Origin of the sequence: [Flexibacter] sp. ATCC 35208, from assembly GCF_001975825.1 — a bacterium.
GTDB lineage: Bacteria > Bacteroidota > Bacteroidia > Chitinophagales > Chitinophagaceae > Chitinophaga.
In genome coordinates this window covers 1-51422 of the sequence record NZ_MTKN01000058.1, presented here as the reverse complement: position 1 = coordinate 51422, position 51422 = coordinate 1, and the positions used below count along the sequence as shown (strand labels likewise).

The 51422-nt window shown below is 42.8% G+C and carries 48 protein-coding genes; 34 read left to right on the top strand and 14 right to left on the bottom strand.

Features of this window, described 5'->3' with window-relative positions; all coding sequences use genetic code 11:
• Positions 1-621: 621 nt before the first annotated feature.
• The 4 genes from BW716_RS27455 to BW716_RS36325 form a co-directional block, all read right to left on the bottom strand.
• The gene (locus tag BW716_RS27455; protein WP_083729023.1) at positions 622-1221 is read right to left on the bottom strand and encodes a hypothetical protein; all 600 of its coding nucleotides are present in this window, start codon (positions 1219-1221) and stop codon (positions 622-624) included.
• An 86-nt stretch (positions 1222-1307) separates the two neighbouring features.
• On the bottom strand, positions 1308-1769 hold the full coding sequence (locus tag BW716_RS27450; RefSeq protein ID WP_083729021.1) for a hypothetical protein: 462 nt from the start codon (positions 1767-1769) through the stop codon (positions 1308-1310).
• Between the two features lie 8 nt (positions 1770-1777).
• Positions 1778-2020 (bottom strand): hypothetical protein, encoded by a 243-nt coding sequence (locus tag BW716_RS27445; RefSeq protein WP_083729019.1) that lies wholly within the window; start codon positions 2018-2020, stop codon positions 1778-1780.
• A 340-nt stretch (positions 2021-2360) separates the two neighbouring features.
• A complete protein-coding gene (locus BW716_RS36325; RefSeq protein WP_143709066.1) occupies positions 2361-2684 on the bottom strand; it encodes a hypothetical protein in 324 nt (107 codons plus the stop codon).
• A gap of 311 nt (positions 2685-2995) precedes the next feature.
• On the opposite strand from BW716_RS36325, the gene BW716_RS27435 reads away from it, so the two are divergent.
• The 6 genes from BW716_RS27435 (at position 2996) to BW716_RS27405 (ending at position 6441) form a co-directional block, all read left to right on the top strand.
• On the top strand, positions 2996-3217 hold the full coding sequence (locus BW716_RS27435; protein ID WP_083729015.1) for a hypothetical protein: 222 nt from the start codon (positions 2996-2998) through the stop codon (positions 3215-3217).
• A 2-nt stretch (positions 3218-3219) separates the two neighbouring features.
• Complete coding sequence (locus BW716_RS27430; protein ID WP_143709065.1) at positions 3220-3714, top strand: hypothetical protein; 495 nt, start codon at positions 3220-3222, stop codon at positions 3712-3714.
• A 413-nt stretch (positions 3715-4127) separates the two neighbouring features.
• Positions 4128-4325, top strand: coding sequence for a hypothetical protein (locus BW716_RS36320; RefSeq protein ID WP_143709064.1), 198 nt, complete (start codon positions 4128-4130; stop codon positions 4323-4325).
• A gap of 256 nt (positions 4326-4581) precedes the next feature.
• A complete protein-coding gene (locus BW716_RS27415) occupies positions 4582-4971 on the top strand; it encodes a hypothetical protein (RefSeq protein WP_083729007.1) in 390 nt (129 codons plus the stop codon).
• Positions 4972-5156: 185 nt separating this feature from the next.
• On the top strand, positions 5157-5435 hold the full coding sequence (locus BW716_RS27410; protein WP_083729005.1) for a hypothetical protein: 279 nt from the start codon (positions 5157-5159) through the stop codon (positions 5433-5435).
• A gap of 451 nt (positions 5436-5886) precedes the next feature.
• Entirely contained in the window at positions 5887-6441 is a 555-nt protein-coding gene (locus BW716_RS27405) for a fasciclin domain-containing protein (protein ID WP_083729003.1), read from the top strand.
• Between the two features lie 98 nt (positions 6442-6539).
• Here the strand turns inward: BW716_RS27405 and BW716_RS27400 are convergent, their stop codons facing one another.
• From BW716_RS27400 to BW716_RS27390, 3 genes are all read right to left on the bottom strand, one after another.
• Positions 6540-7838 (bottom strand): radical SAM protein, encoded by a 1299-nt coding sequence (locus tag BW716_RS27400; protein ID WP_083729002.1) that lies wholly within the window; start codon positions 7836-7838, stop codon positions 6540-6542.
• A gap of 12 nt (positions 7839-7850) precedes the next feature.
• The gene (locus BW716_RS27395; protein WP_083729000.1) at positions 7851-8441 is read right to left on the bottom strand and encodes a hypothetical protein; all 591 of its coding nucleotides are present in this window, start codon (positions 8439-8441) and stop codon (positions 7851-7853) included.
• Positions 8442-8699: 258 nt separating this feature from the next.
• Entirely contained in the window at positions 8700-9746 is a 1047-nt protein-coding gene (locus tag BW716_RS27390) for an agmatinase family protein (protein WP_083728998.1), read from the bottom strand.
• A 251-nt stretch (positions 9747-9997) separates the two neighbouring features.
• On the opposite strand from BW716_RS27390, the gene BW716_RS27385 reads away from it, so the two are divergent.
• The 17 genes from BW716_RS27385 (at position 9998) to BW716_RS27305 (ending at position 28729) form a co-directional block, all read left to right on the top strand.
• Complete coding sequence (locus BW716_RS27385; RefSeq protein ID WP_083728996.1) at positions 9998-10396, top strand: cytochrome c maturation protein CcmE; 399 nt, start codon at positions 9998-10000, stop codon at positions 10394-10396.
• Between the two features lie 79 nt (positions 10397-10475).
• Positions 10476-13010 (top strand): cytochrome c biogenesis protein CcsA, encoded by a 2535-nt coding sequence (gene ccsA, locus BW716_RS27380; RefSeq protein WP_083728994.1) that lies wholly within the window; start codon positions 10476-10478, stop codon positions 13008-13010.
• Positions 13011-13092: 82 nt separating this feature from the next.
• Complete coding sequence (locus BW716_RS27375; protein ID WP_083728992.1) at positions 13093-14112, top strand: carboxylesterase; 1020 nt, start codon at positions 13093-13095, stop codon at positions 14110-14112.
• Between the two features lie 206 nt (positions 14113-14318).
• Positions 14319-14936: a DUF4294 domain-containing protein gene (locus BW716_RS27370; RefSeq protein WP_083728990.1), complete on the top strand. Its 618-nt coding sequence runs from the start codon at positions 14319-14321 to the stop codon at positions 14934-14936.
• Between the two features lie 148 nt (positions 14937-15084).
• The gene (locus tag BW716_RS27365) at positions 15085-15561 is read left to right on the top strand and encodes a hypothetical protein (protein ID WP_083728988.1); all 477 of its coding nucleotides are present in this window, start codon (positions 15085-15087) and stop codon (positions 15559-15561) included.
• Between the two features lie 331 nt (positions 15562-15892).
• Positions 15893-16624 (top strand): bacillithiol biosynthesis deacetylase BshB1, encoded by a 732-nt coding sequence (gene bshB1 / locus BW716_RS27360; RefSeq protein WP_083729033.1) that lies wholly within the window; start codon positions 15893-15895, stop codon positions 16622-16624.
• A 619-nt stretch (positions 16625-17243) separates the two neighbouring features.
• The gene (locus BW716_RS27355) at positions 17244-17798 is read left to right on the top strand and encodes a peroxiredoxin (RefSeq protein ID WP_083728986.1); all 555 of its coding nucleotides are present in this window, start codon (positions 17244-17246) and stop codon (positions 17796-17798) included.
• An 87-nt stretch (positions 17799-17885) separates the two neighbouring features.
• On the top strand, positions 17886-18473 hold the full coding sequence (locus tag BW716_RS27350; RefSeq protein ID WP_083728984.1) for a carboxymuconolactone decarboxylase family protein: 588 nt from the start codon (positions 17886-17888) through the stop codon (positions 18471-18473).
• A 449-nt stretch (positions 18474-18922) separates the two neighbouring features.
• Positions 18923-19159, top strand: coding sequence for a 50S ribosomal protein L28 (gene rpmB / locus BW716_RS27345; protein WP_072357217.1), 237 nt, complete (start codon positions 18923-18925; stop codon positions 19157-19159).
• Positions 19160-19190: 31 nt separating this feature from the next.
• Positions 19191-19373, top strand: a complete 183-nt coding sequence (gene rpmG, locus BW716_RS27340) for a 50S ribosomal protein L33 (RefSeq protein ID WP_012790733.1) — start codon at positions 19191-19193, stop codon at positions 19371-19373.
• Between the two features lie 103 nt (positions 19374-19476).
• Entirely contained in the window at positions 19477-19647 is a 171-nt protein-coding gene (locus tag BW716_RS27335) for a DUF4295 family protein (RefSeq protein ID WP_072357218.1), read from the top strand.
• Positions 19648-20076: 429 nt separating this feature from the next.
• Positions 20077-21033 (top strand): signal recognition particle-docking protein FtsY, encoded by a 957-nt coding sequence (ftsY, locus tag BW716_RS27330; RefSeq protein ID WP_083728982.1) that lies wholly within the window; start codon positions 20077-20079, stop codon positions 21031-21033.
• Positions 21034-21336: 303 nt separating this feature from the next.
• Positions 21337-22644, top strand: a complete 1308-nt coding sequence (rimO, locus tag BW716_RS27325) for a 30S ribosomal protein S12 methylthiotransferase RimO (protein WP_083728980.1) — start codon at positions 21337-21339, stop codon at positions 22642-22644.
• A 129-nt stretch (positions 22645-22773) separates the two neighbouring features.
• The gene (locus tag BW716_RS27320; RefSeq protein WP_083729031.1) at positions 22774-24522 is read left to right on the top strand and encodes a DEAD/DEAH box helicase; all 1749 of its coding nucleotides are present in this window, start codon (positions 22774-22776) and stop codon (positions 24520-24522) included.
• A gap of 176 nt (positions 24523-24698) precedes the next feature.
• A complete protein-coding gene (gene glgB, locus BW716_RS27315) occupies positions 24699-26633 on the top strand; it encodes a 1,4-alpha-glucan branching protein GlgB (RefSeq protein ID WP_083728978.1) in 1935 nt (644 codons plus the stop codon).
• A gap of 322 nt (positions 26634-26955) precedes the next feature.
• Positions 26956-27882 (top strand): DUF4382 domain-containing protein, encoded by a 927-nt coding sequence (locus BW716_RS27310; RefSeq protein ID WP_083728976.1) that lies wholly within the window; start codon positions 26956-26958, stop codon positions 27880-27882.
• A 253-nt stretch (positions 27883-28135) separates the two neighbouring features.
• Positions 28136-28729 (top strand): toxin-antitoxin system YwqK family antitoxin, encoded by a 594-nt coding sequence (locus tag BW716_RS27305; RefSeq protein ID WP_083728974.1) that lies wholly within the window; start codon positions 28136-28138, stop codon positions 28727-28729.
• A 45-nt stretch (positions 28730-28774) separates the two neighbouring features.
• Here the strand turns inward: BW716_RS27305 and BW716_RS27300 are convergent, their stop codons facing one another.
• The 4 genes from BW716_RS27300 to BW716_RS27285 all read right to left on the bottom strand — a co-directional run bounded on the left by BW716_RS27300 (position 28775) and on the right by BW716_RS27285 (position 34256).
• Positions 28775-29428: a phosphatase PAP2 family protein gene (locus BW716_RS27300; protein WP_083728972.1), complete on the bottom strand. Its 654-nt coding sequence runs from the start codon at positions 29426-29428 to the stop codon at positions 28775-28777.
• 245 nt (positions 29429-29673) lie between these two features.
• Complete coding sequence (locus BW716_RS37755; RefSeq protein WP_220388847.1) at positions 29674-30084, bottom strand: KGG domain-containing protein; 411 nt, start codon at positions 30082-30084, stop codon at positions 29674-29676.
• Positions 30085-30586: 502 nt separating this feature from the next.
• Positions 30587-32980 carry a glycoside hydrolase family 31 protein gene (locus BW716_RS27290; RefSeq protein ID WP_083728970.1) on the bottom strand — a complete coding sequence of 798 codons (2394 nt, stop codon included), beginning with the start codon at positions 32978-32980 and terminating at the stop codon, positions 30587-30589.
• 247 nt (positions 32981-33227) lie between these two features.
• A complete protein-coding gene (locus BW716_RS27285) occupies positions 33228-34256 on the bottom strand; it encodes a hypothetical protein (protein ID WP_083728968.1) in 1029 nt (342 codons plus the stop codon).
• A 136-nt stretch (positions 34257-34392) separates the two neighbouring features.
• Between BW716_RS27285 and BW716_RS27280 the strand changes: the two genes are divergently transcribed.
• Together BW716_RS27280 and BW716_RS27275 are read left to right on the top strand one after the other, a co-directional pair.
• Positions 34393-37530, top strand: a complete 3138-nt coding sequence (locus BW716_RS27280; protein WP_083728966.1) for a sensor histidine kinase — start codon at positions 34393-34395, stop codon at positions 37528-37530.
• A gap of 55 nt (positions 37531-37585) precedes the next feature.
• A complete protein-coding gene (locus BW716_RS27275; protein WP_083571340.1) occupies positions 37586-38254 on the top strand; it encodes a response regulator transcription factor in 669 nt (222 codons plus the stop codon).
• Between the two features lie 213 nt (positions 38255-38467).
• Here BW716_RS27275 and BW716_RS36965 read toward each other — a convergent pair whose 3' ends face one another.
• On the bottom strand, positions 38468-38623 hold the full coding sequence (locus BW716_RS36965) for a hypothetical protein (protein ID WP_179091291.1): 156 nt from the start codon (positions 38621-38623) through the stop codon (positions 38468-38470).
• 322 nt (positions 38624-38945) lie between these two features.
• Here BW716_RS36965 and BW716_RS27270 point away from each other — a divergent pair, with 322 nt between their 5' ends.
• Genes BW716_RS27270 through BW716_RS27255 form a run of 4 tightly spaced genes read left to right on the top strand, consistent with a single transcriptional unit; the run spans position 38946 to position 44643 of the window.
• The gene (locus BW716_RS27270) at positions 38946-40847 is read left to right on the top strand and encodes a DNA topoisomerase IV subunit B (protein WP_083728963.1); all 1902 of its coding nucleotides are present in this window, start codon (positions 38946-38948) and stop codon (positions 40845-40847) included.
• A gap of 8 nt (positions 40848-40855) precedes the next feature.
• Positions 40856-41698: a DUF1835 domain-containing protein gene (locus BW716_RS27265; protein ID WP_083728961.1), complete on the top strand. Its 843-nt coding sequence runs from the start codon at positions 40856-40858 to the stop codon at positions 41696-41698.
• Between the two features lie 2 nt (positions 41699-41700).
• A complete protein-coding gene (locus tag BW716_RS27260) occupies positions 41701-42099 on the top strand; it encodes a hypothetical protein (protein WP_083728959.1) in 399 nt (132 codons plus the stop codon).
• A gap of 3 nt (positions 42100-42102) precedes the next feature.
• Positions 42103-44643, top strand: a complete 2541-nt coding sequence (locus BW716_RS27255) for a DNA gyrase/topoisomerase IV subunit A (RefSeq protein WP_083728957.1) — start codon at positions 42103-42105, stop codon at positions 44641-44643.
• Positions 44644-44775: 132 nt separating this feature from the next.
• On the opposite strand, the gene BW716_RS27250 is transcribed toward BW716_RS27255, so the two are convergent.
• Positions 44776-46029, bottom strand: coding sequence for an alpha-amylase family glycosyl hydrolase (locus BW716_RS27250; protein WP_220388846.1), 1254 nt, complete (start codon positions 46027-46029; stop codon positions 44776-44778).
• Positions 45950-46573, bottom strand: coding sequence for an alpha-amylase family glycosyl hydrolase (locus tag BW716_RS37750; protein WP_220388845.1), 624 nt, complete (start codon positions 46571-46573; stop codon positions 45950-45952). Before BW716_RS37750 ends, BW716_RS27250 begins: the two co-directional genes overlap by 80 nt.
• A gap of 97 nt (positions 46574-46670) precedes the next feature.
• On the opposite strand from BW716_RS37750, the gene BW716_RS27245 reads away from it, so the two are divergent.
• The 5 genes from BW716_RS27245 to BW716_RS27225 all read left to right on the top strand — a co-directional run bounded on the left by BW716_RS27245 (position 46671) and on the right by BW716_RS27225 (position 51244).
• The gene (locus tag BW716_RS27245; protein WP_083728955.1) at positions 46671-48272 is read left to right on the top strand and encodes an alpha-amylase family glycosyl hydrolase; all 1602 of its coding nucleotides are present in this window, start codon (positions 46671-46673) and stop codon (positions 48270-48272) included.
• Between the two features lie 394 nt (positions 48273-48666).
• Positions 48667-49224 carry a hypothetical protein gene (locus BW716_RS27240; RefSeq protein ID WP_083728953.1) on the top strand — a complete coding sequence of 186 codons (558 nt, stop codon included), beginning with the start codon at positions 48667-48669 and terminating at the stop codon, positions 49222-49224.
• Positions 49225-49327: 103 nt separating this feature from the next.
• Positions 49328-49849, top strand: a complete 522-nt coding sequence (locus tag BW716_RS27235) for a CPCC family cysteine-rich protein (RefSeq protein ID WP_220388844.1) — start codon at positions 49328-49330, stop codon at positions 49847-49849.
• 101 nt (positions 49850-49950) lie between these two features.
• Positions 49951-50481: a hypothetical protein gene (locus BW716_RS27230; protein WP_083728951.1), complete on the top strand. Its 531-nt coding sequence runs from the start codon at positions 49951-49953 to the stop codon at positions 50479-50481.
• 226 nt (positions 50482-50707) lie between these two features.
• Positions 50708-51244: a hypothetical protein gene (locus BW716_RS27225; protein ID WP_083728949.1), complete on the top strand. Its 537-nt coding sequence runs from the start codon at positions 50708-50710 to the stop codon at positions 51242-51244.
• The last annotated feature ends 178 nt before the right edge of the window (positions 51245-51422 follow it).

Genomic DNA, 51422 nt, shown 5'->3' with positions numbered 1-51422 from the left:
AATGTGGTAAAATCCAATCTCGTACCTTATCTTCGTCTATGAGTCCCAGAATTATTCGTTTTTATTTGCCAAAACAAAAATCCTTAATTCCTGGGACTTCCTTTTTGTCCTTCAAAAAGTGTAAACAACTTCAGTAATAAATCATTTATGTTTTTTTATGACCAGATTGCTATTATTAGTAAGACACTGAATGGTGTTGTTATTGGTGATTTCAATAGAGATGAACCAATAATATTTAATGACCCTAACACACGAACTTTCATAGTTACAAATTATCATGAAACTGTCCATCGAAGCCATAAATATATAATGTTGGTATTGGAACTATTTTTACATTACTATCAAATTTTTGAAGCTTGGGCTTTTGTTTTTTTAAATGAAAATTATAAGAAGATAATTAACCATCCGGAATTTTAATGGACAAGATGAATAACACCTTTATAGAGCTATGTTTGCCGTAAACGATAAACATTCCTGAAATACAGGTTGCAGACCCGCATTCTACAATAAAAAAGAGCAACTTTTTAGTAACATATTATACCCTTTGCAAACTCTATTTCCATACAAGGCATATCTATATTCTAAAGAATTCATCATTCTAATAATAAAAACATCCCCGTATCATAATTTTGCAAATGGTAGCTCATTCAACATATCATATACTTTATAAGATGTTGTATATTTTGTTAAATACTTAAAATTCCAACTTACGGAAGATATTTTAGTCCCAATATCATCATCTAGCCCCTCAAATAAAAAATCAAAATTATCAGGCCATTTGATTGATCTTAATAATTCAACATGCAACGCAGGATCAAACAAAGTGAAATTCGGCCATTCCGGGAATCTATTACTTTCTGCACTGCTATCCAAAATACGACAAGAAGCCAAATCACATTTTGAAAAATCACAATTAACAATATCACCTATTCTCTTCTCGTCATCCCGAACAAAATAGGATGGCCAATTTCCAAAATCATTGCCTGATAACTGCCCCTCAAAAGAACAGCTATCAAAGAAACAGTCAGCCCAGCAATAATTTGTGAATCTTTTTTTGAATATTAATTTTGAATTAATAAAGGAAAGATTGCGCGTGACTAAGAATTTGGAGGTTACATTAATAGTAATATTACAATTTTTAAAAATAGTTTCTCCCCAATAGGAGCTATTGTCTATAATAATCTTTTCCCCCTCAACTAAAGTATAATCAAATGGCACCATAATTTATTAAAAAAGTAATTAAACGCTCCCAATTTAAGAATAAATCCCGTGGCCTCCACTTTAAAGTAACATCAAAGATTACCTATTCAATAACAAGTAATTGTATCTCCTCTTTCAATTATAATATTAATAATGTCATTTGATAGTGTATAATTGTCAGGCAACTTAAGACCCAGCATTTTACTCGTTATGTATTCTATATATCTTTTTTCGCCTTTACTTATGATAAATATCTTTCCCGCATTTAAACCAATGTGAAATTGTAAGTCATCTGGTATTAATATTTGAGGATACTTTTTCAAATAAAAAGAGTAATAACTCGGCCATATCCAAAGCCCATCTGTATAAATAATATTAGGGCCGATTAATTCCCCATCTTCATCGTATAAATTGGATATATAACGAACTATCGAAACTCCACTTTCTAGATAATTACAAATTTCAAATAACTTTTCTTTATCAAGCAAACTATCAGAAAAAAGAGAATTTATTTTTCTAGAGCATGCAATATGCGGATCATGAATTTGCAAAAAACCGACAGCATTCATATTTCATATTAAGGTTTAAATATTTTAAAAACACCTCGTGGAACTATAGGTTTACCTAACTGAAACCAAGAACCAGGATACCCTACAAACATCGGCCTTGTAGGTGCCACAACCATTCCTTGAGACATTGTAGACAATCGTTGAGCAGCTCCCCCTTCTAATGAACCGGACCAACAGGACATCAACCGAATACGAGTACCTGGTTGATAGCCATCAGCAAGCATTTTCGAATACAACTCTTCAACACTCATTCGTTGACCATTAAAAATTAACTCTTCTCAATTCTTAGCTCCATGTACTACGACATCGAACCATCCTTTTCTAGATGGCAAATTAGCCATACTTTCCAAAACTATTTCATCATTTCCGTAACCTGCTAACAATTTACTGCTAGTAGAAAAATCGACCTCCGAAGCAACTTGAACCGATGCAGTGCCTGTCAAATCTAAATATTTTGTTGCACGATATGCTTTGAAAATTTTTAAAACCGGAGGCAAAAGGAACAAAATAAGATTTAAGAGGAAAATATTCCGCTCTACCAGAAGCCTTAAGTTCTTGAGTCTTCCCTGCTTGATCTACATAATGAGAATTTCAATAATTGGATGTTTCGTCTAAAGTATGATTGCCAATAATTGAACCTGTTTCAAGACGACCATCTGGTCTAAAAGACTGATTTGTATTATTAATTACGTATTCGCCATTTTCTCCCCGTGTAGCATAATTATAGTTAACATGTAATTTCCCAAACCACATATTTCTAACCTCTCCACCATATTCTTTAGTATAAGCTTGAGCAGGCCTTCTTTCTGCAGCAGTGGGACCCCAAAGTCCAAAAAACAACGCCCCATTTGGATCGACATTGATAAGAGGATTATATCCAACGATGCTATAATCACTAATGAATGGTCTGGACACTGGATCTGGATTTCATTGCCTACCTATCCTAGAATCATATTCCCAAAACTGTGCTGTATAACTATTACCCTCTATGTTAACTTCTTTACTTTTTTCCTGTCCATTATTAATGTTGATATGCACTATGTAGCTATGAATCCTTTAACACCATTACTTGGAAGATTTGGAGCTGGGCTTAAAATTGATTTAAAAAGTTATTTTGTTATTATTGGAGGGAAAAAGGAGATACTAAGGTCCGTTTTACCGGCGTCGTAAAAGGAGATGATTATCCTAACACCGAATTCTTTGTTAAGGATGTTAAGGGAAACCCTTTGGCATTAGGTTTTGATGTTCGCGGTGATTCACCATTTAACCTCGGAGGAGGGCCAAGTGAAACACTATTCCGTTTTGATATAGAAGTGGATCTAAATAAAGACGGCTCATTAGGGAATACTGTCAGATTTAAAGATGAGAAAGGAACATCACATTCAATGACTTTGAAAGAATGGAATGATAAATACTTAAATGCTGATGTAAATCGAAAAAAAGAATAACTATGCGACAATTGCGTACCTTAATTTTATTTTTTCTATTAAGTTCCTGCCGTACGGAAAAAGAAATGCATATCATTCCGCGTGGATATGTTGGTTGGGTTGTTATCGCTTTTAAACAAAAGGATGGCGTAAATATTGCACTAAAAAATGGATTTAGAGTGTATGAAATACCTGAGAACGGAGTTTTAAAGGTGAAAGAAGACTCAAATGATGGTGTATTTGAAGAGTCAGATATATTGTTTCTTCAATGTAAAGGAGATAATTCTTATGACACTTTGAAGTTTTTTACAGGGTGGATAACGGAAAACAGGTTTAAGAAACAACGTATTGAATTGGAGCCATCTAAAGTAATAGTTCAGGCTCCAGGTGTATTGGGGGGTGAGGCAGTAAACAACTCAGGAGGGTACTTTTATTTTGTTGGCCAAATCAAAGATTCTATGTTCGCCGAGAAAAGCTATGAAGCATTCCTGATTAAAGCAAATAATATAATCAAATAGCATGATGAAAAATTGCTGGCTGGAAGTTAGATAAAAAGAAGCCAACCAATTAATTGAAATAGATAGAAAAGTCTAAGTTTTGTGCTATTGGTTTTTGTTTTAATAAAAATACTGACACGGATGATTTCTTTAGCATTGGATTTCGTGATTCAGATTCTGTTTGTATTGATAAGATAATAGGAAAAGTGATAGTTTGTTTCTGAGGATCAACTACTTATTCTTCTGTTCCTAATACGAATTTTAGTGAGGTTACATTAAGTCTTGATTACTTGATGGCAAATAATTTGGTAGAGTGTCAGAGAACTAATAGGGAGCGCAAGCAATGTATATGGAGGGGGGTAGGCACTGAGGGAAGTATTCTTGTAGGTAATGTCGCATCTCGACCTCAAATTTTGGAAGCGGCAATTCATCACATGCAAAGAATCAAATATGTTGGAGAATATGTGCAAGATGTTTTAAGCAAAGCTCGGTTAGAAATTGAATCTCAAGACCATTTGCTTAAAATTGGAAAGAAAGAGGGGGCTGCATCAGAAATGGCTGAAATACAAAAGGTTAAGGAGACTTGGCAGGAATTTTATAATACATTAAAGGGAGCTACAAAAAGTGAATGAAATTATGGAAGTTATAGTTTCGCAGGTTTTTCAAACAAGCCTTGGTCTAATTGCAGTTTTGAACTTCCCCAATTCTGTTGTTCCGATGGTTAATATGAGATTAATAAAAGGAGATATAATTTATTTAATTAAGGGTGTACAATTTGAAAGTCCAAGACAGAATGAAGCTATGGGTGGTAGACAATTTAGTTGTTTTGGCGTTCACAAACATTAAAGACTTAATTGAGCCATAACTCCTAAAAAATAAATAAAAATCATGAAGGATGCGATTATAATAACAGATTCAACGTTTGAATTATCGGACTTTAAGGCCTATGCAAAGCGCTTATTTGAGTTTAAGGAGGCAAATGAATCTAAAATTGAATATTATATTCCCTATGAACAGGAAAGTTATTTTTCCATATCAAAAGATAACAGTATGTTCGATCTGATGGAACCCTATGAAAAAAAAATAATAGCGTCTGAATTTGAAACGTTTAATATTTTTGCAAGCCTATTTTACGACTTTCGTTATGTACAAAGTTTAGTGGCATCTATTCCATCTGAAAGAAAGATTTTTATTGATAATGACCACGGAACAATTATGCGAAAGGAAGACTTTTTGAGTCTTAATTCTTATGAGGAGTTTATTAAAGGATTTGAATGAAGGGCTTAGTTTGTATGTTTAATTATGCACAAGACGGTGAATTTGAAATTCTCTTCACAGGTTTCTATTCGTATACAGGTTGTGTAACCCAAAAATCATAAACTACTGAGTCGTAATTGTCTCTTTTTTATTTTTTAATTCTACGTTTTTCCAGAGCAACTCTGATGAAAAATTAAACTTGGAACATGACATTAAGAGATCTCATTATTAATATATCCGACATAGATGGGACTTTAACTATCTATATGTTAGATTTATTCAATCCTGAATCAGATGTAGTTCTCATTGAGCAAGATCAGGCAGATAATAATTTAAAAATAGTTAATGGACAAGAGTATCATTATTTGCTTGAAGTCTTTTTGGCTAAGGAAATTATCGAAGATTTTGTTGTTACACAAGGCCGAGAACCCTCAACGGAAGAAGCTCTTAAATGGGTATATGATTACGGTATTAAGGATGGATGATGTTGTCGTAAGGGGAAATCACGCTTGCTTTTTATATTCAAATAAATTTCATTGCATTGCTTGTAGAAGTGCCAACCTTACATAAGCCAGTTATGCAGGGAGGATTATAGCCCTCTGTTAGATACGATTATACCAAGAATGAAATACTAGGGAAGTTTAATTCAAATATTCTTACTTCTGAAAATATACAAAATCCTACGTGCAATCTCCCGTTATCCTCTCCATCGGCAAATTAAACCCCATACTGCTAATCCTTTTAATGTCCTTATGCTATACTTATAGCAGGATCGTTATAGCTTCACCGGCGTTACCAAAACTCCCTATATACGCACTAATCCGTTTTTCAGTTTTCCTTTTTACCCCTTTTAAAACAATAACATTTTCTTGAAAACCAGCCAATTATATCCCCCGTAGATAAAGGTGTTAACAATCCTAATTAAAATTTTCAATTATGAAAAAACTGGCACTGTTTGCATTGATCGCCTTTGCAACAATCATTACATCTACATCTCAGGCGCAGGAAAAAACAGTTATGGTAGGAGGTGCTGCTATGTATCCTTCTAAAAATATCATCGAAAATGCTGTTAATTCAAAAGATCATACTACACTCGTCGCCGCTGTAAAAGCTGCTGGTCTTGTAGAAACACTGCAGGGAGCAGGTCCTTTCACCGTTTTCGCACCTACTAATAAGGCTTTTGACAAATTGCCAAAAGGTACTGTCGAAACATTGCTTAAACCAGAAAACAAATCCATGCTGCAGGGTGTACTCACTTACCATGTTGTAGCCGGAAATCTGGATAGTAAAGCGATTTCAGAGCTGATTAAAAAAGGGAATGGCAAAGCGGAATTAACAACTGTGCAGGGTGGAAAATTATGGCTCTGGATGGAAGGTGGTAAACTGATGATCAAAGATGAAAAAGGTGATGTGGCAAAAGTAACGATTAAGGATGTTCATCAGAGCAATGGAGTGATTCATGTGGTTGATCAGGTATTGATGCACAAATAATCGCTTCGGATTTTTGCTTAAAACAAAAGAGTTTGCTTAAACAAAAGAGCTTGTATCTTATCCTGATACAAGCTCTTTTAATTCAAATATTCTTCCAACTAAAAATGTGCAAAATCCTGCGTGTAATCTCCCGTTATCCTCTCCATCGGCGGGTTAAAATACCCATACTTCAAATGCGGGAACTCTTCATGTATCAAATCCTGCAATTGCTTCACACCCAAACACTGACCGGGGTCTGTAATTCCTAATCTTCCGAGATACCAATCCGGATCAATATTGAAATTCCTCCACTGTATCATTTTCAGATTCGTATCCCTGATCAGCTTCCGCAGCGCCTCATATTCATCCTCACTATCCGTCATTCCTGGAAACACGAAGTAGTTAATAGATGTCCATCCATTGAACTCATTCACCACTTTCAAACTCTCCACGATATCTTCGAACTGATAATTATTCGGTCTGTAATAAGGCGTATAATACTTCTCCTGCGCAGAATTCAAACTCACACGAATACTATTCAACCCTACCTTACACAACTCTCTCACCGCATCCGGCTTACTACCATTCGTATTGATATTGATACTACCCTTCGACGTATGTTTCCTCATCTCAATGATCGACTCACGGATCGTCTCCCACATCAGCAACGGCTCTCCTTCACAACCCTGTCCGAAAGACACGATCGGGAAAGGCGCTGTTTCCAGGTGCGGTACGGTGAATTCTACAATCTCTTCCGCTGTCGGCTTAAACCGCAAACGATCCTGTGTAGAAACAATCGTTTCCTCTTCCGGCTGGAACGAAATACAGCCAATACAATTGGCATTACAAGCCGGTGATGAAGGAATCGGACATTCCCAACGACCCATAAAATAATTACGCGCCGCAGGACAATGATACGTCAGCGCACAATTATCAGCCAGGTGTTTTACCAGTCTGTTATGCGGATATGCCTGGATCAGGTCTTTTACTCCCTGCTTTACTTTCTTCTCATCAAAACCACCACATTCCTGTCTGATATCATCTTCAATTCTCACTGCCGGTACATAAAACTTCCCATCCAGCCAACCTACTGCTGTATAGCAGAACAATGGCAGGGTAGGAGCATCCGGCATGGTTTCATATGCCGCTATATAAAATCCTGTATGCGCAGGGGGAATAAAGGCAGCTACCGCCCATCCTTTATCGCACAACTGCATCTCGCCGGTTTCGGCATTCAATCCAATTCCACGGCGACCAGGCAATTCATACAATGACCCGCCTTCCGGCAGTTCTATCCATTCGTCCAGTTCTATAGGCCATGCATCCCAGCCACTACGGCCGGTGGTAAGCATGGTTGTATCTTCGAAAATATTCCCCTGACCGTCGGAATATAAAATGTACGGCGACTGTTTTAACATACTGAGTTGTGATTAAAGCCTGCTCTTAAAAAATGCATTCATTTCAGCTTCTTTATCTGCACCGGGTTCATCCAAAACTTCCAGTTGCAGTACTTTGTTGTCTTTAAAGTCTAAAGTGAGCAGGTCGTTGCGCAAAATTAAGTTATTCAGGCGGCTCCAGCTAATCACCTTTTCTGAAAAGGTGGTAGGCAGGATAGCGCCATTGATATCTACTTTAATATAGGAAGGCATGAAAATCTTGTATTCTGCATAACCAATGTACGCTGTGGCAATACCTGTGAGGAACAGGAAACCGGCTACCAGCGGCTGCATATGGGTTAGCACATACAAACACCCTGTCAGACAGGCAAATGCCTGTACAGTACGTGCAAGACTATTGGCAGACTGTATATTCTTAAACCTCCTCATCATAAAAGGGAAGACAAGGCTCCCAATGCCGAGCAGGAAAAAGAATCCTGCCACCGCCCAGTTGGGATCCGGCCTGTTGTAAATACCGATGGTAATTAATAAGAAAAGTATGCCGATGAGACCATGCATAGCTGGCTGCAACCGCAAGCGGGTCATGGCATTGGGATGTAAGATCCTTATTTTATAAGATTGCATGAGTGAAATTACTTGTTATAAAAGCCCGCTGGTATAAAAGTATGCTGGCATTCCTTGTTATGAAGGCATGCTAGTATTATTTGTTATAAAAGTATGCTGGCATTCCTTGTTATAAAGGCACGCTAACATTACTTATTATGAAGGCATGCTAACATTATTTGTTATAAAAGTATGCTAACATTCCTTGTTATGAAGGCACGCTAACATCACTTATTATGAAGCCCGCTAACATTACTTATGATGAAAACCCCGCTGGCATTACTTATTATCCGGATGCACCATCAAATTACATAATTTAAAAAGCACTCTCGCACCCACATTCGCATCCCACTCTTCATGCGCGCTGCTTACCTCACTCAAATCAAACCCAATCAGCTTACGACCACTCGCCAGGATCTTTGCAAATAAATAATAAATCTGCTCGCACTCAAAACCTCCCGGCACCGGCGTACCCGTATGCGGACACAACTTAGGATCCAGACCATCTATATCAAAACTGATATACACCTGTTGCGGCAACCTATCCACCACTTCATTCGCAATCGTCGCCCAGTTCCCCCCTTCGTACTGATGGTGTTTGATATCCCTGTCAAAGAAAGTATTGACCCTTTCTTTATTATTCTCAATGTATTGCAGTTCTTCTTCGCAGTAATCACGTATACCTAGTTGAACAAGTTTCGTCACGGCCGGTACTTCGTTCAGCACATTATACATAATAGATGCATGGGAGTACTGGAAACCCTCGTACCCATTGCGCAAATCGCAATGCGCATCGATCTGCAGAATACCGAATTCACCTTTCTCTTCCGCCAGCGCTTTAATATAGCCAAGCGGAGTTGAGTGATCTCCACCTACCAGGCCTACGAGCTTGCCTTGTTCCAATAAAGATTTGGTTTGACTATATACCCACTCGTTCATGAGCGCAGTACCTTTATTTACGTCTACGAGCGTCTTTTTCAGAAATTCATTTTCGGAAATATCGCCACCTTCTATGAGGAATTTGAGGTAGAGCTCAGCTTCTTTGCGGAGGTAATCGCTACGGAGCAACATATGCTTGTCCGGGTCGCGCATGTAAAAGCCTTTTCTCCACCCTTCTTTTACATCAGGATCCAGGAGGTCGATCTGTAACGACGCTTTACAGATTTGTTCAGGCCCTCTTGCAGTACCGTGACAGTAGGAAACCGTCACCTCCCATGGAATAGGGAGTAAGACGAGTGATGCATCCTCTTCAGTGGTTGGTAAACCAAAGATATTGTTGGATACCAGGCTGACAGAATTAGGATCAAAGTTGGATAAATCCGCCATGATTATGAAGTTCTTATACTAATTTTCGGCGCAAAGATAGTACTTTATATATAAAGCGGTATTGCACAGCGTGGCCCCGAAATGAATACACAAAGGCAGAGCCGGCTTTTATGATAAATATCATGTTCCCTTTCATGTAAAAATTCCACTTTCAAACCTCATTTTGCCGTAATTTTGCGCATCGAAGTGTGAATGATGCGCATTGATGGATAAAAAAACACATTAAGGGGAAGCTTAAGATCTATTACGATATGAAGAAGTCTAATATTGTTTTATTGGTGTTGATTGCTGTAGCAATTGGGGTGATTGTAACAGTGGCCGGTGATTTCAGCACCTATGAAACATTCGCCACAGCTCGTCAGAAAGAAGGAAAAGAGTTCCAGGTGATCGGAAAACTGGATACCACCAAAACTATGCTGTATGATCCTGCAAAGGATGCTAACCTGTTTACCTTTTATGTACAGGACAAATCCGGTGAAGTCTGCAAAGTAATTTATTTCGGTACTAAACCCACTGACTTCGAAAAAGCAGAAAGCGTCGTGCTGACTGGCAAAATGATCAAAGATGGAGAATTTCATTGTGGCAAGATCCTCATGAAATGCCCGTCTAAATATAAAAATGACCAGGTAGCGGTTGGCAACAAAGTATAAGCCATTCGCTTTATAATATTAAAATAGTAGTTAATGGCCCGCACCGTCGGGCTATTTCTTCATTCTAGCACCAATTATCTTGAAGACGACATATATAGGAGAGCATTTATTGCCAGGGCAGTTTGGACATTTTTTTGCAGTTCTGGCGTTCGTAGCCTCGATAGTGGCCACTGCCAGCTATTGGGTGAGCGTACGTACCGACGATGAGGTAAAGAAGCGTTCCTGGAAGCTGCAGGGCCGTTGGGCATTTATCATTCAGGCAGCATCCGTATTTGCCGTATTTGCTTGCCTGTATTATGCATTGTACAACCACTTTTTTGAATATAAATATGTATGGCGCAACTCAAGCCGTGATCTTCCGGTTAGTTTGCTGTTGTCCAGTTTCTGGTCTGACCAGGAAGGTAGTTTTATGCTCTGGTCTATCTGGCAAAGCATACTGGGTCTCGTACTGATCCGTACCACTAAAAAGTGGGAAGCGCCTGTGATGACCATGCTCTCATTTGCACAGGTTTGTCTGGGCAGTATGCTGATCGGTATTTTCATTTTAGATTACAAAGTGGGTAGCAACCCGTTCCTGTTGTTGCGTCATGCAGCGGAAAACCAGGGGCTGCCATGGGTAAATAGTCCCAACTACCTCAACTTTATCAAAGATGGTAATGGTCTGAACCTGTCCCTGCAGAACTACTGGATGGTGATTCACCCGCCGATATTGTTCCTGGGTTTTGCTTCTACAGTTGTACCTTTTGCTTTTGCCTTTGCAGGTCTGTGGACAAGAGAATACAAAGAATGGATCAAACCAGCCCTGCCATGGGCCTTGTTCAGCGCTGCTGCACTGGGTCTTGGTATTATGATGGGTGCTGCATGGGCGTATGAGTCGCTGACATTTGGTGGTTACTGGGCATGGGATCCGGTAGAAAATGCCTCCCTGGTGCCATGGCTCACGCTGGTAGCGGGTATTCACACCCTGCTGGCCTTTAAGTCATCCGGCCATGCGCTAAAAGCGACCTTCTTTTTCTTCTTTATTACCTTTATTTTAATACTGTACTCTACCTTCCTGACCCGTAGCGGTGTATTGGGCGATACTTCTGTACACTCCTTTACGGACCTGGGTATGAGCGGACAACTGGCCTTCTTCCTCTTTGCGTTCATTCCGGCTTTTGCCATGCTGATCGCGCGCAGGAAAGAGATCCCGACCATTCACAAGGAAGAAAGTACTTATTCCCGCGAGTTCTGGCTCTTTATCGGTTCCCTGATCCTGATGATTGCCGCTATCCAGATCACTTTTACCACTTCCATCCCGGTGTGGAACAAGCTGATTAACAACCTGGGTATCAAGAAACTCCTCCACCTTACAAATGATATTGCACCTCCTGCGGATGGTGTATTCCATTATAATAAGATCCAGATCTGGGTGGCGATCGTGATCGGTATACTCACCGCTGTCGTGCAGTTCCTGAAATACAAGGATACGCCGAGAGGGGAGTTTACCCGTAAACTGATGATCCCGACAGCATTGGCACTGGTTGCGACCGTGCTTTCCGGCTGGCTGGGCAAAGTAAACTACGATGCTTACGGTGCGGGTTTCCTGATGGCGATCTACCTGATGATGTTTGCGAGCTACTATGCGATCATTGCGAACATCGCTTACATCTGGATCGGTCAGAAAGGTAAGCTGAAGGCGGCAGGTGCTTCTGTGGCACATATCGGTTTTGGTATGGTGCTGCTGGGTATCGTGATCACTTCGTCCAAGAAAGAAACCATTTCAATCGACAGGATGAAAATGCTGGATGGCGGTTTCTTTGGTGCCAACAGTAAGGAGAATCCACGTGAGAACCTGATGCTGCCACGTAATTTCCCTGTGCAGATGGGAGATTACCACGTCACCTACGCAGGCGACTCCTTGCCGGCGGGCGAATCGAAGACATTCTACCTGGTAAGGTACGATCGTAAAGATCCTGCTACCGGTAAAACACTGGAAGCCTTTACCTTACATCCGGATGCGTTCCTGAGCAACAAGGGAGAAGCGACGTTGACACCAAACCCGGATTCAAAACATTATTGGAACAAGGATATCTTTACTTATATTACAGCTGTTCCTTTGAAAGAAGATGACAGCGATACGGCGACTTATCAGCCGCATGTGGTAGCACAGGGTGATTCTATCTTCTTCTCCAACGGGTACATGGTGATGGAAGGCCTTGATCCTCAGCCAACCAGCCGTAATTATGCTGCTGAGCCAAATGACCTGGCTGTGGGTGCAACCCTGAAAGTGTATACCAAGAACAATGACCAGTACAACCTGAAGCCGATTTACCTGATCCGCGACAGTAGTTACGAATATAATATCCCGGATACCGTGGCACCACTGTCACTCTATGTTCGCTTTAGTAAGATCCTGCCAAAGGATAAAAAGGTAGAACTGGAAGTAAAAGAATCCACCGTTTTCAGGGATTACATAGTGATGAAGGCCTTCATCTTCCCATTCATCAATGTATTGTGGATAGGGGTGATCGTAACGGTGATCGGATTCATTATGAGTATGTTCCAGCGCTTGCGTCAAAACAAAGAAAAGCCAGCTATAAAGAAACCTTTGACAAAAGAAAAGGTAGTTTAATAGTCTGACGATATAAATGAATTGATACAGGTAATAATCCCGGTTATTACCTGTATTGTTTTTTAATAATAATTCACTCTCCATGAATAGCAGATGGCTGCGCGTTTCTCTTATGATCCTTACGTCTTTGGTGTTGGTATATTACCTGGGGCCAAGGCCTGCTGTGCCGGTGTATGATCCAAAGTTTCCGCAGGTACCTGACAATGTTGCGGAGCTGGACAAATACGTTCGTCAGAAAGAGGCACAGCATAAACTGAAGCCGGATAATGAGGCGAGGATCGTGTGGCGTGATTCCCTGCATGCGAGAACGGAATATGCGGTGGTGTACCTTCATGGTTTTTCGGCCAGTCAGGGAGAGGGGAACCCGGTGCACCTGGATTTTGCAAAGCGATATGGTTGTAATCTATACCTGTCCAGACTGGATGCACATGGACTGGATACGACAGAGCCATTGCTGACCATGACAGCGACGGGGTTATGGAAGGATGCCAAGGAAGCGCTGGCGATCGGGAAGGCATTGGGGGAGAAGGTGATCCTGATGGGCACATCTACAGGTGGTACGCTGGCATTGGAGCTGGCGGCGACGTATCCGAATGATGTGTATGCGGTGATCAATATGTCACCAAATATTGAGATTAATAATGACATGGCTTTTTTGACGAATAATCCGTGGGGGTTACAGTTGACGAGGATTGTGATGAATGGGGATTATAATGAGTCGAAGGATAAAGATTCGCTGCGGGCGCAGTATTGGTATACGCGATACAGGCTGGAAGCGGTAGGGGAGTTGCAGGGATTGCTGGAAACGACGATGGTGCCGGCTACGTTCAGGAAGATAAAGCAGCCGGTATTGAATTTATATTATTATAAGGACCAGAGACACCAGGATCCGACGGTGAAGGTGAGCGCGATATTGAGAATGGAGAATTGGCTGGGTACGGCGGATAGTTTGAAGGAGGCGGTGGCGATACCGGAGGCGGGGAGTCATGTGATTGGGTGTTATATGACATCGCATGATGTGATGGGGGTGGAGAGGGCGATCAATGAGTTTGCGCAGCGGAAGTTGAAGATGGATACAGTGATGCAGAAGGCAGATAATTGAGTTTAACGCAGGGCGGATGATGGAGAAAGTGCTGGGGGTGGATAATTGAGTTTGTTTTGAGATTTGTGGATGCAGGGAATTGAACTTACTGCCGGCCACAGGCCTGTTTTGCGGAAGGAGAAAGCAGGAAATATCATAAAAGATTAATATCAGTTCCTATTGATATTTACCTTAACTTTAGCAAAGTATTAGGAATACTTTAAGAAATGGGTCGTTCAATATCCGCATTCTTCATTGTTATCATGCTTTGCCTCTTTAGTCGTGTAGGGGTCTTTGCTCAGACCAAACACGGTCTGGATAGTATCCCTGTCAGTGCTATTATAGTCAATGGCGACACCATTCCAAGCATTACTCTCCGCATAGTAGAAGTTATCGATAAATTACCGAAGAAGTTCCGTAAACAGCGAGAAGCGTGGACGCGTCTGCGCAACGCGGTGTATGTAACTTATCCTTATGCAGTGCAGGCTTCCAGGATTCTGAAAGATGTGAATAGCAGACTGGCTGCTTTGCATGACAAAAAGGATCGGAAGGCTTACCTGGCAAGTGTAGAGAAACAGATGAAGGCGCAGTTCGGCGATAAGCTGGAGAATTTGTCTATTTATCAGGGGCGTATATTAATGAAGTTGATAAACAGGCAGACTGGTCAGAACTGTTATGAGATCATTAAGGAATTGAAAGGAGGGTTTTCTGCACGGATGTGGCAAACGGTGGCTTTCTTTTTTGGGGGAAATTTGAAGAGTGAGTATGATTTGGATGAAGATAAGGATATAGAGGCGATTGTGCAGGAGATAGAGATTTATAGGGGATCGAGGGCGTCTAATTAAGAGAGCGTAGGGATTATAGCCAGATAGCTTCAATCCGGTAGTTCCGGGCCTATCATTGATGACTTTAGTGGATTAACCCAATGGCTCTCAGCCTATATTTAACAAGACATTGAAGCGGCGGTTGCCGCTTTTTTTATAACTTTCACACATGCGATTCAAAATTATTTTAGGCGGCCTCCTGCTTTGGAGTGCAGCAACCATGGCCCAGGACAGCGTATTGTACATTGTTGACAGTGTAGAGGCGACGAATGGCCTTGAGCAACTTACACCCGACAAGATCGCCCTTATTAATATTGTGAAAAGCCCGACTTTACAGGCGCAGTATGGCGCTAAAGCGGCGAATGGGATCATGTATATTGAGACCAAGCCATTTGCACGCAGGCGGTATAATCGGTTATTTACCAGTTTGTCACCTGCTTTTGAGGCGGCGATTAAGAAATATGGGGATGATAGTAAATTCCAGTACATACTGGATGGTACTAAGATAGATGACAACTCGGTGAATATGTTGGCGGCGCTGGAAAGGAAAAATATTACCAGCCTGGTAGTGGTGGATGGAGACGCGCTGAAGAAGACGTATGATGTGAAGGATAGGAAAGTGGGGGTGATCATTACATCGAAATAAAACGATATGAAACCTTGTTGTGGGGCGGGTACTCACAAATAATATAAACATCCATAATATGGAAGAGGCAGGTATTTATCTCAGAATGGATGTTTTTCTCTATTTAAAATAAGCATCCTATACGAAAGGAACAGGTGTTCTATTAGAATGGATGTTTTTCTCCATTACAATATGCATCTTTTATACGAAAGGAACAGGTATTCCTATTAAAATGGATGGTTTTCTCCGTATAAAATATGCATCTTTTATACGAAAGGATCACATATTCCTCTCAGGAAGGATGTTTTTCTCCATTAGGGTTATATTTGCACCCGAAAGGAAAGAATTCAAGATGAAATTAGACATATTAGCAATAGTTGCGCATCCCGATGATGTGGAGCTGGCTTGTGCAGGTGCCCTCATGGTACATGCGGCACAGGGAATGAAAGTAGGCGTACTGGACCTGACAAAGGGAGAATTGGGCACGCGGGGTACCCCCGAAACCCGTGCCGCAGAGGCGGCAGATTCTTCCAGGATAATGGGACTGGATGTAAGAGAAAACCTGGGATTGCCGGATGGCTTTTTCAGAAATGACACAGAAGAGCAATTGCAGGTGATCGCGATGATCAGGAAATATCGCCCTGAAATAGTGCTGACGAATGCCCGTGAGGACCGTCATCCGGATCATGGACGTGCGGCGGTGCTGGTGGCAGATAGTTGCTTTTTATCTGGTCTGAGGAGAATAGAGACAACATTAGATGGACAAGAGCAGGAAGCCTGGCGCCCAAAACAGGTATTCCATATGCTGCAGAATAAAATAGAAAACCCTGATTTTGTGATAGATATCTCTGCTGTAATAGAGCGGAAGAAGGAAGCGATCAGGAGTTTTAAGACACAGTTTTTAGCCCCGGCGGCGGACAATGAGCCTGCTACTTATATTTCTTCACCTGCGTTTTTTGAGAATATTATCAGCCGTGACAGGTCATTTGGCCAACTGGTTGGGGTAGAATATGCAGAAGGGTTTACGACAGCTAAAATGCTGGGAATCAAAAGCTTTAATGACCTTATTGGAAATGTAACCTGAAGTAGGGAAGCCTGGAAATGACCAATTTTGAGGAACGTGTTGTAGAACTGGGGTGCATAAAACACACAGTTCCTTTGCCATATATAAATAACGAAGGAACAGCTATTTTATATTATTAAAAAGATTGGAATAATTAAGGGCAATAAAACTCTGTTTCCCGATCTGGGAATAGAAAATGGTATGAGTACGGTACACCGTTGCTCTTCAAACATTAGATGAACAGATCTTGAGTGGCATCAAATTCATCATGTTTACTGAAACTGTTTTTAATGAACGGAATCAGAGCAAGGCCTATCGTAATTATCACTAAGAGTACATTTTTCGCTTTCATATCCTGTCGTTTTATTGTAAATGGATGAGTATACTTATATAACTAAATAACGTGCCAAAAAGTTACGTTTCCTTTCGAAAAACGTTAAGAAAGTATTAAACAGGGGAAAAAGTGAAACAAGAATTGAATTTCATCAATGCTGTACAGGCGCACTGAAGTATATAGACTTTTTCAATAACCTATTAGGAAAAATCTATTTGACTAATTATGAATAGACAGTGACCTTTGCACCGGAAATTTGACCGCAGGTAGAAATAGTAACCAACAATATAAATAATCATCAAGTACATGAAGAATGCAACTTTGTCTCTGGGTGCACAGTTCCCTGAGTTTAAGAAAACGGCAGTAGTATCTATCGAGAAAGGAAAAGAGTTTTACGAACTGAGTTCAGAGGAGCTGAAAGCTTCCGGCAAATGGTTAGTGATGTTCTGGTGGCCTAAAGATTTCACTTTTGTATGTCCTACAGAAATCGCTGAGTTCAACAAAGCTTACCAGGATTTCGTAGACCGTGATGCGATCCTGATCGGTGCTTCTACCGACAGTGAGTTTGTACACGCAGCATGGAGAAGGGATCACGAAGATCTGCGTGGTCTGCAGTTCCCAATGCTTGCTGACACCAGCAAATCTCTGGCTACAGAATTAGGTATCCTGGAAGAAAATGAAAAAGTTGCTTACCGTGCTACTTTCATTGTTGATCCTCAAGGTATTGTACGTTGGGTATCCCTGTATGACCTGAACGTAGGTCGTAATGTGAAGGAAGTACTGCGCGTACTGGATGCACTGCAGACAGACGAGCTGTGCCCTTGTAACTGGGAAAAAGGTCAGGCTACCCTGAACGCATAATTTTTTATTTCGAGGTCCATAGTCAGCGCCTTTAAGGTTGTCCGGCTATGGACTTTTTCTTACCCGTAACTTTGTAATATTATATATATGTTCGCAACATCCAATCAGGATACAGCTGTGCAGTTGCTGCAGGCAGTGGGATTGACCGAGAGTGCATTATCTACCAGTTTACATGCATTAGCCAATTCAGACGCAAGATATCTGAAAGATTTGAAGATAAATGTGACGAATGGTCTGAATTCCATCAACTTAACCAAGAAGGAAGCTTACCTGATCGGTTTGTCAGTAGCGGTAAATGAAAAGAATGCAGCGTTGCATGCAGCATTTGAAAAGCTGGCAGTAGCAGAAGGTGCGAATGATAAAGAGGTGGCAGAAGTGATCAGCTGTACCAGTCTGCTGGTAGCTAATAATGTATATTACCGTTTCCGTCACTTTGTGAAGAAAGAGTTCTATACTACCCAGCCAGCAGGTATCCGTATGAGTATCATGGCGAACCCAATTTTAGGAAAAGAATTCTTCGAATTGATAAGTTTAGTAGTTTCTGCTTTGAACGGATGTGAAATGTGTGTATCTTCGCATGAAGAAGCACTGATAAAACACGGCACCACCCAAAACCGTATCTTAGATGCAGTTAGGCTGGGCGCGGTTTTGAGAAGTTTAATCGTGTTACTGTAAGTGATAGGTTTCTTACCGGGAAAGATCTTACCGAAAGAACAATAATCCTGAAATTCGTCATTGCCATGGGCATTTCGGAGGGATGAATGGCCTGCCGACAGTTGATGTGGATAAATTTTTCAAGGTGCGGAAGTCTGGTTAAATACTGTTGTAAAACAGGACGGGGCTAACCATCGAAGGTAGCAGGTATTGTCCGCCATAAGGCTGTACCCGAATACTGGCTGAAGAGGAAAGCTATTGAAGTACTGCCGAAAGGTGGTCATTTAATCAGGTTTTTAAGGTGTGGATAATTAATATTTATTTGCGCGATGCGCAATGTAAATAATTGAGGACCACCGCTTAATGTTGAAAAACATTACAATAAAATATTTTTATTCATTAATCACGGAATGTGATAGTTTGCAAATTCAAAATAATTTGCGACTTTTGCAGTCCAAAATTTTTCTATCATGGCAAGAGTATGTCAGGTGACAGGAAAGAAGCCTATTACGGGTCACCATGTTTCCTTCTCTAACATTAAGACTAAGAGAAGATTTCTGCCTAACCTGCAGAAAAAACGTTTTTTCCTGGCGGAAGAGGATCGCTGGATATCTTTGAAAGTTTCTGCTGATGCGTTAAGAACCATCAACAAAAACGGTTTGTATGCAGTAGTTAAAGAATTGCGTGCAGCTGGACAAACAATCTAATCGTAAGCATTCAACTTAATTTGTATACAAAATGGCAAAAAAAGGTAACAGGGTGCAAGTAATACTGGAGTGCACAGAACACAAAACTTCTGGTCAGCCAGGTACTTCCCGCTACATCAGCACCAAGAATAAAAAGAACACTCCTGAGCGTCTGGAGTTGAAAAAGTACAATCCTATTTTAAGGAAAGTAACTGTACACAAAGAAATCAAATAATTGATCGTTAATGTTAGTAGTTAATCGTTTATCCTATTGATGCGATTGGCAATTGACTGGATAGATTTTTGACAATTCACTTAACTTTTAAGTAAAAAATATTATGGCAAAAGCAGCTTCCAAGAACTCGAAAGTAAAAGATGCTAAAGCAGCCGCTGAATCCAAGGTTTGGACTAAGGTAATCAAGGCGGTACGTTCTCCGAAAACTGGTGCATATACCTTTAAAGAGGCTATCGTGCACAAGGACAAGGTTCAGGAGTACATGGCTAAGTAATTCGGCTTTACTAAACTATATTTAAAGCTGTCTCGTTCAAAAACGGGGCAGCTTTTTTGATTTATATAATATAATAGGACAGGTCTGTACGGATTTAATAAAATAGGACCGTCTGTACTGGCAGAATAGGAGGAGTGAGTTCAATCAGGCATTGAATGATACGAGGGGGAGTTCGGGTTTGAAAGGGGAGATTTACTTCGGGATTGATTCTATAAAAGAGATTTTGGGTTTAAGTTTGATCACTGAAACGGAGGATTCAATTTTGGAGCCGATCGTTCTATTCAATTCAAATGAACCCCACCAAAACGACCGCTTCCAACGGTTATAATACTATTTTATTACCCAGCTCCACATTTTTCAGTAAATTGGCGCTGTATTTTATATTTCATCCACATTTGTTCAGTCCGTCGCGGTAAAAAACAGACAGCTATGAGTTTTTTCAATAAGCTTTTTTCAAGAGAAAAGAAGGAAAGCCTGGATCAGGGATTACAAAAGACAAAAGAAAGTTTCTTAAACAAGCTTGGTCGTGCCATCGCCGGAAAATCTTCCGTTGATACCGAAGTCCTCGATAACCTCGAGGAAGCCCTCGTATCTGCAGATGTAGGCGTGGATACCACTGTACAGATCATCGATAGGATCGAAAAAAGAGTATCTAAAGATAAATACCTGGGTACCGGAGAACTGAACAAGATCCTGCAGGAAGAAATCGCCAGTCTCCTGGTCGATGCACCTGACAGCGGTTTTCGTGACTTCGATACCCCTGCCGGCAAAAAGCCTTATGTTATTATGGTCGTAGGCGTAAATGGTGTTGGTAAAACTACCACCATCGGTAAACTCGCTTACAACTTCAAGAAAGCCGGCAAAACCGTCATGCTCGGTGCGGCAGATACCTTCCGCGCAGCAGCAGTAGACCAGCTTACGATCTGGAGCGACCGCGTAGGCGTGCAAATCGTAAAGCAGGCCATGGGCTCCGATCCGGGAGCAGTTGCCTTCGATACCGTACAGAGCGGTGCTGCCAAAGATGTAGATGTGATCATTATAGATACAGCCGGCCGTTTGCACAATAAAGCCCACCTGATGGATGAGCTGAGCAAGATCAAACGCGTAATGAAGAAAGTACTGCCTGAAGCCCCCCACGAAGTACTGCTGGTATTGGATGGTTCTACCGGTCAGAATGCACTGGAACAGGCCAAACACTTTACCGCTGCTACCGAAGTAACTGCCCTGGCCATCACCAAACTGGACGGTACTGCCAAAGGTGGGGTGGTACTTGCCATCGCAAACCAGTTTAAAATTCCTGTTAAATATATTGGTATCGGCGAGAAGATGGAAGATCTGCAAGTCTTTAATAAAGTAGAATTTGTAGACTCCCTATTTAACATTTAAACACTGATGCAGCATAGCACTAAATAAACGCCCTGTAACAATTGCGGGGCTTTTTATATATCCAAAAAAAATACAATTTCTGACAATAGGTTCACTAAATAGACGTTTATACGTAAATGAGAATTGACAATTCGTAATTAATTAATTACCTTTGCAATTCTTTGAACAAATATAACCCCCACTAAGGCTCATAGTCACTAAACAGCAAGTCTCGCTGTTCTATTCAGTTTCGTGTCTGGATGTCTTCGTGGCGGTAATCAGACAAGCCATCTGCTTGTTTGCCCGATAAAAAATTATTCGCGCTTGAAGACAAAAACTTTAAAGAAAGATAAGGTTAATATTATTACGCTTGGATGTTCCAAGAACATGGTAGATTCTGAGGTACTCAGCGGACAGCTGCTTGCCAATGAAATTGATGTGGTACACGAGAGTGCTAAAAAAGATCATAATATCGTAGTGGTGAACACCTGCGGTTTTATCGACAAAGCAAAAGAGGAATCCATCAATACCATTCTTGAACAGGTAGAACTGAAACAAGGCGGTCGTCTCGACAAGGTCTATGTGACCGGTTGTCTCAGTGAACGTTATCGTGGGGATCTTGAATCAGAAATTCCAGGTGTGGATGCCTGGTTCGGTACCATGGAGCTGCCGCTCATCCTCAAGAAATTTGACGCTGATTATAAAGCAGAACTGCTCGGCGAAAGATTGTTGAGTACACCTACACATTATGCCTATCTGAAAATTGCAGAAGGTTGTAACCGTACCTGCTCATTCTGTGCGATTCCTTTAATGCGCGGTGGACACGTGTCCAAGCCTATGGAAGCGATCATTACAGAAGCAGAGAAACTGGTGAACTCCGGTGTGAAGGAGATCATGCTCATTGCACAGGAACTGACTTATTATGGTCTGGATCTGTATAAGCAACGTAAACTGGCAGATTTATTGCGTGCTTTGGCGAATGTAAAAGGATTGGAGTGGATCCGTCTTCACTATGCTTACCCGCACAAATTTCCAATGGAAATATTGGATGTAATGAAGGAGTTCCCGAACATCTGTAATTACATCGATATGCCGCTTCAACACGCTGCTGACAATATGTTGAAATCCATGAAGCGCCAGATCACCCGCGTGGAAATGGAAGAATTGGTAACAGCTATCAGGGAAAAAGTTCCCGGCATTGCACTCCGTACTACACTGATCACCGGCTATCCCGGTGAAACGCTGGAAGATGTGGAAGAACTCAAAGCCTTTCTCGAAAAGATGCGTTTCGACAGGGTAGGGGTCTTTACCTACAGCCATGAAGAAGGTACCAGTGCCTATGACCTGGAAGATGATATCCCGGCAGAAGAAAAAGAACGCAGAGCACAGGAGATCATGGAAGTACAACAGGAAATCTCTCTCGAAAAAAATCAGGAGATGGTTGGAAAGATCTACCGCGTGATTGTCGACAAAAGAGAATCAGGCCGTTATCTGGCACGTACTGAATTCGATTCGGTAGAAGTAGATAATGAAGTAATTATTAGCACTAACAAGCGCCTGAAATCCGGTGAATTTGTCAACGTAAGAATTACGAAGGCTTACGATTATGACCTGGAAGGTGAACTTGTATAAGTGTACATCCAACGCAGGTATGAATGCGTAAGTTTTGTTCATAGAAACAACAGGAAAAGTAACCCAGTGCATAGAATTCACTGGGATGATATACCAGGGCTCCCGACGGAGCCTGATCAAAGCAAATCAATGATAACATTTGAAACATTAGGCTTACAAGAGCCCCTTTTAAAAGGAATCCAGGACCTCGGATTCGTAGCGCCTACACCAATACAGGAAAAAGCTATTCCTGTTCTATTGGGCGGAGATAGAGACTTCGTAGGTTTAGCCCAGACGGGCACAGGTAAGACGGCAGCATTTGGCCTGCCTTTGTTACAACAGATAGATATTAAACAGCGTCACCCTCAGGGGCTTATATTATGCCCTACCCGTGAACTATGCCTGCAAATCACCAATGACCTGAAGAACTTCAGCAAGCACCTGGGAGATGTAAGCATCGTAGCGGTATATGGCGGTTCCAGCATTGTACAGCAATTGCGCGACCTGAAGAGAGGCGTACACATCGTGATAGCTACTCCTGGTCGTTTGCTGGATATTATTGACCGTAAAGCGGTTAATTTCACAAACGTACGTTATGTTGTACTGGATGAAGCAGATGAAATGCTGAACATGGGTTTCCAGGAAGACATCAACAGTATTCTTTCCAACACTCCTGAAGGGAAAACCACCTGGTTGTTCTCCGCTACTATGCCACAGGAAGTACGCCGTATCGCTCAGAAATACATGACCGATCCGTTCGAACTGACAGTAGGTAACAAGAACAGCGGTAATGTCAACATCGAGCACGAATACTACATCGTACGTCCCCGCGAAAAATATGCGGCGCTGAAACGTATCGTGGATTTCAACCCTGAGATCTTCGGTATCATCTTCACCCGTACTAAAATAGAATCACAGGAAATCGCAGAATCACTGATTCGTGATGGTTACAACGCCGATGCTCTGCACGGTGACCTGACCCAGCAACAGCGTGATAAAGTGATGAAGCGCTTCCGCGAAAAATCACTGCAGGTACTGGTAGCAACTGACGTTGCTGCACGTGGTATCGACGTTGACAACGTAACACACGTTATCAACTACGAACTGCCTGATGACGTAGAAAACTACACGCACCGTTCCGGTCGTACCGCACGTGCCGGTAAATCAGGTATATCTATCGCTATCATCAGCAGCCGTGACATCGGTAAAATCCGTCAGATCGAACGTGTGATCGGTAAGAAATTTGTGAAGGCAGAAGTGCCAGATGGTTTTGCAGTATGTGAAAAACAACTGTTTGGCCTGGTGCATAAAGTTCACGCCGTAATTGTAAACGAAGAGCAGATTGAACCATACCTGGAACGTATATATGAAGAGTTCCAGAACATGAGCAAAGAGGAGATCATCAAACGTTTCGCTTCTCTTGAGTTCAACCAGTTCCTGGAATACTACCAGGATGCACCTGATCTGAACGTGAAGGAAGAAAAACGTACTTTCGAAGCTGGTGCTGAACGTGGTGCACGTGGTACTGGTAAATTCACCCGTCTGTTTATCAACCTGGGTTCAGTAGATGACTTTACCCGTGGCGATATGCTGCGCTACCTGTGCGATACCAGTGGCGTACGTGGTAACAAGATCGGTCGTATTGATCTGAAAGGTGTTTACTCCTTCTTTGAAGTAGAAAACGATGTAGTAGATAAATTCCAGGAGACTTTCAAGAAAGCTGATTACAATGGTCGCAGCGTGAGAATTGAAATGTCACAGGATGGTGATCGTCGCAGAAGCGGTGGCCCGGGTGGCGGAGGTCGTAGCCGTGAAGACGGTGGTGGCAAACGTCGTTGGGAAGGTAGCGGTAGCGGCAGTGGAGCAGGTTCACGCCCAGGATATAAGAAGAGATATTAATCGACTTAAATGAATATTAGAATCCCGTCTCGTTATTACACGAGATGGGATTTTTGTTTTTAGGAAGGAAGCCTTCGCCGGATTTTATTATGGCCGGATAGTTGATGATATGATCACGATTGGGCTTCCAAATTCAAAATTTGAACTATCTTGTATCCACAGTCCTTTCCCGGTTTATGACTAAAGAAAACACGCATCAATTACAGCCCGTAGAGCCCTTTTCACTCTTTTCTGAACAAGATATTACATTGTTTCAGGAGGGCAAACACCCGCATCTTTATGAAAAATTTGGCTCCCATCAAACCACGTTTCAGGGGGTGAATGGTACGTATTTCGCCGTTTGGGCCCCAAATGCGACGTACTTGTCCGTGATAGGAGACTTCAATGACTGGGACCAGCATCGTCACCATTTGTACCCCCGATGGGACAAATCGGGGATTTGGGAAGGATTCATTCCGCAGGTAGAAGCAGGGGTATGCTACAAATATTTTATCCGGTCCAATTCGGGGGAGGAACTCCGCAAAGGGGATCCTTATGCTAACTACTGGGAACTGCGTCCCAAGACGGCATCTATTACCTGGGAGCTGGATTACAAGTGGAACGACAGCAGCTGGATGGAGACACGGAGTCAGCACAATAGTCTGCAGAGTCCATATTCAGTGTACGAATTGCATTTGGGTAGCTGGCAGCGGCCAGATCCGAATGACCACGAGGTATTTTACAATTACGGTGAAATAGCCGCAAAATTGATCCCATATGTACAGGAAATGGGTTTTACCCATGTGGAACTGATGCCGGTAATGGAACACCCTTTTGACGGTTCATGGGGATATCAGGGAACGGGGTATTATGCACCTACTTCCCGATATGGTACACCGCAGGAATTCATGGCATTTATAGATGCGTTTCACCAGGCAGGTATCGGTGTGATCCTGGATTGGGTGCCTTCGCATTTTCCATATGATGAGCATGGGTTGTTCCGTTTTGACGGCAGTCATACGTATGAATATGCTGATATGCGGAAAGGTTTTCATCCTGACTGGAACAGTTACATCTTCAACTATGCGCGCAATGAAGTGCGGTCTTTCTTATTGAGCAATGCCATATTCTGGCTTGATAAATTTCATGCAGACGGATTACGTGTGGATGCTGTTGCGTCTATGATACATTTGAATTATTCACGCGAAGCAGGTGCATGGGAACCCAATGAGCATGGGGGAGAGGGGAACCTGGAAGCGATTTCTTTTCTGAAGAATATGAATGCCACCATTTATTCACTCTTTCCGGATGTGCAGACGATCGCTGAGGAGTCTACTTCTTTTTACGGGGTGTCAAGACCCGTGTTCATGGGTGGATTAGGATTTGGGATGAAGTGGATGATGGGCTGGATGAATGATACGCTGGCGTTTTTTAAACGGGATCCTTACTACAGGAAGTTTCATCAGGATCAGCTTACATTTAGTATCGCCTATGCATTTACGGAGAACTTTATGTTGCCATTGAGTCATGATGAAGTAGTGCATGGAAAATCGCCGATGTTGTATAAGATGCCGGGTGATGACTGGCAGAAATTTGCGAACCTGCGTTTGATGTATAGTTATATGTTTACGCATCCGGGTACGAAGTTGTTGTTTATGGGTGATGAGTTTGGGCAAACATCGGAGTGGAATTATAAATCCCAGCTGGACTGGCATTTGATGGAACATCCGTCACATCAGGGTTTGAAAGGATTTGTAAAGGCATTGAATCATTTGTATAAGACAGAGCCGGCATTGTACATCAAGCAGTTTGAGTATTATGGATTTGAGTGGGTGAATGTGTCGGACTATGATAATAGTGTGTTGTCATATTTAAGAAAAGGCAAAGAGGATTCGGATAATATATTAGTCGTATTAAATATGACGCCGATAGCGAGAGAGAATTATTTGCTGGGGATAAATGAAGGAGGCAGCTGGAAAGAGATATTGAATAGTGATGCGCCAGCGTTTTTTGGCAGTGGAGTCGTTAATACCGCTGTGGTGAAAGCAACAGAGCAGGCGTATAATGGAAAAGATTATACACTGTTGTTACGACTGCCGCCATTGGGGGCTGCTATATTCAAAAAAGTATAGATGTTATTCGTATTGATAAAGTTAGTAGTCCTTTCCCTTTGGGAAGGACTTTTTTATGGGTCAATGTTTGCGACAAAATCCCTGAATTCCGCGATGAATCCCCATCAGGAAGAGTACTAAATTGCACACAGAATTAAAAACCACTCTTCGTAAAAAATTGAATGATAGTTTATTGAGAAGTATATGAGCAATAATTATACGCTGTTAAACTTTTGTTTATTTTTTCGATCTAAAGTAAGCTTACTGAAAGCAGTAAATATCGTGCAAGTCTGTAGTAGTAGGCTTTATCTTTATTATTAAAACCAAAAAAAACCATTCTTTTATGAAGACCTATCTCCGCACTTCCGGATGGGGGCTAGCCACGTTAGTATTGTTGGCTGTAGTCGTGTATTCCTGTAAAAAGGATAACTCCAGTTCATCTACAGGCCTCGGCGCAAACCAACAAAGACTGAACATTTTCCTGGCAGATGATCCGGGTAGCCGCTTTGACAATGTATTTCTGGACATCAAATCAATTCAGGTATTAGTAGACACCTGCGACGGTGCAAATGGCAAAGGAAAAGGTGATAACAATGGCGGAGACGACGACTGGGGTAATGATTACAACCGTTGTCACTGGGGAGAAGACAAAAACGACCGTGATGATTCCTGCAAAGTATGGGATTCTCTGGCGATCTCTCCTGGTGTGTACGATATACTCACCCTGCGTAACGGTGCCGATACTTTACTCTCTGAAGGTGTAGTGCCTGTGGGTAAAGTAAGGAGAATTCAGATCAACCTGGGTGCGAACAGCTACGTTGTAAAAGACAGCGTACAGTATCCGCTGAAGGCTGCAAATGGCCAGGTGAAACTGGTAGTGAATATCCGTCCTGAAGAATGGGAAGAATACCAGAGCGGTAACTACCGTCTGTGGCTGGACTTTGATGTAGATCGTTCTATCGTTCAAACTGGTAATGGTAAGTTTGTACTGCGTCCGGTAATCCACGTATTCCTGGTATCTGAAACAGGTAGTATTTCTGGTAAAGTAACTCCTTATGATGCTTATCCGGTACTGACTGTGTACAATGATACAGATACGGCTTATGCTTTACCATGGAAGAGTGGTGAGTGGAAGATCAGGGGGCTGAACACAGGTACTTACAATGTGTATGTAAATGCATCAAATGGATATGCTGATACTACAATCACTGGTGTTAAGATTGAGATCGGTAAGAATACATCAGTAGATGCGATTAAACTGAGTAAGTAGTATAGAAAAAGGATATAAGGACTAAGACACACCATCATAAAATGGGAGGCTATATCGTTATTGATATAGCCTTTCTTTTTTGGGAAAAATTGTAGCTTTCACCTTCTGCGAAAGCTACAATTTTTCGTAGATGGGCCTGTGGTGCTGAAAGGACGGTCGTTTTAAATAAAACAACCCCGACCCCTTGTGCGTAGCAAATGCACTCAAAGACTAGATATATTAAAAATTACTAACTTGTGCAAAATACTTCTGAATGAGAAAACTCCTCGCATTTTCTGTACTACAACTGTTATGCTTTATTGTCTATTCGCAGGGCTTCACTATTAAACTAAACAAAAAAGACGACCAAAAACGTAAGCAGGGCGAATGGTCCGAAGAAGTTGCCGCCACCCGTGGCGAAGACGGCTACACCTGGGAAGGTTCCTATGTAGACGACCGTAAGGAAGGGCTCTGGAAAAAATACGCGCCATCTGGTGCTATTATCGCAGAGGAAACTTTCAAACACAATGCACTGAATGGTCCGGCCCGTTATTTTTATCTGAATGGTCTGGTAAGTGCGGAAGGTAATTTTGTAGCTAAAGACGTGGATGACACGGTAGAAAGCTATAGAGTGATCGATCCTGTTACCCAGGAAGAAAAATTCGAAGAGATCAAAAGGAATGCGACTTCACTGCGCGATGGTCTGTGGAAGATCTATGATGAAGATGGGAATATGGTGAAAGAATATTACAAAAGGGGAGAGCCGGTAAGTGCTGAGGAACTGGATACCATTACGAATAAGGTACCAAAAAAACTCCCGGCGCAACCTTCTCAGTTACCACATCAGTCAGGGAATAAAAAGCACTAAATTTTCCAGTTCATCATACCTTATTGAGCAAAGGGACAAAAAGCACTAATCATCTTTCCTGCTTAGCGCACCTTCCCAACCAGGGTGCCGGAAGAAAGCACGATTATTAAACCAGGCAATCCAACAGGTCACAACTACTACTGCTTCAAACGAACCAGCTGTCACATCTTCAAAGAAATGCTGACTGAGGTACATTCTGGAATAAGCTACCAGTACTGCCAGCAGAAAGTAAATATACCCATACCACTTGCGGGGACTAATGAAAGTCAACACCACTGCTGTGGTGAATGCGCATACTGTATGTCCTGACGGAAAACTGAAATGATTCGAGAGCACTTCTACATCTGGTACATAATAAATAGCATGAGGTGAATCGGTGAAATACAATTTTGGTCGTGGAGCACCCACGATATATTTCAAAGGGAAATTTATCAAACTGGTCAGCAGGTAACTGCTGGCCAGTAATAAACTATATCGGTATCTTACAAATAACAGGATCAATACGATTGAAAAAGCAGTAGTAGCCCCACCCATTTCTGTTACATATTTGAAAAGCACATCTCCAGCCGGGAAGTGCAATCCATTAATGAAAAAGTATATTTCTTCTCTTGTGAAAATTATCTTGAGTGTGAGGGCAATGGTGAATAAAACTGAATAGGGGATGAGGAAGAAGCGTAATTGGCGAATGGTAGATTTCATAATGGGGATAAAAGTAATAAAAATCCTAATAAGAAGGATCCTGCCAATAAGGATACTCTAAGGGATTCAGCTAACAATGGATCTGCTAAAGATATTACGCTACAAAGTAAATCTTCTCAGCTGTCGCAGGCCGCTATATGTAGAACTTCTCCCCCAAATAAAAAAGGGATTACCGCAATGTGTGATCCACATTTCAGGCAATCCCTCATTTTGGGAAAAACATCAAGAACTTTCAGGGCAAACCGTTAATCAGCGTTCTGTTGCTGCTGTGCTTTTTTTCTTTTATTGTGCGCTGCTTCTCCGCCTTTCTTACCTATTTCGGCCATATGCTGTCTGTTCCGGCTTACTGCAACACCGCCTTTACGGCCGGCTTCGCGTGCTTCAGCAGAATTAAACTCATGGGCTACCCCCTGCGCATGCGCAGCACGACCGCCTTTACTGGCTATCGCCCGCTGCATGGATGCATCCATAGAGGCAAAACCCCGTTTATCTTTTCGACTTGGAGTTTCTGATTTGGGTTTGTCTTCTGCTTCAGAATTGTGACCCTGGTGAGCATTACTTCCATGTTGCTCATGTCCATGATTGTGCTCGTGCGAATGCTCCCTTTCGAGTTTTTCTTGTTCCTGGGTGAAGTGATTGTTTTGTTCTGCAGCCATAAGAAATGAATTTTGAAAGGTTTAATAATGGGTTCCGTTTAACATCAGATAATAAAACATATTCTCTGTCATAGAAGGCACAACTATTATGCCGCGTATTTATAACCCATTGTAATACAGTGTTACACATACTATTTCAACATATCTCACACCAGAAACCGTGGAGTATGCTTAACAATGTGTAGCAAATGTGCCCTTATTCTAAACAATTTGTTAAGGGAAAGGTTGTGATAACAAGCGAAAACCCATTTCATAACTTCTTATTAACTAAATATTCTTCGTTCAATGTTGAACGTTCCGTTCATTTTGTTCATTTTGATATGAGTGTTTGTGTATACGTTATAACGTGTTAATTTTGATTAACTCTAAAGTTGGCATAGGTTATGAAAAGGCACTAAGATCTCAATCTACAGTGCCCTTTTTTTTAGATCAAATGGGTTTAAAACTACAAATCCCAAATTCNNGAATTTGGGATTTGTAGTTTGTATAAATGATGTTCCTGTTATCGTATCACAAGCGTCTCAAATTTACGTTCTGCTATTATCTTGAACACACCACCGGTTGCATTGGCAACAGAGAGTTTCACTGCCTTGCCATCTATGATATATTCCTTTGGTTTAAATGGTAAACCATGTATATAAATATGATGCTTTTTGTAAGCGGCATCGTAATTACCAAAGAAACGTTTCCTCAACTCAAATTGCTGTTTGGTTGACACCTGTTTGAAACGAATATTGTTGTACTGACCGTTCTTATAACCATAGTGATCGCCGGCGTCTTCGTAGAGTACGCTGTTGGTGATCTGATCGCTATAATACACGTGCAGGATCATCTCTTCCGCATCGCGCTGTTCTACATACTGGATTTTGTTGTAATGAGGAATTACGGCCCCTGCTTTTACAAACAGTGGCATCTCTTCCAGCGGGGTTGCCACTTTCACAGATTGTTTACCGTTGAAAAGCTGGTCATTCCAGTAGTAATACCATTGTCCTGCGGGCAGGTACACTTCTTTTTCCTTCATACCTTTTTCGCTCACATGACTGATGAGCAGGTTATCGCCCAGCATGAATTCATGTGTACGGTCATGTGTTTCTTTGTCATGCTGATCTACGAAAGCCAGCGGACGCATCATCGGTGTTCCGTTCACACTATATTGCCAGAAGGTTGTATACAGGTAAGGTAATAACTGGTAGCGCAGCTGAATAAACTTCTTCGCCACTTCTTCATATTCACCGCCAAAGCTCCATGGTTCCTGGTCAAAACCGGTTTCATTGCTGGCAGAGTGGGTACGCATCAGCGGATGGAATACCGCTAATTGTATCCAGCGTACATACAGTTCACCATCCGGCTCACCGATAAATCCACCGATATCGCTGCCGACAAAGGAAATACCGGATACGGCCAGTCGCTGTGCCTGTATGGTAGCCAGCCACAGGTGATCCCAGCTGCTCACATTATCTCCCGTCCACAGGGAGGTCCAGCGTTGTGCACCGGCATAGCAGGAACGGCTTATTACAAACGGGCGGTGTGGCATGAGGTATTTGCGCATACCTGCTTCCGTCGATTTACTCATGAGGTGACCGTAAATGTTGTGTGCCTTACGATGACTCACTGCCTCGCCGTCGTAGTCATGGCGCACGTCTTCAGGGAAGGTGCCCATTTCAAAAACGGCAGGTTCGTTCATATCATTCCACACACCGCGTACGCCAGTGTCTACCAGGCCTTTGAACAGGCTGGCCCACCACTTTCTCACTTCAGGATTGGTATAGTCCGGGAATACGCATTTGCCGGGCCATACATCGCCTTCCATGAGTGCGCCATCGGCCCGCTTACAGAAATAATCTTTTTGAATACCCTGCTGATAAATAGCATAGTCAGGATCTACCTTTATACCCGGATCGATGATGACCACTATCTTGAAGCCCATTGCAGACAAATCTTTGATCAGTCCTACTGGTTCAGGAAATCCTTCCTTGCTCCATGTAAAACAGCGGAAGCCTTCCATGTAATCGATGTCAAGATGGATCACATCACAGGGAATTTCGCGTTTACGGAATTCAGCGGCAATCTCTCTGACGCGTTTATCAGGATAGTAGCTCCAGCGACATTGCTGGTAGCCCAAAGCCCACATGGGCGGAAGGTCTGGCGTACCGGTAATCTTTGTATATCCTTCGGCTACCTGTAGTAATTCAGGTCCGTAAATGAAGTAGTAATTCATTTCACCACCCCTGGCCCAGAAGCTGGTTGTGTTCTCACGTTCCTTCCCAAAGTCGAAGATAGTACGGAAGGTATTGTCGAAGAAAATACCATAGCCAATGCCCTGGTGCAGGCCGTAGTAAAACGGAATGTTCCTGTACAGCGGATCAGTGTCTTTCTGATAGCCATAGGCATCGGTTCCGAAGTTTTCTACGCGTTTGCCATGCATGTTCAGATCGGTGGGCTTATCGCCCATGCCATAGAAGCATTCGCCTTCCTGTATCTGCTTGCTACAGTATACGATCTTACCCCCTTTCTGCAGGTAATACTGCCAGTGGAAGCCCATTTCGTCCTGATTGATAATGCGGCCTTCCGAGTCGGTGATGGTGAGGCGCAGGTCATCGCGGTTGATGTAAATGCGCAGGATGTCTGTATAGAGTTCAAAGTTTTCTTCGAATTCCCTCAGTCCAAAGTTGACAGGTGTTTCTTCCAATCGGTCGCTTACCGCGTACGAGAAATCACGTTGAAACTTTCCATCAGCAGCATAGCGGAACCGGATGATCTTATCTGATATGATCCTTACTTCCAGGATTGTCTCCGACGTATAAAAATAGAAGTAGTTACCTTCTTTTTTCCACTCTTTAATGGTATCCGGATAGTGCTTGACCGAATACTTACCAGATGAGGTCGTTACTTGCATAGTTCGCTTTTATTAATACCATTCTCTTTCCCTATCGATGCCTAAATTAGGCAAAAATATATTGTTATAACAGTGTTTCGATTTTATATCATTCGACGCTGATTATCCGTCGTTTACCCGTAAAAATAACACATTTGCGAAAATTCACATACAAGTAAAGCATTCCCGGATTATCTTTCCCTTCTGAATAATATACTTTTTGCTTTAACCTATTTTTCGGGGGTGTTTTTCAATACCCCTTTTTTATTTAAAGCTGAATCATTCCCAGTTTACGGCTACCCGCCAGCCAGATCTTCTTTCCATCGGGCGATACGCCAGCCACATGAAATCCCTGTTCACTGATCTTTTGCCAATGTACACCACCATCCCTTGAAATATCTGTACCAGAAGTACCGGTCGCAATAAATATATTTCCTTTCACATACACAACACAGGAGCGGTAACCGGCAGGAGGTGCAGGAGAGACGGTCCAGGTTTTACCATCATCAGTGGTGTACACACAATTATTAGTGGTGTCTTTATCGTGCTGATAATCACCACCTACGATCACCCCTGTTTTGCCATCTGGTTTGAAAGCCAGTGAAAATGCACCTTTGCTGGGACTACCCTGCGTAATAGGTAGTAATACTGGTTTTTGGCTGCCATCGCCGGGAATAAACCGGCTTACCTGTCCCCCGGTAATAATACCACCTTTTTCATTCGCACATACTGCTACATTGGTACCACTGGCGGCAAAGATGGCTTCGCCGGGTTCCGCCATTAATAGATGCATGGGGCGCGTCCAGGTTTTACCCCTGTCTTCAGTGGTGATAACGGCAAATTTATTGTCTGGTGGCATAGGATCACCAATCGCAAATCCGGCTGAGTCATTCAGGAATGCGATATCATCAAAAAAAATGCCTTTTGAAGTATCCTCATATGCTGTCTCCCACGATTTGCCACCATCGTTGGTCAGCATCACATGGGCAGGAGAACCGGCGTTTAAAAGTAGCGCCCGCTGACTGCTGAATGCATGTAAACTACGCCAGTCGGCACTATCATGATTTGGAACCTTCATCCATTGCCAATGTTTGCCTCCATCAGTGGTCAAACCAGCCTGTCCGCCGGTGCCCGACACCCACACAACGGAGTCATTTACCACCGATAATCCCCTGATACTGGCTATGGGCGGGATTTCAAGTAGTTTAATGGCAGGCTGTTGCTGTGCATAGGCAGAAAAAATGTGGATAAAGAATACAGAATGTAGTAGCAGTAAGGATTTGCTGAATTTTTGCATGGGTTATTATTGACTGTTCAGGCAAGAAAATTACAAAATCATTAGAAAGTGTGTAGCAGATTTATATATTTGCAAGCACTGCGTTTTTTTGGACACAGTTTTAACATGCATTACTAACCTCTATTAATCTATAATATTGTCATTGCAACGGGCGGCGCAGATAACGAGGACTATTTTATTGTTTTTCCTATGCACCTTACCAGTGACTGTGTTGCATGCACAGGAAAAGCCTTATATATTCGACTCTTACGGGGTGAATGAAGGGCTTTCTCAAAATTCTGTGTACGACATATTGGAGGATAATCAGGGATTTATGTGGATTGCTACGCACGACGGTGTAAACCGTTTTGATGGCTATGTGTTCAACGAATACCGGTATAACCCCAGTTCCCGCGAGATAGCGGGGCAGGGAAAGGGTAATCTGGGTACCCGGTCTAACACCGGTGGGCGTGCCCTCATCAACCGCTTCGCCCTGAAAGGCTACAAAGGTTACTCCCTGTACCGCAATGCCCGGCATCAGCTTATACTCACTCACAATTACGGCATCAGCGTATACGACGAATACCGCAACAGTTTTGAAAACGTACTGGAAGATACCACCCTGGCCAACAGTGCCGAGGGGGATTCAGGCAGAAAGTTCAAGATCCTGGGTGAGGATACCACCCTCAATGCGCTCTATGTATGGCGCCCATCCAAAGGCTTGTATGTGCTCGACGACAAAACATACGCCATCAGACGACTGATCCTGTACCCACCTGCTATGATACGCAAAGGGTTGTCGGCCACTGCCGTGATAAAAGATGGCAACAATATATGGATGAACTTTGAGGCGGGCGAACTGATGGCCATGAATACCAAAACACTCCGCGTTACTACTTACTGTTTACCCGGCATTACCACTCACCCTGTAATACGTAGCCTGAATAGCGATACCCTCATCATTGCATCGCAGGGACACGTGGTTATCTTCAACAAGAAACTGAATAAATATACAGATCTCACCTTTGATCAGCACGATGAAAAAGATATCTCCTTCGTACCGCTCTGTATGGAGCTCGATCAGCATGGCAATGTGTGGATAGGCGGTACAGACGGTATCATCGTTTATAATATTAAACGCAACGAAATCATAAATCACATCGTTACTTTCAATGGCTCTGAAACCCGGAGCTGGAATGTAGTGGCCTACCTATACCGCGATGCGAGCGACAATATGTGGGTAGGTACAGATGGCGATGGAATAAAAAAATATTCTCCTAACAAGAAGGTGTTTAACCTGTACCGCTCACCCTTTATCACGCACAATATGGTAAGGGCCGTGTACAAACATGACGACGGCAAACTCTATGTAGGCCTCATGCACGACGGATTGGACATCTACGAGAAAGGAGGGAAGTGGCTGGAACGTATTCCGGCTGATGATGGAAAGAACAACGTATTTCCTGCCAAGAACCTGAATGCCATTTGCAGGGAAGATTTTGAACACCTGTGGTTCCATTTCTCTGACATGTACATCGGTTTGTTCAATGTACATACTCATCGTTTTGAAAATCTCACACCAGCAGTAAAAGCACTGGGCATGCCCAACCAGGAAGATATCTATCCTTTCCTGTTCAAGCGCAATACCGGCGAGATTTACTTCAACTACGGCAGTTATCTGCTACAGTTAGTGCAGGTGGGTAAAACCTACAAAGCATCGATCATACACGAATTTCCAGATGAAGTACTCACTACATATTTTGAAGATTTTCTGGGCAATAAATACGTAGGTACCAAGGTAGCGGTGTATGTGAAAAAAGCGGATAGTCCGGGTTGGGAAAAGATGGCGTTACCAGCTGGTACGATAGTGAAATCAATCAATAAGAATGCACACAAACAGTTGCTGGTAGCGACTTCCAAAGGACTGTTCGTGATGGATGAAAAGAACCGGATCATTCAGCATTACAATAGTTACACCTTCCCTTCACTGGTAAATGATTATTTCTACGGTGTACTACTCGATGATAAAGACCGTATTTGGGTGAGTCATAACAAAGGTCTGTCGCAGATCAACCAGGTTACCGACGAGATCACTACTTACAATTACGAAGACGGTCTGCAATCAAACGAATTCAACACCGGTGCATTTTATAAATCTACAGATGGGGAGTTGTTCTTTGGAGGTATCCGGGGTGTAAACGGGTTTTATCCGAAGGATTTCAGGAACAACCCTTCCAAACCGAAAGTAGTGATCATGCGCATGGAGGTACTGGATAAACCGTATGAATCCGATACGGCATTGTCATTGCTGCGAAGGATCGAATTGCCCTACAACCACAATACCATCGCGATAGAATTCGTACCACTGGAATTTACTAATCCATTGAAGAACAAGGTGCAGTATAAACTGGATGGTGCGGACGAAGACTGGGTACAGGCAGGGGCCTTTAGAATGGCACGCTATACAAACCTGCGGCCGGGTACATATACTTTCAATGTAAGAGCGTCTAACAACGACGACATATGGAACAGTACGCCGACCTCGCTGGAAATTGTGATCCGTATTCCGTTCTGGCAATCGCTGTGGTTCCGGTTCCTGTTGTTATTGTTGTTGCTGGGTGTGGCGTATTATTTCTCGACGCTCTATCTCGACTACAAGATCCGGCATGAGAAACTAAAACTGGAAAAAGAGCAGGCGGTAGACCAGGAGCGTGCGCGTATATCGAGTGATATGCATGATGACCTGGGATCCGGCTTGTCCACAATACGACTACTCAGCGAAATTGCGAAGCGCAAGATCCAGGATCCTACTCAGACGAGGGAGATAGAGCGGATATCGGAAGCGGCAGGTGAGCTGGTGGACAAAATGAGTGAAATAATCTGGGCGATGAATTCTTCAAATGATTCTTTAGAGAATTTGATCGCATATATGCGTAGCTTTGCAGCTGACTTTCTGGAACATGCGCATATCACGCATCAGTTTTATATTCCGGAAAGTATACCCAATATCAAGTTGAGTGGCGGAACCCGGCGGAATATCTACCTTGCTGTAAAGGAATCCTTGCATAATGTGGTGAAACATGCACAGGCTACAGAAGTAGTGATACAAATAGAAATGCATAAGAACATGACCATTATGCTAAAAGATAATGGTAAGGGCTTTGATCAGGAGAAAGTGAGATTGTTTGGAAACGGGCTGAAAAACATCCAGAAAAGGATGGCGGCGGTAGGCGGGTCTGCTGATATCTCATCGGATAATGGTACCAGAGTTTTCCTGGATATACCATTAATTTAAGTCTATATTTGCAAATTGGTTTGACCTCATACAAAAATAATAACAACTGATATAAATGACTGTATACTCTAAGAAGAAATCGCAGGATAATATGGATATTATTTCTGTGGCGATTGTTGAAGATAACCATGATATTCGTACAGCCATGGAACTATTAATCAATGGCTCTGATGGTTATGCGTGTATTGGTGCCTTCAATAATGCGGAGACGGCCGTTGAACAGATCCCCAATTTGTTACCCAATGTAGTACTGATGGATTTTAACCTGCCTGGCGGGATGAATGGTATTGAGTGCATTGCGCGGCTGAAGAATGAATACCCCGATATGCACTTTATGATGCTGACGGTATACGAGGATGATGACAAGATCTTCCAGGCATTGGAAGCAGGTGCAAGCGGGTATATTTTGAAAAAAACACCTCCGGGTGAATTACTGGAAGCAATCAGGGACCTGCATGAAGGTGGTTCTCCAATGAGTTCCCAGATTGCCAGAAGGGTGGTCGCTTACTTCCAGAAGCAGGCGAAGCCAAATCCGGCTTTAGAGGCATTGACTTCCAGAGAAAAGGAGATCCTGGATCAGTTGAGCAAAGGATTCCTGTATAAGGAAATTGCGAGTAATTTATTCATTAGCATTGAAACGGTGAGAAGGCACGTGCATAATATTTACGAAAAGTTGCATGTGAGAAGTAGAACGGATGCCGTGAATAAGTATTACAACAGATAAAATTCCGGCCCCCCAGGGGTGGGCTTTAAAAAAAAGCCGGATCGCGAAGCGGTCCGGCTTTTTTTAATGAGATGATTAAATTGTTACGTACGTAAATTCTTGCGCATAAGGTGCACAGACAGCACTACTGCTGCAATTGCTATACATGCCAGTCTAAATAAAAGATTGGTTTTCATAGGAAAATTGGAATAAAGATTAGGAGATAAAACAAAACTATCTCATCATCTGCCAGGAGTCGAACTTCTGAATCAGCTTGATGAAAGTATCGCTTAAACGGTTCATGGAGCGCTGCTCCTTATTTACCAGGTAAGTTACCACGAGTGCTGCGGCAAAAATAGTTATCACAAGGATAAAAAAGAGTGTTTTCATAGATTAGGACATAGGTGTTAAGACAAAATACGTTACTTCGTAAATATAGAAAATTTACTCATGTAAAGATAATGCGCTGAGTAACATTTAAGTGTAATTTTGCGTGGGTTTTTGTGAAAAATACCGGAAAGCAGGGAGGAAAATCGTAATGTGAGATGCCGGTTTACCACTTAATTCATCATATTGTATAATTTCCACTTGGGATCATACGACGAAACCTTTATTTTTGCCCGCAACCGGATTTTGCTAAAAGTTTTAGTAATATTGCTCCCGGTCAGGGAATTACCCCATTTTGAACTGTAAATTGGAATTTCTATATATTATGGCTAACACGGATAAGAAAGATCTAGCAGCATCAGCCTATACCGAAGACTCCATTCGTTCGCTCGACTGGCGTGAACACATCCGACTTCGTCCGGGTATGTATATCGGTAAGCTGGGAGATGGTTCCAGTATGGACGATGGCATCTATATTTTGCTGAAAGAGGTGGTGGATAACTGTATTGACGAGCACACAATGGGCTTCGGCAAGCAGGTGGATATTAAAGTGACAGAACATAATGTGACGATCCGCGATTTCGGACGTGGTATTCCGCTCGGGAAGGTGGTGGATGTGGTGAGTAAGATCAACACCGGCGCCAAGTACGATAGCAAGGCCTTCCAGAAATCTGTAGGTCTGAACGGGGTGGGTACCAAAGCGGTGAACGCTCTTTCCAATTACTTCCGCGTAGAATCCATCCGCGATGGCCGCTCCAAAGTAGCGGAATTCGAGCGGGGCATACTCACCAAAGAATACAAGGAAGCCCCTACCAAAGAACCCAATGGTACACTGGTAACCTTCATCCCCGATGATTCCGTATTCCGCAACTACCGTTATATCCCTGAGTTCCTGGAAAACCAGATGTGGAACTATTGTTTCCTGAATGCGGGTCTTACCATCAACTTCAATGATAAAAAATACGTCTCCAAAAATGGATTACTGGACCTGCTGCAGCGCAAAACCAATGAGGATGAGCTGCGGTACCCAATCATTCATTTAAGAGGTGAGGATATAGAAGTAGCCATCACCCACGCCAGCCAGTACGGAGAGGAATATTACTCCTTCGTAAACGGGCAGCACACGACGCAGGGTGGTACGCACCTGGCGGCTTTCCGTGAGGCTTTTGTAAAGACCGTAAGGGACTTTTATAAGAAAGACTACGAAGCGACGGACATTCGTACCTCAATCTGTGCGGCGATTTCCCTAAGGGTACAGGAGCCGGTGTTCGAATCACAGACCAAGACAAAACTGGGTTCCCTCACCGTATACGAGAACGGTCCTTCTATGAAGGCTTTCGTGCTTGACTTCTTCTCCAAACACCTGGACGACTTCCTGCACAAGAACCCTGCTACTGCCGACGCTCTGAAGCGTCGTATCGAGCAGAGTGAACGTGAACGTAAAGAATTGGCAGGTATTAAGAAACTGGCAAACGAAAGAGCCAAGAAAGCAAACCTGCATAACCGCAAGCTGCGTGACTGCCGCCTGCACTTCAATGACGAAGTTCCAACAAGAGATAAAGGCGACCTGGAAAGTAAACGACTGAACACTACCATCTTCATTACAGAGGGTGATAGTGCCAGCGGTTCCATTACCAAGTCCCGCAATGTGGAAACACAAGCCGTATTCAGTCTTCGTGGTAAGCCACTGAACAGTTTTGGTCTGACCAAGAAGATCGTGTACGAAAATGAAGAGTTCAACCTGCTTCAGCACGCGCTGAACATCGAAGAAGGACTGGAAGGCCTGCGTTACAACAGGATCGTGGTGGCTACCGATGCCGATGTGGATGGTATGCACATCCGTTTGTTGCTGCTCACCTTCTTCCTGCAGTTCTTCCCTGATCTGGTAAAGAACGGTCACCTGTACATTCTGGACACACCCTTGTTCCGTGTACGTAACAAGCAGACCACTATTTATTGCTACACAGAAGAAGAGAAACAAAAAGCAATCAAAAAGCTGGGCAACAAGCCGGAAATTACCCGATTCAAAGGTCTGGGAGAGATCTCTCCTGAGGAATTCGGTACTTTCATCAGTGATGATATGAAGGTGGAACCGGTGATCCTGTCCAAGGACACACATATCCAGAAACTGCTGGAATACTATATGGGCAAAAACACCCAGACAAGACAGGAATTTATTATTGGTAACCTCAGGTACGAAAAGGACCTGATTGAAGAAGCAGAATAAAAGACTGAATGGAAACTGTGCATATCGTATTTGGTGAACCATCCGTAGCTCCGATACAAGGTGCGTTTGAACTGGATGAGCAACTGAAGGGAGACATCCTGTATTTTGAGGATGATCTGTCCATCGGCCCCCTGTTCATACTTGATACAAAAGATGGACAGGCTGGTCGCCGTCAATGGTGGAACCAGCTGGCCGGGGTAGAGGCACCTGCAACGCCGGTTTTACTGGAAGCAGATCCAGCAACACCGCCGGTGGAAGAAGTAAGTCCTGACCCGGAAAAGTTCAAAGAACTGAAAGCCCGTCTTAAAGCTGATGCTGAACTACAGGTATGGATCTGGGCCGGACAGAATGCCCGCGACGTAAGCGGCTATTTCTGGCTGGTGAGCCAGTTGTACGATTTTGCTGGCCGTATCTTCATCATCTATCTCAATAACCTGCCTTTCCTGAATGAAAAAGGAGGCGTATTCTATCCCACCCACCTGCATCAGATCCTCCCTAAGGAATTCCTGAAAGCAAAGAAACTGGCGAGGGCTATATCCCTGGCAGAGTTCGAACTGGATGGCGATGAATGGAGCCGCCTGATGAACGAGAACGCGGGCATCCGGCTGCTGGAAGGAGGCAAGAAACTGAGAGGGGAACCAGCATCTTTTTATGATAAAGACTTGCTGGCGGCAAGTAATGCAGAGTTCCAGAAAGCGAATAAAGTCATCAACCAGGTAACTGGTAAAATGAAATATCCTATCATGGACCAATACCTGGGCTGGCGTATGAAAGAACTGGTGAAACAGGGAAAACTGGAAAGCAAAGGCGAACTGAAAGCAAGCAAAGACTTCGAAGTTAAACTGGTATAATCATGATCAAAGTAACGCCGGTAGAACTGGTCGGTGCCGATGAGAGAGGGAGTAACCACGTATGGTCCAGTGACCGTACAGGCGAAATGATACTTTGCTATCGCAAGGCTGGCAGCAGCAGCGGACAGCATTATCATGAAGGCAAAAGCGCCCACAAGAATCCTGAAATATTGTACCTCCTGACCGGAGAAGCCAGCATTCACTGGTGTCCATTAGGCGGCGACAGCATTCAGACTATCAGGGCCATTGCACCCGCCAGAATAGAAGTACCTATCCTGGTATGGCATCAGTTGGTAGCCGATACCGACTGCTGCTTTATCGAAATGAACTCTATGGATGATGTGCGCAAAGATTCCGTGCGGATATGGAGAGACGAATTTGAAAAGATGATCAACAAATAGATTATGAGCGACATCGATAATACACAACCAACGGACGAATCCTTACATAACATTACCCACATCGGGGGAATGTATGAAAGCTGGTTCCTGGATTACGCTTCGTATGTAATATTGGAGCGTGCTGTACCCAGCGTGGAAGATGGATTAAAGCCAGTACAACGTCGTATCCTTCATGCTATGAAGGAACTGGATGACGGACGCTTCAACAAAGTGGCGAACATCATCGGTACTACCATGCAGTTTCACCCACATGGGGATGCTTCTATTGGAGATGCCATTGTGAACATGGGGCAGAAAGACCTGTTGATCGAAACACAGGGTAACTGGGGCGATGTACGCACCGGCGACGATGCAGCGGCACCCCGTTACATCGAGGCGCGTTTATCCAAATTTGCACTGGATGTAGCCTTCAATCCCAAAACAACCTCATGGCAGGTAAGTTATGACGGCCGTAAGAACGAGCCGCTGGCACTGCCTATGAAGTTCCCGATGCTGCTGGCACAGGGAGCAGAAGGTATCGCTGTGGGCTTGTCTACCAAGATCCTGCCGCACAACTTCAACGAACTGATTGATGCTTCTATAAAATACCTGCGTGGCAGAAAGTTCGATCTGTATCCCGACTTCATTACCGGCGGTATGATCGACGTGGCGAACTACAACGACGGTAAACGTGGTGGTAAGGTACGCGTACGTGCTCACATAGAAGAGAAAGATAAAAAGACCCTCCTCATCAAGGACGTCCCTTATGGGGTGACCACAACGGCCCTGATGGAATCCATCGTAAAGGCGAACGATACCGGCAAGATCAAGATCAAGAAAGTGGTAGATAATACCGCGAAGGATGTTGAAATTGAGGTACAACTGGCACCGGGTATTTCTCCTGATATCACCATCGATGCGCTGTATGCGTTCACGGATTGTGAGATCTCTGTTTCTCCCAATGCCTGCGTGATCGTAGAAGATAAACCCCGCTTTATCACCGTATCGGATCTTTTAAGATACTCTGCGGAGTTTACCAAAGATCTGCTGAAACGAGAGCTGGAAATCAGGCTGTCGGAGTTGCAGGAGAAATGGCACTACACCTCCCTGGAAAAGATCTTCTTCGAAAAGCAGATCTACAAGGAGCTGGAAGAGAAGCATAAGGACTGGGATGCCGTGATCGCAGCGATCGACAAGCGCTTTGTTCCTTATAAAAAGAACCTGAAAAGGGATATCACGCGCGAAGATATCGTGAAACTGACTGAGAAGCCGGTACGCCGTATTTACCGTCTCGATATCAATGAACTGAATGAACAAATCAAAGCGATCGATGCCGATATCAAACAGGTAAAACATGACCTGGCGAACCTGACAGACTTCACTGTATCTTACTACGAAGGTCTGCTGAAGAAGTATGGTAAAGGCCGTGAGCGTATCACCGAAATCAAAACCTTCGATACCATCCAGGTACAGCAGGTGGCGATGGCGAATACCAAGATCTATGTGAATCGTGCAGAAGGTTTCGTGGGTACTTCGCTTAAAAAGGACGAATTTATAGCAGATTGTTCTGACCTTGACAACCTCATTATTTTCCGTAAGGATGGTAAGATGCTGGTGACCAAGGTAGCAGATAAGACCTTTGTAGGGAAGGATATTATTCATATCGATATCTTCCGTAAGGGCGACGAGCGTACTACTTACAACATGATCTATGTGGATGGTAAGTCTGGTATCAGTTACGCGAAGCGCTTTAATGTGACAGGTATTACACTGAATAAAGAATATGACCTGACTACGAAGGGAGAGAAGAATTCCAAGGTGCATTACTTTACTGCGAATCCAAATGGAGAAGCGGAAGTGGTGAGCATCCGTCTAAGCCCGAACTGTGCGGCGAGGAACAAAGAGTTTGACCTGTTCTTTGAGACGATTGCGATAAAGGGGCGTAACTCAATGGGTAACCAGGTGACGAAGTACCCGATCCGTACAGTGAAGTTCAAGGAAGCCGGTGTGTCTACATTAGCAGGGCTGAAGCTCTGGTATGATGACCAGGTAGGCAGATTGAATACAGAGGAGAGAGGGGTGTATATTGGTTCATTTGAAGGGGAAGATAAGGTGTTTGTGGCGTTTAAGAATGGTACATATGAGTTGACGAATTTTGAGTTGACGAACAGGTATGATCCGAATGAACTGGTGTATATAGAGAAGTTCAATCCTGAGAAGATAGTGTCAGCGATTTACTTTGATGCAGATAAGAAGCAGTTTAATGCAAAGCGCTTTAAGATTGAAACGCAGACGCTGAATAATAAGTTCCTGTTTATAAAAGAAGGTCAGGGGAATTATCTGGAGATGATCACTACGCATTCAGAGCCGGTGATATTACTTAAAACTGGTAAGAAGCGGAGTCCGGAGGAAGAGGAGATAGATCTGGCGGAATTTGTAGAGGTGACCGGGTGGAAGACCGTAGGTACGAGGATTGCGGGAGATGATTTGATCAGTGCTGAATTGGCGAGTGAAGAAGAGGAGCCGGATGAGGGGAATGGGAATCCACAGGGAGAGTTATTTTAAGGAAATTGAATAAGCTTTAGTAAGCTGAATTTCGTGAACTGAATTTTGTAAGCTGGCCGCAGGCCAGCTTACAAAATTCAGCGAATAACCAAACTAAAAANNTTTTTAGTTTGGTTATTCGCCATTTGGGGGCTATCCATAAATCACAATACTCGTGGGTTGTAAGGCGCTTTTTTCATTTGCCTTCAGGGAATTTTCATGATTCCCCGAGTCTAATATTTTATTCCATTCTTCTTTGAAGGTAGGCAACTCATATTCTAAGGTCTCATCGGAAAGATTGAATAAGCATAACAAATGCTCCAAGCCATTTCTACTCTGCCGATGCAATACATACCCTTTTTCTCCTATCAGCTGCACAAACAAATCATCCTTACTGGTATTCTGCAAAATCTCATTATCCCGTCTTAATTGTATCAATTTCTTATGCCATTCTAATAGCTCTTTATATTTACCCTGCTTCCTTTTTCCCCAATCCAGCTTTGACTGAATAAACGTTTCCTCAGATTGTGGATCAGGAAACATCTCGCCTTCTTTCAAAAATGACTCAAATTCTTTTTTCCGACCTTCCTGAATTCCTTTAATATGTTCCTCTTCCTTATAACTTACAAAAAAGAAAAATGGATTATCCTCTCCATATTCCTCCCCCATAAACAACATGGGTACATACGGTGATAAAAAGATCGCTGCCGCCGCTATTTTCAATCTTGCCTGATCAATGAGTACTGATAATCTTTCTCCTTTCACTCTATTCCCAACCTGGTCATGATTCTGGTTAAACACTACAAAATGTTCTCCTGTAATACCCGCAGAGCTACGCCCATACCGCCGTTTCCTGAACTGCACATATTCTCCTGTATGCACGAATCCATCTTTATATGCCTTCGCTAATTGTTCTAATTTATTAAAATCCGCATACCGGGATTGCCCTGCTTTGTCCAATAGTACGTACAGTATATGATGAAAGTCATCCAGCCACTGGGCATCTAATCCCATACCCCCATCGCAGGGGCTTTTCATTATATTCGGTGAATTCAGATCGCTCTCGCCAATGAGGTAGTATTTCCGCCCGGTAGTAGCTTCTAATTCTTTCACCTTATCATGGATCACCTCCCACAACGTCACCGCACTATTGTCAAAAATACAATGCACCGCATCCAGTCTTAAACCATCAATATGATACTGCTGAAACCAATGGATTACATTATTCGCAAAATATCCCTTAGGACCGTCAGAATAAGCCCCATCGAAATTTATAGCACTACCCCAGGGAATAGCATAGATCTCCGAAAAATAAGGCCCAAAATGGTCAAAATAGTTGCCTTCCCCCCCCAAGGTGATTGTACACCACATCCAACAACACGGCGATACCCCGTTGATGACAGGCATCCACTAATTTTTTCAATCCTTCCGGTCCGCCATAAGAATGATGCACGGCATACTGATACACCCCATCATACCCCCAGTTCCGCTCACCGGGAAACTGACACACGGGCATTAGTTCCAGTGCATTGATGCCGGTCTCTTTCAGGTCGTCCAGGTAAGGAATGATCCCTTCAAAGGTGCCTTCCGGAGAAAAGGTGCCTACATGCAATTCATATAAAATCAGGTCCTTAAAAGGCAAGCCATGCCATTGCAGATCCTGCCACTGATACGCATCGTGATCCACCACAGCAGAAGGTCCAAAGATATCCTGTGGTTGCCAGCCGGAAGCGGGGTCGGGGAGATCTTTTTCATCGATATTATAAAAATAGGTAGCGCCGGGAGGAACATTTTCTACCGTAATAGTAAAATATCCTTCCGCGTCCTTAGTCATTGCCATGGACCTGTCATCCGGGGTGATAAGATGAAGTGTGACCTGCTCTTTTTCCGGTGCCCATACGCAAAAAGTACATGTATTATCCGGCTTGTAAAAAGCCCCTGTGTTTTTCATATCGCGGCAAACTTATGCAGGACTATAAGAAAAGATTATGCCGTGTTATAGTTTGGCAGAAATGTTGTTCCGATGATGAGAACCTAAATCGGATCTTATGGACAAAAAATGGTGGCAGACAGGTATTATCTACCAGGTATATCCCCGTAGTTATCAGGATAGCAATGGCGATGGCGTCGGAGATCTGAAAGGCATTCTGCAAAGACTGGATTACCTGCAGTGGCTGGGTATAAACGCAGTGTGGCTTTCACCTATTTATCCTTCTCCGATGGCGGATTTTGGATATGATATTTCCGATTACACAGGTATCCATCCATTGTTTGGCAATATGGCAGACTTCGATCACTTACTGGCCGAAGTACACAAGCGGGGTATGAAGTTACTGCTGGACCTGGTACCGAATCATACATCAGACCAGCATCCCTGGTTCCAGGAATCCCGCTCCAGCAGAGATAATCCGAAACGTGACTGGTACATATGGCATGACCCACAGCCAGATGGCGGAGCACCGAACAACTGGCTGAGTATGTTTGGTGGCATTGCGTGGGAGTGGGACCACACTACCCAGCAGTATTATTATCATGCATTCTTAAAAGAACAGCCCGATCTGAACTGGCGCAATCCCCAAGTGCAACAGGCGATGTTTGATGTGATGCGGTTTTGGCTGAAGAAGGGGGTAGATGGATTCAGGGTAGATGTGATGTGGCATATGATCAAAGATGCACAGTTTCGTAACAATCCGATTGATCCAAATTATGAACCGCATATGAGCACTTACTCGCAGTTGCTACCCGTGTATTCAACAGATCAGCAGGAAGTACACGAACTGGTGCACCAAATGCGGTCGGTGATGGAAGAGATCGATGATGAGCGGGTGATGATCGGCGAAATTTATTTGCCCATACATCAGTTAGTCACTTATTATGGCAGTGATAATAAGGGGGCGCATCTGCCATTTAATTTTCAGTTGCTCACACTTCCCTGGCAGGCGTTGCAGATCGCTTCGGCCATTGATCAGTACGAAGGGGCTTTGCCTGAAAATGGTTGGCCGAACTGGGTATTGAGCAACCATGATCAACACAGGATAGCGAGTAGGGTAGGGACACAACAGGCACGGGTAGCAGCGATGCTATTACTGACATTGCGTGGTACGCCTACGATCTATTATGGTGATGAAATAGCAATGCGCAACGTAGCGATACCAATTAATGAAGTGGTAGATCCGCAGGGATTGAATATGCCTGATAAGAACCTAAGCAGGGATCCATCGCGAACGCCGATGCAGTGGGATAATTCAGTTCATGCAGGATTTACAGCTGGCAAGCCCTGGCTAAGATTGTCGAAGATCTTTCACAGGGATAATGTAGAGATGCAGCAGCATGATGTTTATTCTATGCTGACATTGCACAGGGAATTGATCACATTAAGAGCCAATGAACCGGCATTGGCAGCAGGGAGATATGTACCAGTGTTTGCTGATAACCAGATGCTGGCATATATAAGAGAAGCAGCAGATGCAGATACGTTTTTAATGGTATTAAATCTGACACATTTGCCTTGTTATTTCAGACCCCCTGATTTTAGTTTTTCTGGTAAGGTGGAAATATCTACAATACCGGAATCTGAAGGAATTCAATTGAGTGATACGATTAGTTTGGATGGAGATGAAGGTTTAATAATCAGGTTAGATAAAAAGTAGTTGTTTCAAAATAAATACGCCTTCCCGGAATTACTTCAAGGATGAACGATCTCCATCAGGAACCCGAATAAACCTTCATGAAAGAGGTAATTCACCAACAGGGAATGAAAACCATTTTCAGAAAAAGGAGCGTGTATCAAAAGTAAGATACGCGCTCTATTCATTCGGATACCTGATGGAGCCAGGTTTCCATTTATGCAGTTCTAAGGAGGTTCATTTGTTTTTGATACATCCTGCTTTTTATTCGGATACCTAATAGTGCCAGGTAGTATAGAAATAAAGTTCCCGAAATGAATGTAATCTGCTGATAATGAATGCTATATTTTCATGAGATATATAGACAGTTTATGAGGGAAATTCCCTTCCTTTGCATTGCTTTAATCAGCACATACCAATGTTTGACGAACATTCACAGCATCTGCGTAAATTTTTGATTGCTATCAACTACAAGGGTCAGGCTTATTTTACGGTTCATGGCATGGATTTCACCGTTACAGATGTGAATATTAATAGTAGTAAGGTATTACTCACCGGGCAGGATAAATGGTGTTTTTTCCGTACCAAAACGGAACTGGCTGCCTATATAGCGCAGGCGGATCATCTGTGGGATGCGGACAATATGAAGGAATGGGCCAAAGGGCTGGATGAGCTTTCAAAAGTGAACGCAGAGATCGACCTGGATTTTATGCTGACAGCGAAGGACGATATTGATGATTACTATGAATTGTATAATACTATCACCTTTGTTGAAGATTTTGCGGAACAGATCGATGATGAAACTATGTATGCCCTGACCCTGGGAAGCTCCACCGTTCGTGAATTCTTCGATGCCGCTGCGGACTATTTTCTCTGGAAAGACGGTGATAAGGAAATGCTGGCCATCAGGGGACCCCGTTTACTCCTGGCTATCAATAATATTTATAAGGAATTAGAAAAATGGATTGAAGTGTAATAACATGTATATACAATAATAATTTATGTAACGCTGCAATACTCATGGACATAATTATCCATTACATTCGTTCTGTTCCCACGTTTTAAAAAAAATAGTTGTTATGCCCGATCAAATTATAATCAGCCGCGAAGATGCCATGACTTTACTAGCCTGGCAAAAGCTCCTCACTATGCATCCTGAAAAAAGAAAGGACATCGTCGCAGAAATATTAATTGAATCAGATAAAGCAGATGAAGAAATCGAAGATGCACATGTAGATGGTGCTGAATATAATCATGATATCGTTGATTATCTCAGGTCTGGATTACTCAATGTTACCAATGAATTTATAGAAGAAGATCTCAAAGAGTTATATCATCATGATATAGGGATTGAGGGTGAGCCACTGATATATGAACCCTGCCCTTGTTGTGGATATCGTACTGTAGAAGAATCTGCTGGTTATGATGTATGTCCTAATTGTTATTGGGAAGATGATGGCAATGATGATCCAACTAAATATAGTTCCGTTAATCACTTAACCCTGCAACAGGGAAGAGATAATTTTAAACAGATGGGGGCCTCTGATCCGGCTTATATTGACATCGTGAACAAGCATCCGAACAAGTACCTGAAAGCTTAACCCAGACTACCTTTTCATACATCAGTCAGCTAATCCGGTTTGGAAATGGCATCCTGTTTGTTATTAGAACGTTAAAACAGTTTTAAAACAAGGAGGGACACATGAAAAAGGTAGTTTTATTAATGGCCTTAACAGCATTTTCAGTTGTTACATTTGCGCAAACGCAATCAGAAGAGGTAACCAGTAAGAATTCATGGCTGAAGGTAGGTGTCAATGCAGGCGTGCCTTTTGGTAATCTGTCGAAGACGAGCAATTTTACATTGGGCGCTGAATTGAAAGGACAGGTAATGTCTACAAATCATGTTGGTTTAGGTTTGACGACAGGGTATAATCATTTCTTCCCGAAAGATGGGTTTAATAATTTCGGGACAGTTCCATTAGGCTTATTCGTTAGGTACTATCCAAAGAGTCATGGATTCTTTGCGGGTACAGATGTTGGGTATAGCTTTGTGACAGGTGTGGATGGTGCTACTGGTGGCGTGTATGTGAGGCCTCAGTTAGGGTATCATAATTATAGCTGGAACTTGTTTGCATTTTATAATGGGATATTCAGGAGTGAGGAGAATGGAAGTAGTATGCAGTATGCCGGGGTAGGTGCGACTTATAATATTCATTTTCACAAGAGAAAATAACGAAAGAAAAAGGTCTGCCGAAGGCAGGCCTTTTTCTTTCGTACAGGTATTTTTTAATCCACTGATTATAAGCCGCCGTTGCATCTGCTAAATGCGCATTTGCATAACTCACCACCATCCGCTTCAAAATTCCATCCCTTAAAACAGCCACTACTCACTAATTACTCAATTATTCATACATTTGCGTTACCCGAAAGTCTGCATTGTTAAACCAATAAATATAAAAATGAACAAAACCATTCTGGCATCTGTATTCTCGATTGCAATCTTTTTCGCAGCCTGCAAAAGCAAAACTACATCTGAAAACGCGGACAGCAGTGCGACCACTACTACCACCACCCCTTCAGAAGAAAAAGCTACGCCAGCTAACGAGCCTAAATCTTATACTGTCACTTTCAGTCCGGATACCGCTTTCCTGGGCAAAAAGAAAGAAGCATTCATAAGACTGAAAAACGGCAAAGCTGTAGAGCTGTACGACAATGAAGGTAAAGTGACCGGTACAGAACTCACTTATGAAATTGAACTCACCAACAAGAATAAAGTTGGAGAAAGCAGTGTATTCATTAATCCAAACGACTTCCGTCTTACACTGGACAATGGTACCAACATCACGCACGATAACTACAATTCTGTATCTGCTGATGCGGAATCTACAAAATCATCTGAAGAGAATAAATTCAGACTGCCTGCCGGCACTAAGCCAAAGACGCTGAATCTCTTCCTCGATGAAACAAGAGTAAGTGTAGGAGTGGAAATGAAATAGCCCGAAAGGGAAATCATTCAAAAGGAGATCACGCAAAGTGAAATCACTCAAAGTCAACTAACTCATAAAAGGGCTGTTTTTGAATAAAGACAGCCCTTTTACTTTTTCCGCATTCGTAAGTACCTTCCCAAACTCCCCACAGATAATCGTTTTAACAAATTGAAGTTGTTTACACTTT

Coding starts and splice junctions, on each gene's coding strand:
- BW716_RS27455 (WP_083729023.1), bottom strand. CDS start 1,221: ATGGTGCCATTTGATTATACTTTAGTTGAGGGGGAAAAGATTATTATA.
- BW716_RS27450 (WP_083729021.1), bottom strand. CDS start 1,769: ATGAATGCTGTCGGTTTTTTGCAAATTCATGATCCGCATATTGCATGC.
- BW716_RS27445 (WP_083729019.1), bottom strand. CDS start 2,020: ATGAGTGTTGAAGAGTTGTATTCGAAAATGCTTGCTGATGGCTATCAA.
- BW716_RS27430 (WP_143709065.1), top strand. CDS start 3,220: ATGCGACAATTGCGTACCTTAATTTTATTTTTTCTATTAAGTTCCTGC.
- BW716_RS36320 (WP_143709064.1), top strand. CDS start 4,128: ATGCAAAGAATCAAATATGTTGGAGAATATGTGCAAGATGTTTTAAGC.
- BW716_RS27415 (WP_083729007.1), top strand. CDS start 4,582: ATGAAGGATGCGATTATAATAACAGATTCAACGTTTGAATTATCGGAC.
- BW716_RS27410 (WP_083729005.1), top strand. CDS start 5,157: ATGACATTAAGAGATCTCATTATTAATATATCCGACATAGATGGGACT.
- BW716_RS27405 (WP_083729003.1), top strand. CDS start 5,887: ATGAAAAAACTGGCACTGTTTGCATTGATCGCCTTTGCAACAATCATT.
- BW716_RS27400 (WP_083729002.1), bottom strand. CDS start 7,838: ATGTTAAAACAGTCGCCGTACATTTTATATTCCGACGGTCAGGGGAAT.
- BW716_RS27395 (WP_083729000.1), bottom strand. CDS start 8,441: ATGCAATCTTATAAAATAAGGATCTTACATCCCAATGCCATGACCCGC.
- BW716_RS27390 (WP_083728998.1), bottom strand. CDS start 9,746: ATGGCGGATTTATCCAACTTTGATCCTAATTCTGTCAGCCTGGTATCC.
- BW716_RS27385 (WP_083728996.1), top strand. CDS start 9,998: ATGAAGAAGTCTAATATTGTTTTATTGGTGTTGATTGCTGTAGCAATT.
- BW716_RS27375 (WP_083728992.1), top strand. CDS start 13,093: ATGAATAGCAGATGGCTGCGCGTTTCTCTTATGATCCTTACGTCTTTG.
- BW716_RS27370 (WP_083728990.1), top strand. CDS start 14,319: ATGGGTCGTTCAATATCCGCATTCTTCATTGTTATCATGCTTTGCCTC.
- BW716_RS27365 (WP_083728988.1), top strand. CDS start 15,085: ATGCGATTCAAAATTATTTTAGGCGGCCTCCTGCTTTGGAGTGCAGCA.
- bshB1 (WP_083729033.1), top strand. CDS start 15,893: ATGAAATTAGACATATTAGCAATAGTTGCGCATCCCGATGATGTGGAG.
- BW716_RS27355 (WP_083728986.1), top strand. CDS start 17,244: ATGAAGAATGCAACTTTGTCTCTGGGTGCACAGTTCCCTGAGTTTAAG.
- BW716_RS27350 (WP_083728984.1), top strand. CDS start 17,886: ATGTTCGCAACATCCAATCAGGATACAGCTGTGCAGTTGCTGCAGGCA.
- rpmB (WP_072357217.1), top strand. CDS start 18,923: ATGGCAAGAGTATGTCAGGTGACAGGAAAGAAGCCTATTACGGGTCAC.
- rpmG (WP_012790733.1), top strand. CDS start 19,191: ATGGCAAAAAAAGGTAACAGGGTGCAAGTAATACTGGAGTGCACAGAA.
- BW716_RS27335 (WP_072357218.1), top strand. CDS start 19,477: ATGGCAAAAGCAGCTTCCAAGAACTCGAAAGTAAAAGATGCTAAAGCA.
- ftsY (WP_083728982.1), top strand. CDS start 20,077: ATGAGTTTTTTCAATAAGCTTTTTTCAAGAGAAAAGAAGGAAAGCCTG.
- BW716_RS27320 (WP_083729031.1), top strand. CDS start 22,774: ATGATAACATTTGAAACATTAGGCTTACAAGAGCCCCTTTTAAAAGGA.
- glgB (WP_083728978.1), top strand. CDS start 24,699: ATGACTAAAGAAAACACGCATCAATTACAGCCCGTAGAGCCCTTTTCA.
- BW716_RS27310 (WP_083728976.1), top strand. CDS start 26,956: ATGAAGACCTATCTCCGCACTTCCGGATGGGGGCTAGCCACGTTAGTA.
- BW716_RS27305 (WP_083728974.1), top strand. CDS start 28,136: ATGAGAAAACTCCTCGCATTTTCTGTACTACAACTGTTATGCTTTATT.
- BW716_RS27300 (WP_083728972.1), bottom strand. CDS start 29,428: ATGAAATCTACCATTCGCCAATTACGCTTCTTCCTCATCCCCTATTCA.
- BW716_RS37755 (WP_220388847.1), bottom strand. CDS start 30,084: ATGGCTGCAGAACAAAACAATCACTTCACCCAGGAACAAGAAAAACTC.
- BW716_RS27290 (WP_083728970.1), bottom strand. CDS start 32,980: ATGCAAGTAACGACCTCATCTGGTAAGTATTCGGTCAAGCACTATCCG.
- BW716_RS27285 (WP_083728968.1), bottom strand. CDS start 34,256: ATGCAAAAATTCAGCAAATCCTTACTGCTACTACATTCTGTATTCTTT.
- BW716_RS27275 (WP_083571340.1), top strand. CDS start 37,586: ATGACTGTATACTCTAAGAAGAAATCGCAGGATAATATGGATATTATT.
- BW716_RS36965 (WP_179091291.1), bottom strand. CDS start 38,623: ATGAAAACACTCTTTTTTATCCTTGTGATAACTATTTTTGCCGCAGCA.
- BW716_RS27270 (WP_083728963.1), top strand. CDS start 38,946: ATGGCTAACACGGATAAGAAAGATCTAGCAGCATCAGCCTATACCGAA.
- BW716_RS27265 (WP_083728961.1), top strand. CDS start 40,856: ATGGAAACTGTGCATATCGTATTTGGTGAACCATCCGTAGCTCCGATA.
- BW716_RS27260 (WP_083728959.1), top strand. CDS start 41,701: ATGATCAAAGTAACGCCGGTAGAACTGGTCGGTGCCGATGAGAGAGGG.
- BW716_RS27255 (WP_083728957.1), top strand. CDS start 42,103: ATGAGCGACATCGATAATACACAACCAACGGACGAATCCTTACATAAC.
- BW716_RS27250 (WP_220388846.1), bottom strand. CDS start 46,029: ATGCCTGTCATCAACGGGGTATCGCCGTGTTGTTGGATGTGGTGTACA.
- BW716_RS37750 (WP_220388845.1), bottom strand. CDS start 46,573: ATGAAAAACACAGGGGCTTTTTACAAGCCGGATAATACATGTACTTTT.
- BW716_RS27245 (WP_083728955.1), top strand. CDS start 46,671: ATGGACAAAAAATGGTGGCAGACAGGTATTATCTACCAGGTATATCCC.
- BW716_RS27240 (WP_083728953.1), top strand. CDS start 48,667: ATGTTTGACGAACATTCACAGCATCTGCGTAAATTTTTGATTGCTATC.
- BW716_RS27235 (WP_220388844.1), top strand. CDS start 49,328: ATGCCCGATCAAATTATAATCAGCCGCGAAGATGCCATGACTTTACTA.
- BW716_RS27230 (WP_083728951.1), top strand. CDS start 49,951: ATGAAAAAGGTAGTTTTATTAATGGCCTTAACAGCATTTTCAGTTGTT.
- BW716_RS27225 (WP_083728949.1), top strand. CDS start 50,708: ATGAACAAAACCATTCTGGCATCTGTATTCTCGATTGCAATCTTTTTC.